The 57,671-nt window shown below is 53.8% G+C and carries 56 protein-coding genes and 2 tRNA genes (1 of these 58 running past the window's edge); 24 read left to right on the top strand and 34 right to left on the bottom strand.

The window, feature by feature from the left end:
* Window positions 1–157, bottom strand: the 5' end (the start) of a protein-coding gene (locus tag G523_RS20410; protein WP_022695333.1) for a ubiquinol-cytochrome C chaperone family protein. It extends 389 nt beyond the left edge of the window; 157 of the gene's 546 nt are visible here — the first part of the coding sequence; the start codon lies at window positions 155–157; the stop codon falls past the left edge of the window.
* Window positions 158–226: 69 nt separating this feature from the next.
* Here G523_RS20410 and G523_RS0112100 point away from each other — a divergent pair, with 69 nt between their 5' ends.
* Complete coding sequence (locus tag G523_RS0112100) at window positions 227–691, top strand: outer membrane protein assembly factor BamE (protein WP_022695332.1); 465 nt, start codon at window positions 227–229, stop codon at window positions 689–691.
* Window positions 692–759: 68 nt separating this feature from the next.
* On the opposite strand, the gene G523_RS0112095 is transcribed toward G523_RS0112100, so the two are convergent.
* From G523_RS0112095 to glyA, 10 genes are all read right to left on the bottom strand, one after another.
* A complete protein-coding gene (locus tag G523_RS0112095; RefSeq protein ID WP_022695331.1) occupies window positions 760–2,919 on the bottom strand; it encodes a sodium-translocating pyrophosphatase in 2,160 nt (719 codons plus the stop codon).
* Between the two features lie 198 nt (window positions 2,920–3,117).
* Complete coding sequence (locus G523_RS0112090) at window positions 3,118–3,555, bottom strand: hypothetical protein (RefSeq protein WP_022695330.1); 438 nt, start codon at window positions 3,553–3,555, stop codon at window positions 3,118–3,120.
* Window positions 3,556–3,590: 35 nt separating this feature from the next.
* Window positions 3,591–4,535, bottom strand: a complete 945-nt coding sequence (thiL, locus tag G523_RS0112085; RefSeq protein WP_022695329.1) for a thiamine-phosphate kinase — start codon at window positions 4,533–4,535, stop codon at window positions 3,591–3,593.
* Complete coding sequence (gene nusB, locus G523_RS19180) at window positions 4,532–5,032, bottom strand: transcription antitermination factor NusB (RefSeq protein ID WP_022695328.1); 501 nt, start codon at window positions 5,030–5,032, stop codon at window positions 4,532–4,534. Before nusB ends, thiL begins: the two co-directional genes overlap by 4 nt.
* Window positions 5,029–5,460, bottom strand: coding sequence for a 6,7-dimethyl-8-ribityllumazine synthase (ribH, locus tag G523_RS0112075; protein WP_022695327.1), 432 nt, complete (start codon window positions 5,458–5,460; stop codon window positions 5,029–5,031). The genes nusB and ribH overlap by 4 nt, the downstream gene beginning before the upstream one ends.
* 1 nt (window position 5,461) lies before the next feature.
* Window positions 5,462–6,814 carry a 3,4-dihydroxy-2-butanone-4-phosphate synthase gene (gene ribB / locus G523_RS0112070; protein WP_022695326.1) on the bottom strand — a complete coding sequence of 451 codons (1,353 nt, stop codon included), beginning with the start codon at window positions 6,812–6,814 and terminating at the stop codon, window positions 5,462–5,464.
* A 38-nt stretch (window positions 6,815–6,852) separates the two neighbouring features.
* Complete coding sequence (locus G523_RS0112065; RefSeq protein WP_022695325.1) at window positions 6,853–7,455, bottom strand: riboflavin synthase; 603 nt, start codon at window positions 7,453–7,455, stop codon at window positions 6,853–6,855.
* A gap of 3 nt (window positions 7,456–7,458) precedes the next feature.
* Entirely contained in the window at window positions 7,459–8,109 is a 651-nt protein-coding gene (locus G523_RS0112060) for a RibD family protein (protein WP_022695324.1), read from the bottom strand.
* A 5-nt stretch (window positions 8,110–8,114) separates the two neighbouring features.
* On the bottom strand, window positions 8,115–8,597 hold the full coding sequence (gene nrdR / locus G523_RS0112055; protein WP_022695323.1) for a transcriptional regulator NrdR: 483 nt from the start codon (window positions 8,595–8,597) through the stop codon (window positions 8,115–8,117).
* 3 nt (window positions 8,598–8,600) lie between these two features.
* On the bottom strand, window positions 8,601–9,911 hold the full coding sequence (gene glyA, locus G523_RS0112050; RefSeq protein ID WP_022695322.1) for a serine hydroxymethyltransferase: 1,311 nt from the start codon (window positions 9,909–9,911) through the stop codon (window positions 8,601–8,603).
* Between the two features lie 185 nt (window positions 9,912–10,096).
* On the opposite strand from glyA, the gene G523_RS0112045 reads away from it, so the two are divergent.
* Entirely contained in the window at window positions 10,097–10,528 is a 432-nt protein-coding gene (locus G523_RS0112045) for a MucR family transcriptional regulator (protein WP_022695321.1), read from the top strand.
* A gap of 107 nt (window positions 10,529–10,635) precedes the next feature.
* Complete coding sequence (locus tag G523_RS19175; protein WP_081648811.1) at window positions 10,636–11,049, top strand: TIGR02301 family protein; 414 nt, start codon at window positions 10,636–10,638, stop codon at window positions 11,047–11,049.
* Here the strand turns inward: G523_RS19175 and G523_RS0112035 are convergent.
* Together G523_RS0112035 and G523_RS0112030 are read right to left on the bottom strand one after the other, a co-directional pair.
* Window positions 11,046–12,605: an acetolactate synthase large subunit gene (locus tag G523_RS0112035; protein WP_022695319.1), complete on the bottom strand. Its 1,560-nt coding sequence runs from the start codon at window positions 12,603–12,605 to the stop codon at window positions 11,046–11,048. The two genes, G523_RS19175 and G523_RS0112035, sit on opposite strands and share 4 nt — an antisense overlap.
* Before the next feature lie 17 nt (window positions 12,606–12,622).
* Window positions 12,623–14,509, bottom strand: coding sequence for a feruloyl-CoA synthase (locus G523_RS0112030; RefSeq protein ID WP_051134854.1), 1,887 nt, complete (start codon window positions 14,507–14,509; stop codon window positions 12,623–12,625).
* Between the two features lie 78 nt (window positions 14,510–14,587).
* Here G523_RS0112030 and G523_RS20405 point away from each other — a divergent pair, with 78 nt between their 5' ends.
* Complete coding sequence (locus tag G523_RS20405; protein ID WP_162141049.1) at window positions 14,588–15,031, top strand: thermonuclease family protein; 444 nt, start codon at window positions 14,588–14,590, stop codon at window positions 15,029–15,031.
* Between the two features lies 1 nt (window position 15,032).
* Here the strand turns inward: G523_RS20405 and G523_RS0112020 are convergent, their stop codons facing one another.
* Window positions 15,033–15,812, bottom strand: a complete 780-nt coding sequence (locus tag G523_RS0112020; RefSeq protein ID WP_022695316.1) for a potassium channel family protein — start codon at window positions 15,810–15,812, stop codon at window positions 15,033–15,035.
* 21 nt (window positions 15,813–15,833) lie between these two features.
* Window positions 15,834–17,180: a dihydroorotase gene (locus G523_RS0112015; protein ID WP_027441693.1), complete on the bottom strand. Its 1,347-nt coding sequence runs from the start codon at window positions 17,178–17,180 to the stop codon at window positions 15,834–15,836.
* 134 nt (window positions 17,181–17,314) lie between these two features.
* On the opposite strand from G523_RS0112015, the gene ygfZ reads away from it, so the two are divergent.
* The gene (gene ygfZ, locus G523_RS19165) at window positions 17,315–18,130 is read left to right on the top strand and encodes a CAF17-like 4Fe-4S cluster assembly/insertion protein YgfZ (RefSeq protein WP_022695314.1); all 816 of its coding nucleotides are present in this window, start codon (window positions 17,315–17,317) and stop codon (window positions 18,128–18,130) included.
* Between the two features lie 10 nt (window positions 18,131–18,140).
* On the top strand, window positions 18,141–18,731 hold the full coding sequence (locus G523_RS0112005; protein ID WP_022695313.1) for a DNA-3-methyladenine glycosylase I: 591 nt from the start codon (window positions 18,141–18,143) through the stop codon (window positions 18,729–18,731).
* On the opposite strand, the gene G523_RS19160 is transcribed toward G523_RS0112005, so the two are convergent.
* The 6 genes from G523_RS19160 to thiS all read right to left on the bottom strand — a co-directional run bounded on the left by G523_RS19160 (window position 18,732) and on the right by thiS (window position 24,814).
* The gene (locus G523_RS19160) at window positions 18,732–20,276 is read right to left on the bottom strand and encodes a flavin-containing monooxygenase (protein ID WP_022695312.1); all 1,545 of its coding nucleotides are present in this window, start codon (window positions 20,274–20,276) and stop codon (window positions 18,732–18,734) included.
* Window positions 20,277–20,379: 103 nt separating this feature from the next.
* Window positions 20,380–21,876, bottom strand: a complete 1,497-nt coding sequence (locus tag G523_RS19155) for a sodium/proline symporter (protein ID WP_022695311.1) — start codon at window positions 21,874–21,876, stop codon at window positions 20,380–20,382.
* 3 nt (window positions 21,877–21,879) lie between these two features.
* On the bottom strand, window positions 21,880–22,404 hold the full coding sequence (locus tag G523_RS0111990) for a hypothetical protein (RefSeq protein ID WP_022695310.1): 525 nt from the start codon (window positions 22,402–22,404) through the stop codon (window positions 21,880–21,882).
* 136 nt (window positions 22,405–22,540) lie between these two features.
* Entirely contained in the window at window positions 22,541–23,767 is a 1,227-nt protein-coding gene (locus G523_RS0111985; RefSeq protein WP_022695309.1) for an MFS transporter, read from the bottom strand.
* A 53-nt stretch (window positions 23,768–23,820) separates the two neighbouring features.
* Complete coding sequence (locus G523_RS0111980) at window positions 23,821–24,612, bottom strand: thiazole synthase (protein WP_027441691.1); 792 nt, start codon at window positions 24,610–24,612, stop codon at window positions 23,821–23,823.
* A 1-nt stretch (window position 24,613) separates the two neighbouring features.
* Entirely contained in the window at window positions 24,614–24,814 is a 201-nt protein-coding gene (gene thiS, locus G523_RS0111975) for a sulfur carrier protein ThiS (RefSeq protein ID WP_027441690.1), read from the bottom strand.
* A gap of 69 nt (window positions 24,815–24,883) precedes the next feature.
* Here thiS and aroQ point away from each other — a divergent pair, with 69 nt between their 5' ends.
* From aroQ to aat, 4 genes are read left to right on the top strand one after another with little or no spacing between them, the layout of a single operon-like run.
* Window positions 24,884–25,327 carry a type II 3-dehydroquinate dehydratase gene (aroQ, locus tag G523_RS0111970; RefSeq protein WP_022695308.1) on the top strand — a complete coding sequence of 148 codons (444 nt, stop codon included), beginning with the start codon at window positions 24,884–24,886 and terminating at the stop codon, window positions 25,325–25,327.
* 11 nt (window positions 25,328–25,338) lie between these two features.
* Window positions 25,339–25,827 (top strand): acetyl-CoA carboxylase biotin carboxyl carrier protein, encoded by a 489-nt coding sequence (accB, locus tag G523_RS0111965; RefSeq protein ID WP_022695307.1) that lies wholly within the window; start codon window positions 25,339–25,341, stop codon window positions 25,825–25,827.
* Window positions 25,828–25,836: 9 nt separating this feature from the next.
* Window positions 25,837–27,183: an acetyl-CoA carboxylase biotin carboxylase subunit gene (gene accC, locus G523_RS0111960; protein WP_022695306.1), complete on the top strand. Its 1,347-nt coding sequence runs from the start codon at window positions 25,837–25,839 to the stop codon at window positions 27,181–27,183.
* Window positions 27,180–27,845 carry a leucyl/phenylalanyl-tRNA--protein transferase gene (aat, locus tag G523_RS20700; protein WP_081648810.1) on the top strand — a complete coding sequence of 222 codons (666 nt, stop codon included), beginning with the start codon at window positions 27,180–27,182 and terminating at the stop codon, window positions 27,843–27,845. The genes accC and aat overlap by 4 nt, the downstream gene beginning before the upstream one ends.
* On the opposite strand, the gene G523_RS20400 is transcribed toward aat, so the two are convergent.
* From G523_RS20400 to G523_RS0111940, 3 genes are read right to left on the bottom strand one after another with little or no spacing between them, the layout of a single operon-like run.
* The gene (locus tag G523_RS20400) at window positions 27,776–28,564 is read right to left on the bottom strand and encodes a DUF2155 domain-containing protein (RefSeq protein ID WP_155802696.1); all 789 of its coding nucleotides are present in this window, start codon (window positions 28,562–28,564) and stop codon (window positions 27,776–27,778) included. The genes aat and G523_RS20400 overlap by 70 nt on opposite strands.
* A complete protein-coding gene (locus G523_RS0111945; RefSeq protein ID WP_022695303.1) occupies window positions 28,564–29,028 on the bottom strand; it encodes an MlaD family protein in 465 nt (154 codons plus the stop codon). The genes G523_RS20400 and G523_RS0111945 overlap by 1 nt, the downstream gene beginning before the upstream one ends.
* Window positions 29,021–29,413, bottom strand: coding sequence for an NADH:ubiquinone oxidoreductase subunit NDUFA12 (locus G523_RS0111940; protein ID WP_022695302.1), 393 nt, complete (start codon window positions 29,411–29,413; stop codon window positions 29,021–29,023). The genes G523_RS0111945 and G523_RS0111940 overlap by 8 nt, the downstream gene beginning before the upstream one ends.
* Before the next feature lie 177 nt (window positions 29,414–29,590).
* Between G523_RS0111940 and G523_RS0111935 the strand changes: the two genes are divergently transcribed.
* Window positions 29,591–29,680, top strand: a tRNA-Ser gene (locus G523_RS0111935).
* A 157-nt stretch (window positions 29,681–29,837) separates the two neighbouring features.
* Here G523_RS0111935 and G523_RS0111930 read toward each other — a convergent pair.
* From G523_RS0111930 to G523_RS0111920, 3 genes are read right to left on the bottom strand one after another with little or no spacing between them, the layout of a single operon-like run.
* Complete coding sequence (locus G523_RS0111930) at window positions 29,838–30,665, bottom strand: response regulator transcription factor (RefSeq protein WP_022695301.1); 828 nt, start codon at window positions 30,663–30,665, stop codon at window positions 29,838–29,840.
* 22 nt (window positions 30,666–30,687) lie between these two features.
* Complete coding sequence (locus tag G523_RS19145; RefSeq protein WP_022695300.1) at window positions 30,688–31,104, bottom strand: response regulator; 417 nt, start codon at window positions 31,102–31,104, stop codon at window positions 30,688–30,690.
* A gap of 33 nt (window positions 31,105–31,137) precedes the next feature.
* On the bottom strand, window positions 31,138–34,590 hold the full coding sequence (locus G523_RS0111920; RefSeq protein WP_022695299.1) for a PAS domain S-box protein: 3,453 nt from the start codon (window positions 34,588–34,590) through the stop codon (window positions 31,138–31,140).
* Between the two features lie 249 nt (window positions 34,591–34,839).
* Here G523_RS0111920 and G523_RS0111915 point away from each other — a divergent pair, with 249 nt between their 5' ends.
* The 9 genes from G523_RS0111915 (at window position 34,840) to G523_RS0111870 (ending at window position 47,953) form a co-directional block, all read left to right on the top strand.
* Window positions 34,840–35,694 carry a response regulator gene (locus G523_RS0111915; RefSeq protein ID WP_022695298.1) on the top strand — a complete coding sequence of 285 codons (855 nt, stop codon included), beginning with the start codon at window positions 34,840–34,842 and terminating at the stop codon, window positions 35,692–35,694.
* Window positions 35,695–35,739: 45 nt separating this feature from the next.
* Window positions 35,740–36,540 (top strand): response regulator, encoded by an 801-nt coding sequence (locus G523_RS20955; RefSeq protein ID WP_022695297.1) that lies wholly within the window; start codon window positions 35,740–35,742, stop codon window positions 36,538–36,540.
* A 137-nt stretch (window positions 36,541–36,677) separates the two neighbouring features.
* The gene (locus G523_RS0111905) at window positions 36,678–38,573 is read left to right on the top strand and encodes a DEAD/DEAH box helicase (RefSeq protein WP_027441689.1); all 1,896 of its coding nucleotides are present in this window, start codon (window positions 36,678–36,680) and stop codon (window positions 38,571–38,573) included.
* Window positions 38,574–39,069: 496 nt separating this feature from the next.
* Window positions 39,070–40,143, top strand: coding sequence for an NAD(P)H-dependent glycerol-3-phosphate dehydrogenase (locus tag G523_RS19140; RefSeq protein ID WP_022695295.1), 1,074 nt, complete (start codon window positions 39,070–39,072; stop codon window positions 40,141–40,143).
* A 14-nt stretch (window positions 40,144–40,157) separates the two neighbouring features.
* Complete coding sequence (locus tag G523_RS0111895; RefSeq protein ID WP_022695294.1) at window positions 40,158–40,913, top strand: HAD family hydrolase; 756 nt, start codon at window positions 40,158–40,160, stop codon at window positions 40,911–40,913.
* Window positions 40,906–42,444, top strand: a complete 1,539-nt coding sequence (gene ggpS, locus G523_RS0111890; RefSeq protein WP_022695293.1) for a glucosylglycerol-phosphate synthase — start codon at window positions 40,906–40,908, stop codon at window positions 42,442–42,444. The genes G523_RS0111895 and ggpS overlap by 8 nt, the downstream gene beginning before the upstream one ends.
* A gap of 75 nt (window positions 42,445–42,519) precedes the next feature.
* Window positions 42,520–44,046, top strand: coding sequence for a sodium:solute symporter family transporter (locus G523_RS0111885; RefSeq protein ID WP_233347298.1), 1,527 nt, complete (start codon window positions 42,520–42,522; stop codon window positions 44,044–44,046).
* A gap of 458 nt (window positions 44,047–44,504) precedes the next feature.
* Window positions 44,505–46,562, top strand: a complete 2,058-nt coding sequence (locus tag G523_RS0111875) for a 3-hydroxyacyl-CoA dehydrogenase NAD-binding domain-containing protein (RefSeq protein ID WP_022695290.1) — start codon at window positions 44,505–44,507, stop codon at window positions 46,560–46,562.
* Between the two features lie 152 nt (window positions 46,563–46,714).
* A complete protein-coding gene (locus tag G523_RS0111870) occupies window positions 46,715–47,953 on the top strand; it encodes an acetyl-CoA C-acetyltransferase (RefSeq protein ID WP_022695289.1) in 1,239 nt (412 codons plus the stop codon).
* A 231-nt stretch (window positions 47,954–48,184) separates the two neighbouring features.
* Here G523_RS0111870 and G523_RS0111865 read toward each other — a convergent pair.
* The 4 genes from G523_RS0111865 to G523_RS19135 all read right to left on the bottom strand — a co-directional run bounded on the left by G523_RS0111865 (window position 48,185) and on the right by G523_RS19135 (window position 51,201).
* A tRNA-Leu gene (locus G523_RS0111865) sits at window positions 48,185–48,271 on the bottom strand.
* Between the two features lie 79 nt (window positions 48,272–48,350).
* The gene (locus G523_RS0111860; RefSeq protein WP_022695288.1) at window positions 48,351–49,562 is read right to left on the bottom strand and encodes an acetyl-CoA C-acetyltransferase; all 1,212 of its coding nucleotides are present in this window, start codon (window positions 49,560–49,562) and stop codon (window positions 48,351–48,353) included.
* A gap of 15 nt (window positions 49,563–49,577) precedes the next feature.
* A complete protein-coding gene (locus tag G523_RS0111855; RefSeq protein ID WP_022695287.1) occupies window positions 49,578–50,357 on the bottom strand; it encodes an enoyl-CoA hydratase in 780 nt (259 codons plus the stop codon).
* A gap of 85 nt (window positions 50,358–50,442) precedes the next feature.
* Window positions 50,443–51,201 carry a competence/damage-inducible protein A gene (locus G523_RS19135; protein ID WP_022695286.1) on the bottom strand — a complete coding sequence of 253 codons (759 nt, stop codon included), beginning with the start codon at window positions 51,199–51,201 and terminating at the stop codon, window positions 50,443–50,445.
* 140 nt (window positions 51,202–51,341) lie between these two features.
* Between G523_RS19135 and map the strand changes: the two genes are divergently transcribed.
* The 4 genes from map to G523_RS0111830 all read left to right on the top strand — a co-directional run bounded on the left by map (window position 51,342) and on the right by G523_RS0111830 (window position 55,907).
* Entirely contained in the window at window positions 51,342–52,157 is an 816-nt protein-coding gene (map, locus tag G523_RS0111845; RefSeq protein WP_022695285.1) for a type I methionyl aminopeptidase, read from the top strand.
* Between the two features lie 20 nt (window positions 52,158–52,177).
* Window positions 52,178–52,915: a RadC family protein gene (gene radC, locus G523_RS19130; RefSeq protein ID WP_022695284.1), complete on the top strand. Its 738-nt coding sequence runs from the start codon at window positions 52,178–52,180 to the stop codon at window positions 52,913–52,915.
* A gap of 115 nt (window positions 52,916–53,030) precedes the next feature.
* Window positions 53,031–54,440, top strand: coding sequence for a spinster family MFS transporter (locus G523_RS19125; RefSeq protein WP_022695283.1), 1,410 nt, complete (start codon window positions 53,031–53,033; stop codon window positions 54,438–54,440).
* 9 nt (window positions 54,441–54,449) lie between these two features.
* On the top strand, window positions 54,450–55,907 hold the full coding sequence (locus G523_RS0111830; protein WP_022695282.1) for a spinster family MFS transporter: 1,458 nt from the start codon (window positions 54,450–54,452) through the stop codon (window positions 55,905–55,907).
* Here the strand turns inward: G523_RS0111830 and G523_RS19120 are convergent.
* The 3 genes from G523_RS19120 to G523_RS19115 all read right to left on the bottom strand — a co-directional run.
* A complete protein-coding gene (locus G523_RS19120; RefSeq protein WP_022695281.1) occupies window positions 55,897–56,304 on the bottom strand; it encodes a YbaN family protein in 408 nt (135 codons plus the stop codon). The genes G523_RS0111830 and G523_RS19120 overlap by 11 nt on opposite strands.
* Window positions 56,301–57,170, bottom strand: coding sequence for an NnrU family protein (locus tag G523_RS0111820; RefSeq protein ID WP_022695280.1), 870 nt, complete (start codon window positions 57,168–57,170; stop codon window positions 56,301–56,303). The genes G523_RS19120 and G523_RS0111820 overlap by 4 nt, the downstream gene beginning before the upstream one ends.
* Window positions 57,171–57,415: 245 nt before the next feature.
* Window positions 57,416–57,671, bottom strand: a 256-nt coding sequence (locus tag G523_RS19115) for an EF-Tu C-terminal domain-related protein (RefSeq protein WP_033233182.1), incomplete at its 5' end; no start/stop codon positions are given.

Here is a 57,671-nt window from a genome sequence, read left to right as displayed (position 1 = left end):
GCGTGACTGCCTCAAAACGCCCTTCAAACGTATCGGGTACACGCCCTTCCGCAAAAAGCTCAATCTGACGCGACTGACGGTTCAGCTGGTCAAAAAGTCGGGCCGCGACAGACTTCGGTCCTGACTTCTGTGAAAACAATCGTGACAAAAACATCATATATACGCTCTTCGCTTGCCAAACGGCTATCAGTCCCGTTAGTTCATGCCGGAAGATAGGAGAAGCCCCATGGCGCGCAAATTATTCTTTGTACTTGCTTCTGCAGCGCTTTTGTCTGCGTGCGCAAACGCGACACGAGATTATCAGGGTTATGTGGCTGATGAAATCGCTCCGGCAGATATCACGCCCGGCACAGACAACCGTTCGACCGTGCTCGGCAGCCTTGGCTCTCCGTCCACAACCAGCCTGTTCGACGACAATACATGGATTTACCTGAGCGCGACACGTGAACGTTTCGCATTCTACCATCCTCGCGTTGTTGAACGCACGATCGTTGCCATCCGATTCGGCGAAGACGATGTCGTGGAAGAGGTTCTCCAATACGATCAGGAAGACGGCCGCGTCATCAACTACGCGTCACGCGAGACGCCGACACGTGGTCGCGAGCTTGGGCTGCTAGAGCAGATTTTCGGCAATGTCGGCCGCGTAGCTCTGCCTCAACAACAACGCGATCCGGGCCAGATTGGTCAGTAACGCTACAGGATTTCAATAAAAAAGCCCGGCGAAACGCCGGGCTTTTTCTTTAGCTCTACCTTTGGAGCTTAGTGAGCGCCCCAGTGGGCAATAACCGCGAGCATGATCAGCGCCACGATGTTTGTGATCTTGATCATCGGGTTCACGGCCGGACCGGACGTGTCCTTATAAGGATCACCCACAGTATCGCCGGTCACAGACGCTTTGTGCGCGTCAGAACCTTTTTCGTGCTTCACGCCGTCCTTATCGACGAAACCATCCTCGAAGGACTTCTTCGCGTTATCCCACGCACCGCCGCCGGAGGTCATGGAAATCGCAACAAACAGACCCGTCACAATGACACCGAGCAGCATCGCACCGAGCGCAGAGAAGGCAGCACCCTTACCAGCAATCAAAAGAATTGCTCCGAAAAGCACGAGCGGCGACAGCACCGGCAATAGAGATGGCGCAATCATCTCACGAATCGCAGCTTTGGTCAGAATGTCGACCGCGCGGCCATAATCCGGACGCTGCTCGAAATTCATAATGCCAGGCATTTCGCGGAACTGACGACGAACCTCTTCAACGACATCCTGCGCAGCCCGGCCAACGGACATCATGGACATGCCACCAAACAGGAATGGCAGAAGGCCACCGAACAGCAGACCTACAACGACATATGGGTTGGAGAGAGAGAAGTCGGCGACAACGCCATAGAAGAATGATCCCTCTACCGCGCTCGCAGTGAAGTAATTCAAATCCTCTGTGTAAGCCGCAAACAGAACCAGAGCGCCGAGACCCGCCGAGCCAATCGCGTAGCCCTTCGTGACAGCCTTCGTGGTGTTACCGACGGCATCGAGCGTGTCCGTCGTACTACGCACGCTGTCATCCAGACCCGCCATTTCGGCAATACCGCCTGCGTTATCCGTGACTGGGCCGAATGCATCCAATGCAACCACCATACCGGCAAGCGCAAGCATCGTCGTCGTGGCGATCGCAATGCCGAACAGGCCTGCGAAATTAAACGTCAGGATGATGCCCGCGATAATAACGAGCGCCGGAAGTGCGCAAGATTCCAGAGACACAGCCAGCCCCTGAATCACGTTCGTGCCGTGACCAGAAACGGATGCCTGAGCGACTGAACGTACAGGTCGTTTGTCTACGCCGGTATAATACTCGGTGATGTATACAATCAAACCAGTCACGCCGAGGCCGACAATGCCGCAATACAAAAGATCCCAGCCGCTGATCACGAGACCCGCGCCGGTTTCAACCGTGGCATCAAAGCTGCCCATCAGCATGTAAATTACAGCAGCCACACCGATACCGGAGATGACCGCAGTCGCGACGAAGCCCTTATAGAGAGCCCCCATCACGCTATTATCTTTCCCAAGGCGGACGAAATATGTGCCGAGGATCGAACCGATAATACAGATACCGCCAATTGCGAGCGGCAGAAGCATCATCAGAGACGCATCAGCTCCGGCGAAAAAGATGGACGCGAGAACCATTGTCGCGACAAGCGTCACTGAATACGTCTCGAACAAGTCGGCTGCCATACCCGCACAGTCACCGACATTATCGCCAACATTGTCGGCAATCGTAGCAGCGTTACGAGGGTCGTCTTCCGGAATACCGGCTTCGACCTTACCAACCATATCGCCGCCCACGTCGGCGCCTTTGGTGAAGATACCGCCGCCGAGACGGGCGAAGATGGAAATCAGCGATGCGCCGAAACCGAGAGCAACAAGCCCGTCAATGAGCGTGCGATCTCCGCTGTCATATCCCATTCCGGACGTGAGAATTGCGTAATAGCCAGCTGTACCGAGCAAGGCGAGGCCGACGACAAGCAAGCCTGTGACCGCACCTGACTTGAAGGCCATGTCGAGACCAGCCGCGAGGCCGCCATTCATGGAGGCTTCTGTGGTTCGGACGTTAGCCTGCACTGAGACCTTCATACCGATAAAGCCTGCTGCGCCAGACAGAATGGCGCCGAGCAAAAAGCCAATGACGATGATAAAATTGCCCTGAAAAGCAATCAGCAGAGCGACCGCAATCAGAATACCAACAATACCAATTGTTTTGTACTGACGGGACAGATAGGCGTCTGCACCTTCCTGAATTGCTTTAGCAATTTCTTGCATGCGATCATTGCCCGCCGACGCGGACATGATTGACCGGCTTAGAAAAAAGCCGAAAGCGATGGCTGCTATAGCAGCAACAATCACCAGGACAGTCGTTAAGTCCATCTTTTCCTCACTATGTATTTTTTATCGGAACTGCCCTTCACGGAGACGGAATACCTCCGCACAGCTCCCCTTTTGTTTGTGAGGTTATTGTTGGCAAATAGTAGATGAGTGCGCAAGCATGCTAATGGCGCAGCAGATTCTGCCGCGCATTACAGGGATTTGAGAGGATTTTTCTGACGTTTCAGATGGCTCTGAATATCAGCCTTCAATAAAGACGAGCTGTGAATCAGTCGCCAGAATTTCTATTGATTCCACAGAGCCTTCGCCCATCTGCTCCTCGATAACAGCGCGGACAATATCAAGGTATTTCTGCTCATCGAGTTCCATTGGGTGACCCGTAAGGCCTACAGGATTGCGATGGGCTGCCCGCAGAATTCCGTCGCGGATAATGTGAGCCGATTCACGAGCGCCCCAATGATCGTATCCGCTGGCAATCGTCACGACAGCACTTACAAACAGATAGTTGATTAACTCACCGTCGCGCTCGACAGGGACAACGATGTTAGAAAGATCCACAGTCCTGTTCGACCCGCCCTGCCCGCCTTCATCACCAGCCGCAAACGCAGCTGGTCCTGCGCCAAATGAGACGCCAGCAAAAAAGATAACAGCGAAAAAGGTACGAATGAGGTTCTTCATGCCAGCATAAATACGAAGTATTGGCTGAAAAACTGTTATGAATTGCCGCCGTGTTCCCATCCTGTTTTTAACAGTTTGATAGGCATCCCACCTGCGTCCAGAAGGTGTACACCCGTGCCCGCTTCACAGAGACCTATACAGGTAACGGCCAAATTGCTTTGTCTGGCTGTCGCCTCAATAACCCCGCGCCGACCTTGCGGCGCAGTGAAAAGGCATTGGTAGTCGTCGCCGCCTGAAAGCAGGTCAACCGAACTCAAATCCAGAGGCGACACACCTTGCACCAGCGGAATGTCACTCAACGTTATCGTCGCTCCGCACTGGGACGCTTCACAAATGTTGCCGAGATCAGCAATGAGGCCGTCAGAGATATCAGCCGACGCATTCGCATGCTGTGCAATCAGATGCGCGATCTCTACAGATGGCACTTGAGGCACGCGGTAATGCAAAACGCTTTGCTGGAACTCTCTTTCCAGATTTCGCTTTATCGCGCGCAGCCCCGCAACACCGTGCCCAATCGTGCCGGTTACCCATATGTCGTCGCCCTCGCGCGCGCTGCCTCGTCGCGGAACGCTGGCACCGAGCGCACGCCCAAGAAGCGTCAGAGACAATACAAGACGGTCCGGGCTGGATGTTGTATCGCCGCCAATCAGATCGATGTCGAAGGCGCGCAGATCAGATGAAAGCCCATTTACAAGCGCATGAAGGTCATCATCTGAACGATTGGATGGCCAGACCAGATTAAACAAAGCCTGATAGGGTAGCGCGCCTTTAGCAAGGCAATCTGATACATTCACCCGAACCAGCTTTTTGCCGACTGTTTCGAATGGATCCGTTGATAGAAAGTGGACACCCTCTACAAGCGTGTCTGTCGTAACGATAAGTCCGGAATCAAGCAACGCGACATCATCCTTCAATGACGCCGCGCCTCTGCTTTTTGCCAAAGGAGAGAGAAGAGTTCTTATGAACTCAAACTCTTTCACGCTTCCAGATAACCAATCGGAACGCCGTCAGGACGGACATCGCGGGCCACCTTATCCAGCAGGCCGTTCACGAATTTTGGCTCGTCCCCATCGAAGAATGCGTGCGCAATTCCAACATACTCTTCGATAATCACAGCGTTCGACAAGTCTGCACGCGTAGCCAATTCTTGGGTGGCGCATCGAAGAATCGCACGTGAAGTTGAGTCGATGCGATCAAGACGCCATTTCTCGGAAAGACGCGCCTTGATCGCCTCGTCGATCAGGCTTTGCTTGTCGACAACGCCCTGAACGATCTGTTTAAACAGATCAGGGTCGGCGTCTTCAACAGGTCGGCCGTCATCGTCCAGACCAAGACGGTCTTCCATGAATTCACGGATAACCGCTTTAGCGCCGCGCTCGGTAATTTCGAGCTGATACACCGCCTGAACTGCCGCAAGTCGTGCGCCGGAGCGACGAATTCTGACAATATCAGGCGGCAATTTTTGTTCTTTACTCATCCGCGAAGTATTTCCTTACGGAACTTCAGCATCTCAAGAGCCGCTGTTGCAGCGTCTGCACCCTTGTTTTTCTGCTGTCTGTCGGCCCGTGCCCAGGCCTGTTCCTGATTTTCGACTGTAATTATACCATATCCGATAGGCAGACGGCGTTGAACAGTCAAATCCATAAGCCCACGCGCGGACTCACCACAGACATAATCATAGTGCGTAGTTTCACCACGAACGACGCAACCGATCGTTACAAACGCATCGTACATGTCGCTATCAGCAGCCATGGCCACAGCGCCCGGAATTTCAAATGCGCCAGGAACTTCTACAGTTTCGACCCGCGCTTCTGCAGCTTCCAGAACTTCCATCGCGCCTGCTTCCAGCTCCAGAGAAATCTTCTCATAATAGCGCGACGTTATCAGCAATACTCTCGGGCCCATACTAGCAGTCCTCTTTAATCATACGCCAGCCTTCAAGGCTCAGCCCGTATCCATCGATACCAGCGACCTTTGACGGCTTGGACGTTGTAAGAATGATAATTTTACGGATACCGAGATCCTTCATAATCTGTGCGCCCACACCGTATTCACGCAGCGGACGGCTATGATCCACTGGCCCCGCCGATGCAGCGCCAAGTCCCTCAGCAATGCTATCCTTACGCATGGTGTTCAAAAGAATGATCACGCCCGGCTCGTCTGCCTCTGCAATCATCTTCATGGAATTGCGGACGAGATTGGACCGCCCAGTCTTCTCACCCAGAACATCATTCATAAAGTTGATGCGGTGGACACGTGTGAGAACAGGTTCATCAGGGCTGATTTTGCCATGAACCAGAGCCATATGCTCAGCGCCATCAATCGTATTTTTGAAAACAATTGCCCGGAAACCCGAACCATATTCGCTTTCGAATGGGACATCGATACGGCGCTCAAGGAATCGGTCGTTACGGCGACGATAGGCGATAAGGTCAGCAATCGTACCAATCTTCAGATTATGAAGCTGTGCGAATGACACCAGATCTGGAAGTCGCGCCATCGTGCCGTCTTCATTCATGATCTCGCAGATCACGCCAGCCGGATAGAGGCCGGCCATACGGGAAATATCGACAGCAGCTTCGGTGTGGCCCGCGCGAACCAGAACGCCGCCCTCACGTGCAACCAGCGGGAAGACATGACCCGGCGAGACGATGTCGTCACTATTCTTTGTCGGGTCGATCGCCACGGAGACTGTACGAGCACGGTCCTGCGCAGAGATACCAGTGGTAACGCCTTCTTTCGCCTCGATGGACACTGTGAACGCGGTGCTCATGCTTTCGCGATTATTCCGTGTCATCGGCTCAAGGTTCAGAATACCCGCACGCTCGTGCGTCATCGCCAGACAGATCAGGCCTCGGCCGTGCGTCGCCATAAAATTGACGGCGTCCGGTGTAGCGAACTGAGCCGGGATGATCAGATCACCCTCATTCTCACGATCTTCAGCGTCGACAAGAATGTACATTTTGCCGTTACGGGCATCTTCGATGATCTCCTCAATAGAGGAAATAGCGCTGTGAAAATCTTCACTCATCGCGGCGTCTGTTCCTTTCGTTTCCGGCTGCGAAACAGCGTTGGCTATCTGATCTTTGGAAAAACCAAGGCCCCGATCTTCCGAAAGTTGGAAAACGAACGCCTGCGCAGAAGCTGGAATGCTTCCACGCTCAATCCAGTACTGCACCGTTGAAGGTGATTTATTCACCGCCCTCGCAAACGGACGCAGACCGCCAAATGCTTCAATTATGTTTAGGATCGAACTCATGTCCGAACATGTACGATTTTTTCGTACGAAGGCAACCCTCAGCGAAATTCCATCTGTCTGGAAACATAGCGCGCGAGCATGTCAGCCTCGAGATTTACTGCGTCTCCAGCCTTGGCCAACCCTAAAGATGTTACCTCGAAGGTGTGCGGAATAATTGCCAGCTCGAAACCTGTCTCAGTCACACCCGCAATGGTCAGAGAAATACCGTCTACAGCAACCGAGCCCTTCAACGCGATAAGCGGACGAAGCGCCTCAGGCGCCTCTACGGACACGCGATATCCATCACCTTCTTCGACAATACTTTTTATTTTTCCAAGACCATCGACGTGACCAAACACCAGGTGGCCACCCAGTTCGTCACCTAAACGCAGACTTGGTTCAAGGTTCACACAGTCACCCGCAACCTTGCTACCGAGCGACGTCAGGCGAAGCGTTTCAGGAACGGCCTCGACAACCCAGAGAGGCGCGTCGCCAGAGAAATCGGCATCAATGACCGTCAGGCACACGCCTGAATGGCAGACCGAAGCCCCCATTGTCAGGTCCTTGGGATCGATTTGGCCGCGCACGGAAAACTTCCGGTTCCCGTTGACTTCTTCAATAGATTCGATGACGCCGAGATCGCGCACAAGACCGGTGAACATGGGTCACTCTCCTTTTTCGTACGTTTCCCATAGATCAACACCCGCTTCTCGTACACCCGTACGAACCAAGCGGAATGCCGCACCCAAATCTTCCACACCAAGTGCCCCGAATGCCGGTCGTCCATCACCACCAATGATCATGGGCGCTCGAAACCACTCCAGTCTATCGATCAAACCGGCCTTCAGGAAGCTGGCAGCGACCACACCTCCGCCTTCAATAAAGACAGAAGATACGCCCTTGGATGACAAGCGGCTCAAAACATCGTGAACATCCAGACCGGAGCCACTCATAGCGACCCGCTCGATCACTGCTCCTGACGCTTTAAGCTCCGATTCCCGGCCTACCTCTGCAGCAGGCCCCGCGAAAATGATGCTTTGCCCGGATGGCGCATCAAAAATCGCGGCGTTGTCAGGTGTCTTCAGATAGGTATCAAGAACAACACGATCCGGCTGACGCGCGACGTCAAATCCACGCACCGTCAGTTTTGGATCGTCGGCCAGCATGGTGCCCGACCCGACAAGCACCGCATCATGTTCCGCGCGCAAACGATGGACCGTGGCGCGCGCTTCGCTTCCGGTGATCCACTGGCTATGGCCGGTGCAGGTTGCGATCCGTGCATCGAGAGACGTTGCGATCTTCAGGGTGACTCTCATTGAGGTCACTCCTTTTCGCCGGACTCGTCGATATGCTTTTCCAGCGCATGCGTTTCGATGAAGTGCGCAAAAGCGCTCGCGTCTTTGAAGTCCCGATAGACGGACGCGTAGCGAACATACGCGACTGGATCGAGCTCACCGAGCGCTTCCATTACGTACTCGCCAATATCTTCAGAATTTACTTCAGACTCACCAGAGCTCTCAAGCCGGCGAATAATACCCGACACGAGTTGATCGATTTGCTCAGGCTCGAACGGACGCTTTCGCAGCGCAATCATGACCGAGCGCAACAGCTTTTCACGAACAAAAGGCGTGCGCTTACCATCGCGTTTCACGACAGTAATTTCTCTCAGTTGAACGCGCTCGAATGTTGTGAAACGGGCGCCACAATCTTCGCAGGACCTACGACGGCGAACCACCGTATTGTCTTCAGCGGGCCGGGAGTCCCGTACCGCTGTATTTTCAGATCCGCAAAACGGGCAGCGCACCTATTAGAGACCTTCTTCGCCCGGATAGATCGGGAATTCGCTTGTCAGCGCCAGAACCTCTTCACGAACCTTGGCTTCGGCTGCAGCAGTATCACCACCCGCGGACAGTGCGTCGACAATCTCACAGATCCAGCCACCGATCTTCGTGAATTCAGCTTCACCGAAACCGCGTGTTGTACCCGCTGGCGCACCAACACGGATACCAGATGTAATCGCTGGCTTCTCAGGATCGTCAGGAATACCGTTCTTGTTACATGTGATGAAGGCACGACCCAGCGCATCCTCAGTTGCGTTACCTTTCACGCCCTTAGGGCGCAGGTCGATCAGCATGAGGTGTGAGTCCGTACCGCCGGAAACAACGTCCAGTCCGCCATCCATAACGGCTTTGGCGAGTGTGCGCGCGTTATCAACGACGCGCTGGGCGTACTGCTTGTACTCAGGACGAAGCGCTTCGCCGAAAGCCACAGCTTTTGCCGCAATGACGTGCATGAGCGGACCACCTTGCAGACCCGGGAAGACAGCAGAGTTAATTTTCTTAGCCAGCTTCTCGTCATTCGTCAGAACGATGCCGCCACGAGGGCCGCGAAGCGTCTTGTGCGTCGTAGATGTTACGACGTCAGCATACTCAAGCGGGTTCGGATAAACGCCACCAGCTACAAGGCCGGAGAAGTGCGCCATATCGACCATCAGGTATGCGCCGATCTCGTCAGCGATTTCACGGAACTTCTTGAAGTCGATAATACGAGAGTACGCAGAACCACCCGCAATGATGACTTTCGGGTTGTGCGTCTTTGCAACGTCGCGAACCTGATCGTAATCAATAAGGTGGGTTTCAGGATCCACGCCGTAATGGACGGCTTCAAACCATTTGCCAGACTGGTTCACTTTAGCGCCGTGCGTCAGGTGACCGCCCTCGGACAGGCTCATCCCCATGAAGGTGTCACCCGGCTTCATCATAGACATGAATGCGGCCTGGTTCGCCTGGCTACCGGAGTGAGGCTGAACGTTAGCGAACTGAGCATTGTAAAGCTGCTTCAGACGCTCAATCGCCAGCGCTTCGACCTCGTCGGCAAACTCACAGCCACCGTAATAGCGGCGGCCCGGATAACCTTCAGCGTATTTGTTCGTGAACACAGAGCCCTGAGCTGCTTTCACAGCCTGAGACACGATATTCTCAGAAGCAATCAGCTCGATCTTGTCTGATTGACGCTTTGCTTCACGCTTAATCATCGCTGCAACATCAGCATCAGATTCAGCGAGACCAGTTGAAAAAAATCCGGCTGTTTGCGAAACACCGTCGAAGGCACCTGCCATTGGCACTATCTCCATATATTTTGGCGACTGTCTAAACCTCGACTGGTTTTCGTGCAAGCCAATTGAGCAAAAATCACCAAGCATTAAACACAAATATAGATTGCATTAGATTTTCTTTTTAATACTTGAAATCTATTTCGTCGCCTGTAATACGGACGAGCTTAGTAAACATGTCTGAGGACGCAATGACTCCCGAAAACTCAAACAGCTCTTTGGAAGCTGACGAAATCATGCGGATGACAACTGATATTGTTGCTTCATTCGTCGCGAACAACCCCGTCCCGACAGATTCTCTCTCTGATCTCATTGCGTCAGTTCACAAGACTGTTTCCGGCCTCGCTTCACAAGAAGCGGCTCCAGCTCAGGAGCGCCCAAAACCAGCAGTGCCTGTCAGCAAATCCATCACGGAAGACCATATCATCTGCCTCGAAGACGGCAAAAAGCTCAAAATGCTGAAGCGTTACCTTCGCTCGCATTACGGCATGACGCCTGAGGAATATCGCAAACGTTGGGGTCTGCCTGCGGACTATCCAATGGTTGCACCTAGCTACACCAAGAAGCGCTCCGACTTCGCTAAGCAGATTGGTCTGGGAAAAGTCAGCGGTCGTCGCGGCTAACATCCGACAACATAATTCAGACAAAAAGCCCCGGCAGAAACTGTCCGGGGCTTTTTTATACCTATAATTCACGTGCCAAAAACATACAGCTTGTTAACGTCAGCGCCATGATCTGCACCACTGCAAGTACTCTCCGATACGCCTCAGTTGCCATTGCGCTTTCCATCAGTGCGGTTGGCGCGGCTAATGGACAGGAATTCCGGACAACTCGCCAGTATCAGAGCACGTTGACTGACCTGTCCCGCGTACTCGGCCAGATTCATGCGATGCGTGTTGTTTGCAACGGAACGGATGACCAGACCTGGCGAGAGTACATGCTCAACATGCTCGACGTAGAAGCGCCCTCAAGCGGCTATCTTCGGTCACGCCTGATTGATTCCTTCAACCGCGCCTATCTCGACACGCAGCGAGACGTGTCTGGCTGTGACGCATCAACGACAGAGAGAGAGACAGAGCTCTTTGCGCGCGGCAGAACCCTGTCCGAAAACCTCTCCCTCATGGCCGCGGGCGAATCGCCCTAGCCCGCCACATGCGCCGCGATCAGAACCGGTCCGTCCGCCGTCATTGCGCGCTCAAACGCCTCATCAAACTCTTCAGCTGTAGTGACGTTCTCGGCGTGCAAACCCTGCGCCTCTGCGAGTGATTTCCAGTCGATCTCTGGCGTTCCAAGATTCAGCATATTCTGCGCGGCTGGGCCCGGATTGCCCGCGCCTGTCCGCTTCAGCTCAATATTCAGAATGCGATAAGTGTGGTTCACGAACACAATGTTCAACACCTTCAGATTCTCACGCGCCATCGTCCAGAGCGCCTGAACGGTATACATGCCGGCACCGTCACCTGAGAGACAAATTGTTCGTGCCTCAGGCTTTGCAATCGACGCCCCAACAGCCAGAGGGAAACCCTGCCCGATCGCGCCGCCTGTCAGCATCATCCATTCATGCGGCGCGGCCGTCTGCGTGCTGAGAAAGATAGGCAGGCTTGCCGTAACGCCGTCATCGGACACGAGAGCGCCTTCCGGCATATGGCGGCAAATCGATTGCCCGACTGTCACTGGCGTTAGCTTACCGGCTGGCTTGTCCGGGCTCTGCCGCGGCGCGACTGGCGCCTTCTCTGAAGCACCGAGCTCATCTGCAAGCGCGCTCAATGCAGCTTTCACATCGATACCGCGTTCGCCAACTGAGATGAGCTCACAGCCCTCAGGCACCAGCACGCTCGGCTTTTCCGGGTATGCAAAGAATGCGACCGGCATTTGAGTGCCAGCGAGGACCATAAGATCGGTGCCCTCAAGGTCTTCCATTGCGCCTTCAGCAAAATACTGCATCCGGTCAGGATTAAAACGACCTGCGCCTCTCGCCTGCTTCCAGACAAATGTGTCCGTCATAACACGAACGCCTGCCGCCTTCAGACGTGACGCCTCGCTCAAACCGTCCTCAGAGAGCGCGTTCCCACTGATCAGAATGAGCGGTTTTCTCGCGGCTTTGATCGCCGCAGCAACCGAAGAAATAGCATCTGCAGCGACCTTTTTCGGTTCGCCCGGCGCAAACGGCGCAGACAGCTCCCCACCTTCATCCCACGCGGCGTCCGCCGGAAGAATCAGGGACACCGGCCCCTGCCCGCCACTCGTGCTCGCATGAAAGCTTTCTGCCGCAAGACGACCGGCACTCGCAGAATCAGGCACGGATTTGATCCAGATAGAATTCGGCGCAGCCAACCCGATAATGTTCGAAGTCAGCGGTGCATCATAACGAACGTGATATGTCGCATGATCACCGATCACGTTGATCATTGGCGTGTAAGCGCGCTTCGCGTTGTGGATGTTTGCACCGCCATTGAGATATCCGGCGCCAAGGTGCAACAGCGTCATGGCGGGTTTTTCTGAAACGCGCCCGAAACCGTCCGCTGCACCGGTCGCCACGCCTTCAAAGAGACAAAGCACAGAGCGGATGCGGGGTTCTTTATCGAGAGCGGTCACAAGGTTCATCTCTGAAGTACCCGGGTTCGCGAAGCACGCTGTCACACCACAGTCCGCGAGCGTACTCACCAGCGCCTCAGCACCTGTTTTAGTTTCTGTCGTCATGTCTTTCTTCCCGGAACTCAAAGAACGATTACGTCTTCATCGTGTGGCGCCTTGAACAGGCGCTCGACTTCAGCCGCGCGCAAGGACTGAACCTTGCTTTGATTGATGTAGCCCTTTTCGGTGATTTCACCCTTATCCTGCGACGGCTGATCGGGCTGAAGGATACAGGCCGCGATGCGTGAAGACGCATTAGGATTTTTCTGATTGTAGAAACGCAGACCATTCTCTACCGCCTGGCGGATATCAGGATGACGCGCCATCTCCTCAAGCGGGATCGAACCGGCAATTCGCTTACAGAAACTCTCGTTCAGGAAGCCTAGAATACCGATCTTATCCTTATTGAGACCACAAACTACAGCGTCAGCGAGTGCCCCATCGACTTCGGAAATCGTGCCAATGCGTACAGCACCAGCTGACACCCATGTGCCATTTGCGAGTTTGAACTCCTCGGCGATCCGCCCGTCGAAAGCGAGGCCCTGATTTGGATCGTCCGGTTCAGCAAACTTGACGGCATCACCGAGTTTGTAAAAGCCTTCTTTGTCGAACGCTTCTGCTGTTTTCTCTGGGTTGCGGTAATAGCCTTTGGTGATGTGAGGACCACGCACACGGCACTCATACTTCTCACCGACAGGTGCCATCTTCATTTCACAACCCGGCAGAGGCAGACCGATCAAGCCCATGACCGAGCTCGGCCAATGTACATTTGCGGTCGTCGGCGATGTTTCAGTCGCGCCATAACCCGCAGAAAGGGATATCCGTTCACCCGTTGTTTTGATCGCCACCTTCTGGATGCGTTCATAAATGTCCTGCCCCATAGCTGCGCCGCCATAGGCCATGACAAACAGCTTTTTGAAGAAGGTTTCAGCGAGTTCAGGATCGTTTTCAATCTCAGTTGCAATGGCCGTCCATGCGGCGGGTACGGTCGTGTGCTGGGTTGGTGAAACCTCTTTGAGGTTGCGAATCATTTCCGGCAACCGGGCCGGTGTAGGCGCACCCCAATCGATGTAGAGCGCACCGCCCCAGTCAGCCATGGAGTGCAAAATGGAATTGGCTCCGTAAGTGTGGCTCCACGGCAGGAAATTCACCATGACCTGCTGGCCATTCGTAAGCTGCTCAAGTTTCTCTGTATTCCAGATCGACCTGATCATCTTCACCATAGACGCAATGTTCTCGTGGGAATTGATCACTGCTTTCGGCTCACCGGTCGAGCCGGACGTGAGCATAAACTTGGCGATTGTTTGTGGACCAAGCCGGTCATAGGCCAGATCCACCTGATAGGTCGGAGGGACTTCCAGTTCATCCAGACTGATCTGGTTTTCTACAGTCGGCGCATTTCTGGCATAAATAACCAGACGTCCGTCCAGTCTCATGCCATCGAGTCCACGCTGATACTCCTGCCCGTCATCAACATAGATAAACTTCGGAGAGGTCAGGCCGTCGACATAATTGAGCCGGGCAAAGTCCTGACTGAGAAGCGCATAAGCCGGCGTTACTGGTACAACCGGGCTTCCTGCCCACATCGCAGCATACATGATCAGAGCATGTTCGATCGAATTGCGAGACAGAATCATCAGTGGCGCGTCCGGCCCCGCGCCATTGTCCAGCAATCCCTGAGCAAGGCGACGAATACGCTCCAGCGCTTCGCCATAGGTAAGCCGTTGCCAGCCGTCCTTTTCAGGCTCAACCGGATCACGTTGCGCAAGCCATAGACGATCAGGGTCATTCGCAGCCCAATAGACCAGAGGCGCCAACATGTGCGGCGGGTAAGGCCTCAATGGCTGACCATTCTCGAGAATAATGGAGCCATCATCACGATGCGTGACGTTCAGCTTTTGTGGAAGGTACGGAATTTCACGAAAAGGCAGTGCATCCGTGCGCACCGATTCCTGGACTGGACCGGACATGTGTCTCCCTTTGAGTTTGGGCTGGCTTGTTACCAGTTCTTTTGCTTGATTGATGAACAGCATAGGGGGAGAAACGTTGTGCGACAATCGTATCGCTTAGGCATTTTTGCGGTGTTTTTAGCAGCCGCATCCTGCAGCGCACCACCGCCAGAAAATCTCTGCGATGGAAACCCTGAATGCCTTGCAGGAAGAGCTGACGCAGTCCGCCCTGTCGATGGCGACACATATGAATTACAGGGACGTCGCTTCCGCCTGATTGGATACGACAGCCCTGAAACCTCACCCCATGCCGAATGCCTCGCCGAAGCTGATCTTGGCGAAGAAACCGTCTCTGCCGTCCAAGAGATTTTCCGCGACGCTGATCAGGTTCAGATTTTATTCCGCGGGGTTGATGAATACGGCCGCGGTCGCGCCCACGTCTATCTGGACGGCGTGCATGTCGGGCATTTGCTGGAGCAGCGTGGACTGGCTCAACGCTGGAATGAAGATCGCAGCGAAGCCAAACCCAGCTGGTGCGAATAGTCTATTCGTTGTGCGTCGGCAGCCTGATGAACTCACCGCAATGCTTGCAGTGAATCGCGTCCGGCTCATGGCGCAATAAACCGCATCGCGTGCACTCCGACGTCACTTTTGACGGCCTCACAATGGCCTGCACGAGTCTCAAAAAGAGTGAGATACCAAGAACCATGATGAAGATGGATAACAGCTTGCCGAATACGCCCTGCAGAACGATGTCACCATAACCTGTCGTGGTGAGACTCGCGATCGTGAAATAGAGCGCATCCAGATATGAATTGATGTGCTCGTTCGCCTCAAGCTGGGTGCCGTATACGAACGCGGTCATGATCAGGATGAACACAAGAAGGTTCACCACCCGATCAATGATTTCCGCATTCTCCCGCAAGTAGGACGAAATATTCTTCATCCGACGCAGGAAGGTGAAGGCGCGCACGAGGCGCAGCGCCCGCAATATCCGCAGGAATGCGAAGTTCGAGAAGAACATCGGCAGTAACAGCGAAATCAACACCACAATATCCGCCAGATTGAACGGATTGATCAGGAACATATGGCGTGGACGGGATATCCAGAACCGCGCACTGAAATCGAGCGCGATAAAGAGCGCGATCAGTATGTCCAGAATATAATAGGCTTGCGTACGGTCCTGAAACGGCGCCCAGAGAAAGAAGGCAACCGCTGCGGCATCAATAGCCAACAGCACCCAACGGAACAGATAAGGACCTGTTCCGAAGCCTTCATACAGCCAGAAAAGAATGCGCTCGAGACCGCGCCGTTCTACAGGCATACCCTCCCCCTTCAGCGCGCTCTACGCAGCATCTTCCGGAGCCAGCGTCTCCTGGAACTTCACAGGCTTGCCGAGGCCCTTCTGGACGATCTCACCATCCTGCATGATAAATTGTCCGCGTACGATAGTCGCAACCGGCCAGCCTTGCGCTTCCATGCCATCGAACGGTGTCCAGCCGGATTTGGTTTTCGACCAGCTATCCGTCATGATTTCACGGCGCTCCATGTCGACAACCGTGAAGTCAGCGTCATACCCTTCAGCGATACGGCCCTTGCCGACAATACCGAACACACGCTGCGGACCTGCACTCGTCAATTCCACAAAGCGCTGCAAGCTAAGGTGACCATTGTTCACGTGTGTTAGCATCACGGGCACCAGTGTCTGCACGCCTGGCATGCCAGACGGGCTCGCAGGATAAGGGCGCGCCTTCTCTTCCAATGTGTGCGGCGCGTGGTCAGACCCCATAACATCGACAATACCTGCATTCACCGCCCGCCAGAGCGCATCTACATGGTGCTGCTCGCGAATTGGCGGGTTCATCTGTGCCCGGCCTTTGAGAATTTCGTAGGCATAAGGCGCAACGAGCGTGAGGTGTTGCGGTGTCACCTCGACACTTGCAACATCCTTATTGCGCGCCAGAATTTCCATTTCCTGCGCCGTTGTAATGTGCAGCACGTGAATGCGCTTTCCGGTTTTACGCGCAAGACGGAGGAGACGTTCAGTGGACTGAATCGCGGCCTGAGGGTCACGAACAACCGGATGGCTTGTCCAGTCGCCTGTCACAGCGAGATCACGACGATCCGCCAGACGGTATTCGTCCTCAGAGTGGAACGCAGCGCGGCGCTTGATGGCACGAAGCACCGCCTCAACGCCTTCGTCATCCTGCACGAGCAAGTCACCGGTAGATGCGCCCATGAACACCTTGATGCCGCAGCAGCCCTGCATGGCTTCCATTTCAGCCAGCAAATGCGTGTTCTCGTGCGTCGCGCCCGCATAAAACGCGTGATCAATATCCATACGCCCGGCCGCACGGTTCAACTTGTCTTGCAGAAGGTCCGGCGTAATAGTCGACGGATTCGTGTTCGGCATTTCGAACACACACGTCACACCCCCGAGCGCGCCAGAACGGGCACCGGTTTCAAGATCTTCTTTGTATTCGAGACCCGGCTCGCGGAAGTGAACCTGTGAATCGATCACGCCCGGCAGAATGGTCAAACCTTTTGCATCGAAGGTCGTCGCCGCTTCTGAGTGAAATATCTCGCCGATACGGGCAATCTTGCCTTTCGAGACGCCAATATCTGTGGACACTAGTCCACCCGGAGTCATCACCCGACCATTGCGAAGTACGAGTTCATACATCAGCGAAATCTCCTCAGGACTTAATGTTTGTCATGATCATAACGCCGTTTTGACGCTATTCGAAACCACTGACAACGTGACGAATTACAATTCATGCTCAGATTATACATAGAATTTAGCGCAGGCTTCGCTATCTCTGGCTCATGACCAATTCTGTTTACCCGCTTTCGCATCGCGCCGTCCTCTCCGCAACAGGCACGGAAACCGGAAGTTTTCTGAACCGCGTTCTGACCTGCAACGTCGATACACTTGCCGTTGGCGATGGTGTTTACGGTGCGTTACTGACGCCGCAGGGCAAGATTTTGACAGACATGTTTGTGTTCAGCACGGATGATGGATTGCTCATCGACCTTCCTGCAACCGAAGCGGATAGCATACAAAAACGTCTGACCATGCTAAAGCTTCGCGCAGACGTTCAGTTCACACGTCGTGACGATCTGCATGTTCTGGTTTGTGAAGGTGTTCCGGAATTTCCAGTTTTGGCGTTTATGACCCCTCCAAATTTTGGTGATGACATAAAGCGCGTCGTTAGCGAGACCGCGGTAGAAAGCTCCGACCAGTCTTCAGTCGCGTACTCAAAGCTAAGAACAGATGCGGCATTTCCAGAATTCGGATCAGATTACGGCCCTGGCGAAGTGTTCCCCGCCGATATCAATATGGACCTCACCAACGGCATCGACTTCAAAAAGGGCTGCTTTGTTGGTCAGGAAGTCGCAAGCCGCATGAAACGGAAAACAGAAGTACGAAAACGCCTTCTTCGCGTTTCTGCTCCTGAAGCGACCGCAGAGAGCGGAGACGAAATCAAAGCTGGCACTTCTACCGTGGGCACCGTGACGTCATGGGCCGAGGGCGAAGGACTGGCATTAGTCAGGCTGGACCGTCTGGCAAACGCCAAAGAGTCTGCGACACCGGTTACGATCAATGATAAACCCGCAGAGTGCCACCTTCCATCCGCATGAGAGATTTTCTGTGACCGAAGCCAGCAAAATTCATTGCCCCTGGGCCCCTGCTGATGACGCGGTTTATCGCGCATATCACGATGAAGAATGGGGTGTGCCCGAGTATGACTGCCGTGCACTCTGGGAGAAGCTTCAGCTGGACGGCTTTCAGGCCGGCCTCTCATGGCGTACCATTCTTTATAAGCGCGACAGCATGCGCGAAGAATTTGATGGCTTTGACCCGGCCTCAATTGCGCGATGGGACGATGAACGCATTGAACAAGCACTACAAAATCCCGGTATTATAAGATCGCCTCAGAAAATCAGAGCTCTGATCGGCAATGCGAAAGCCTATCTGGCGTTCAACGACGAACCACAATCTTTTTCTGAATGGATGTGGGACTTTGTTGGCGGTTCCCCAATTGTGAATTCATGGGAGAACTTCCGCGATGCGCCGACGAACAGCGAGGAATCTGCGGCGCTATCAAAGGCCCTGAAAAAGCGCGGTTTCAAATATTGTGGGCCGGTAATCGTCTACGCCTTCATGCAGGCAGTCGGTATGATCAATGATCATGAAACCGTCTGCCCGCGTCACAAAGCTGTTCAGACCTACACCCGATAATTACTCTGCCGCCAATTCCTGCGCGCTAGCCTCCGTGCCAGCATCTACAGGTGCCACCGAAATAGGAACCTTTTCACCGGCCTTGGTGAAACGCATAACGCCATCGTCCAGTTTGCTGAAACGCAGCGTCATGAGATCAACGGCATAATTCTGGTTCAACTTCCACGGCTTGTTTGATGCCTGCTTCGGGAAACGGTGAAGTGTTCGCTGCACATATCCGGATGAGAAACTCAACCAGTCCTCCGTCTCGACATTCGGATCATCATTGTGAGGCGTCGCGGCAACGTCGCCTGTTCGGTCCATCTGATTGATCAGACGACACATGAATTCGCTGGTCAGGTCGGCTTTCAGCGTCCAGGACGCGTTCGTATATCCGAACACGCCTGCGAGATTCGGCAGGCCGGAGAACATCAGCCCCTTATAATTCAGAAGTTCGTTCGGCGCGATTTTGCGCCCATCGACTTCCAATTCAACACCGCCTAAGAATTTCAGGTCTAGGCCGGTCGCAGTCACAACAATATCCGCGTCGATGCGCTCACCGGATTTAAGCTGAATGCCGTTTTCATCAAAGCGCTCGATATGGTCTGTCACGACCGATGCTGACCCGTCTTTAATCGCTTCAAAAAGGTCATTGTCCGGAACGAGGCAAAGGCGCTGCTCCCACGGATTATAAGCCGGCGTGAAGTGTTTTTCGACGTCATAATCCGGGCCGAGTTGCTCTCTGACAATCCCGATCAATTGCTCCTTGGTCTTTTTAGGATGCTTTTGCGTGAGATTGTAAAAATACATGGTGAACAGCACATTCTTCCAACGTGTCAGGCTATAGGCCAGGCGCTCAGGAAGGAATTTGCGCATCTTGTTTGCAAGCGCGTCCGTCGCGGGACGTGTTGCCATATAGGTAGGCGAGCGTTGAAGCATGGTGACATGGGCTGCGGTCTTGGCCATTTCAGGCACAAGCGTGACAGCCGTCGCGCCACTGCCAATGACGACAACTTTTTTGTTTGCGTAATCGATACTCTCGTCCCACTTTTGTGGGTGAATGATCAGACCATTGAAATCTTCCATCCCATCAAAGTCGGGCGTATATCCTGCGTCATAGCTGTAATAACCGCTACACATCAGAAGATACTGTCCGGTGACGGTTTTCTCTTCTCCGCTCGCCTTATCGAGACTGGTTACATGCCAGCTCGACGTCTCAGATGACCATTTGGCCGATTTTACATCCTGCCCAAAGCGGATGTGTTCGGAGATACCATTTTCTTCAGCCGTTTCACGAACGTAAGACCGGATAGAAGGCCCGTCTGCGATGGCTTTAGCCTGCCGCCATGGTTTGAATGCATAGCCCAGAGTGTGCATGTCTGAGTCGGAACGAATACCAGGGTAACGGAACAAGTCCCATGTGCCTCCAATCGCGTCTCTTCCTTCGAGAATGGCGTAGGTTTTTCCCGGACATTTCTGCTGAAGGTGATACGCCGCGCCAATGCCGGAAAGGCCTGCGCCCACGATAAGCACGTCGAAATGATCGGTGGATGTTTCGCTTGGCATGTTTCTTCCCCGTCTCAGAACGCAAATAGCCTGAGCATGTTTTTATTTATGCTCAGGCTATCAGCTACAGATCGATTTTACGAGGTCTGACGTTACGTCAGGCCTAGAGGTCCATGATCGCTTCGATATCCTTCTGAAGCGGTTTCGGCTTCTCAATGTAAGAAATACCGATGAACGCAATCATCGAAACCAGCATGGAAATGAACCCGCCATCCATGCCGAACGGCATCGCAATCCCGAACAGTTTAACACTGAAGTTGAAGACAAGTGACAGAACGATTGCGAAGATCGCAGCGTTTGCCGTCGCCCGTTTCCAGTTCAGACCAAGTGCCACGACCGGGAAGATCGCCGCAGCGAACGTGCCCCAACCGAATGCACCAAGCAGTGCAACAAGCTCGCCGCTATTATAGCGGGCATACAGCGCAAAGCCGGTAGCGAACAGGCACAACAAGACCGTCGCCACACGCGCCCACCAGAGTTCATTCTTGAGTGGTTTACCGCGAATAGCTTTCGGCAGATCGTGAATGATCGCAGCCGCGCCAATGTTCAGGAAGCCGTCTGCCGTCGACATGATCGCCGCAAACAGACCGGCGAACACGACACCAGCAAGAAGCGGATTAGCATACGCGGTCAGGAATTCCGGTGCTGCATCATCCGGAAGTCCAAGCGGATCATGGTTGCCCTGAAGTACAAGCGCACGCATGACCAGCCCGACCGAAATCCAGAGCATTGCCGCAACTGCATAGCCCGCGATTGAGAGCGGTAGAATAATCTTCGTGTCTTTGACCGTACGATTCATCATCAGTTTGGTGATAAGGTGCGGCTGGCCCGCAATACCGACACCGAACATGAACGCCCACGCGACGGCTGCAAACATGCCACCTGAACCAAACGGCATGATCGCCTCAGGGTCATCCGCGAGCAATGAGCTGGATGCCGCGGTGAAACCGCCATCCACTGCCATAGCCGCAGCGACAACCACGAGAAGACCACAGACCATCATGATAAGGCCCTGAACGAGGTCGGTGTAAACCGACGCCAGAATGCCGCCTGTTACCGCGTAGAAAATCAGAACGCTCACCGAGATCACAGCGCAGGTAATCAGGCTGATGCCCTCAAACATTTCTGTGTTCCCGAGGATCGACTGAAGAACCGTCGACATGGCGAGAATCTGTGTCGCCAGATATCCAAGCACACCCAGAATAACGACGACAGCCATCCAGCCGCCAGCAGCTTTGCTGGAATAACGCGCAGCAACGATATCAGGCAGAGAGATCGAATCTCTGATTTCAGCCATCACCCTCATACGCTTGGCAAGCATGTAGAATACGATCGCATAACCTAGAGTAGAGACGATCACCATCCAGACGGAAGTCATGCCCATATTGTAGACAAGGCCAGGACCACCGACGAAGCCAAAGCCTGATAAAGTCGACGAAAAGACCGCCAGGCCGACAACGACCGGGCCAAGTCCCTTGCCCGCGATAAAGAAATCGGACGCAGAGTGCGTCTTACGCATCGCCCAGATGCCGACCAGAATACAAATTACAAAATACACGCCGATACAGGCGAGAATGATTGGTTCACGGAACGCTTCCATGTCTTAAGCCTCCGTCTTTTCGGCATTTTTGGCCGCAATCAGCGCCTCAAAGGTCTTTTCGTCTTCAGGAGTGAAGATGAACTTGTTGAACCCGGCGATGTAGATCACCGTGTACAATGCTGCAGTTCCCCAGCAGCCATACAGCATCATCGCTGTCGGAGCAGGAAAGCCGAGCAACATGAACGTCTCGCCCGTGTTCAGGAAATCCACGTAAAAAACGATGAGCAAAGTCGCAAAAACGAGGTTCAGCGCAGTGACGCCGCCCATCATCGTCCAGAACGTTTTGTTTCGATTATGCTCAGCAACACCAAACGCCATGAAGGCAGGTGCCATTAGAAATGTCGCGAAATAGAGGATCAGCCCCTCGATCCACAACCCGTCCAGGCGCGCAGCGCTGTCGCCTCCGATACTCATGCCCGCATATTCTGGGTGCGGACCGCCCGAGACCATGTCTGGTGCTCCCCCAATCATCGCAACAACAATAGTTGCTGCCATGATGACTAATACGCCAAAAATCCATTTCATCATGGATTATAGCCCTCCCGATGTTTATTATAGTCAGCTCTATTTTTCTCAGAAACTGTCAAAACTTGGGAGATTAGGCAAGCTAGAGATTCAAAATCTCAGCAAAAGACTCGGTTTAGCGGCCCTCGGGCTGCCGAAATCAGTCTTCCGGCCTCTCAAGATAACGTGTTTTTCGGATCTGCGGAAAAAGAAATGCCCATCCAGCCGCAATGCCAATAGCTGCCACGCCGCCCAGAACAACGGTCGCAACCGGACCCAGGACAGCTCCCATAAACCCGGCCCTCGCCTCACCCAACTCGTTGGAAGCACCGAGAAAGATTGAGTTAACGGCATTTACACGTCCGCGCACCTCATCCGGCGTCCAGAGCTGCAGCAGAACTTCGCGAATATAGACCGACACCATGTCGAATGCGCCGACACACATGAGCGCCAGAATCGAAAACCATGCGATGGTCGATGCGCCGAACACAGCCGTAGCGAGCCCGAATAGCGCAACGCTCACGAACAGAATGATTCCTGCATGGTCGCGAATCGGAAAAATGTTCATGAACGCAACCATGATCAACGCCCCGATGCCTGGCGCAGCTCGGAGCAATCCAAGCCCCTGCGAATCGACTTGAAGAATGTCACTCGCATAGACCGGCAACATTGCCACCGCACCACCGAGCAATACCGCAAACAGGTCCAGAGAAATCGCACCAAGCACAACCTTCTCTTTGAATACGTACTGGAAACCGTCCAACACACTGGAGAGCGTTTTAGCCGCCTGCCCTGTCACCTGATCGGGCTTGGGTATCACGAACACCAAAACCGCCGCCGTTAAGAACAGACCTACAGCAACTGAATACGCAACCGACGCAGATATTCCATACAGCAAACCACCCGCGACCGGGCCAACAATAGATGCGGCCTGCCAGGATACCGCCGCAAAACCGGCAGCGTTCACAAAGTCTTCTTTGGGCACCAGATTTACCGCAAGACTCGAAGACGCAGGCGCCAGGAAAGCGCGCGCACAACCAAACACAAACAGGACGAACAGAACGGCGTATGGATCGAAGCTCCGATTGACCGCCATAAGCAAAATCGTCAGCGCGCAAGCCAGCTCAACAACGATCGAAAGTCCCATCACGAGACGTCGTCCAAACTGATCGGCAGCCATACCCGTGAGAAACACGAGACCGAGTGCAGGAAGAAATTGCACCAGACCAATCGCGCCTAGCAGCATCATACTGCTGGTTTCGGCATACATCTGCCAGGCAATGGAGATTGAAAGCACTTGCGCGGCAAATGCAGTGCAAAAGCGCGCCCCGAAATAGAGTCGATAGCTATTGTGCTTGAAAGCTGAGAAGCGGCCGGTACCAGACATGATCGCCTGTTACACCGCTTCTCCGCAGAATTCAGTCTTTATTTTCTGAAGCGTCATATAAGGCCCGCGAGAGGTGAACTTGGGTCAGCATAACGCTTCTTCGGCATGCGGCCTGCGAGATAGGATTCGCGACCCGCAATAACGGCGTGCTTCATTGCGCTTGCCATCAACACCGGGTCTTTAGCTTCTGCGATAGCGGTATTCATGAGAACGCCGTCACAGCCAAGTTCCATAGCAACCGCCGCATCTGATGCCGTGCCTACGCCTGCATCCACGATAACCGGAACACGAGTTTGCTCAACGATGAGGCGAATATTTACCGGATTCATAATGCCAAGACCGGAGCCGATCAGTGAGCCGAGCGGCATAATGGCAACGCAGCCTGCATCTTCAAGACGCTTTGCGTAGACCGGATCGTCTGAACAATAGACCATGACCTTGAAGCCTTCTTTGATCAGAAGCTCAGCAGCCCGCAGGGTCTCGGACATATCCGGATAGAGCGTTTTCTGGTCCGATAACACTTCAAGCTTCACAAGATCCCAGCCACCAGCTTCGCGGGCCAGACGAAGCGTGCGGATTGCATCCTCTGCCGTAAAACAGCCTGCAGTGTTTGGCAGAAACGTGTATTTCTCAGGGGAGACAAAATCCGTGAGACGCGGCTTGCTCTTATCGGTCAGATTTACGCGCCGCACCGCAACCGTAACCATGTCTACATCCGCAGCCTGCGCTGCATGCAGGTTTTGCTCATAGTCTTTATATTTGCCGGTGCCGATGATGAGGCGCGACGAGAACTCGCGACCCGCAATCGTTAGCGTGTCTTTCTTCGGGTTGGTTGCGTCGGTCATATCAACCGCCTCCTACAAACTCTACGATTTCGATATTGTCGCCGTCCGACAGCTCTACGTCGCCATGAAGTGATTTCGGCACGATCTCAAGGTTTCGTTCTACAGCAACCGCTTTCGGATCAAGCTCGAGCTTGAGCACAAGGCCCAGAATTGTCGTTCCCGGATTGACCTCGAAAGAGTCACCATTCAATCTGATATTCAAATCAATCACCCGTGCGGTCGATTAAGTGTCTGGTTTATCACGATAGGTGTGCTAAGCGTCCTGACCAATATGACAAGAGTTATTTCCTGCATAAACGGCCCGAATCTCAATCTGCTCGGCCAACGAGAGCCTGAGATATACGGACGCCAGACGCTTCAGGACATCGAAATGATGGCCCGGGACGAGGCTACGCTACACGGCTTTGATCTGCAAATGCATCAGAGCAATAGCGAAGGAGCTATCGTAGATTTGTTGCAAGCCGCTCGAACCAACGCAGTGGGCGTCATTCTGAACGCAGCAGCATACACGCACACGTCCGTCGCGATCCACGACGCATTGAAATCTCTCGATTTGCCGGTGATTGAGGTTCATCTTTCGAATCCTGCCGCACGCGAGGAATTTCGTTCTACCAATTTTATAGGCCCTGTCGTCACAGGGTCGATTGCAGGACTTGGCGCAGCTGGCTATGTGCTAGCGGTTAAGGCACTTGCCACCCTGATTCCATCAAGCTGAAAGGCGAAAACATGGCAAACGATAAGACAACCGTAGATCCAGCGCTGGTGCGCGAACTCGCAGCTATCCTGCGTGAAGCCGATCTCGGTGAAATTGAAGTTGAACAGGGCGAACTCAAGATTCGCGTTAGCAAGCCGGCAGCACCTGTTGTTGCTCCAGCACCTGTTTCTTATGCCGCTCCTGCAGCACCTGCACCGGCAGCAGCGCCTGCCGCGCCGGCTGCCGAAGCACCAGGCGCGGCACCTGTTGCAGCCGCTGACGAAGAAATCATTACGTCGCCAATGATCGGAACTTTCTACCGTTCACCATCTCCGGATGCATCTTCTTTCGTTGAAAAAGGCAGCTCTGTGAACAAGGCATCCGTCGTCTGCATCATTGAAGCGATGAAAGTGATGAACGAGATCAAAGCCGAAGTTTCCGGCGAGATTATCGAAATCCTAGTGAACGATGCAGAAGCCGTTGAATACGGCCAACCACTGTTCAAAGTGAAAAAAGGCTAGGCCTTTTCCATGTTTGATAAAGTCCTCATCGCCAATCGCGGCGAAATCGCACTCCGGATCCACCGTGCCTGCAAAGAAATGGGGCTTTCCACTGTTGCTGTGCACTCCACGGCAGACAGCAACGCCATGCACGTGCGCCTTGCGGACGAAAGCGTCTGCATTGGCCCGCCTGGCGCATCTGAAAGCTATCTGAAGTCTGCAGCTATCATGACAGCTGCAGAAATCACCCACGCTGGCGCGATCCACCCCGGCTACGGCTTCCTCTCCGAGAACGCCCGCTTCGTTGAGATCGTGGAAGCGCACGGCCTGAACTTCATTGGCCCACGTGCAGAACATATCCGTCTCATGGGTGACAAAATCGCGGCTAAGAAAGCCATGATTGAAGTCGGCGTACCGGTGGTTCCAGGTTCTGACGGCGGCGTACCAGATGAAGCAACGGCGAAAAAAGTCGCTGCCGAAATGGGCTATCCGGTTCTCGTGAAAGCCGCATCAGGCGGCGGCGGTCGCGGCATGAAGGTCGCGCGCAGCGAAGAAGAAATGGGTAAGGCTTTCAATACTGCCCGCTCTGAAGCGAAAGCCGCGTTCGGTGACGACGAAGTTTATATCGAGAAATATCTCGAAAAGCCCCGTCACATTGAGATTCAGGTTATCGCTGACAGCCACGGCAACGTGGTGCACCTTGGCGAACGTGACTGTTCTTTGCAGCGTCGTCACCAGAAGGTCTTCGAGGAAGCACCTTCGCCGGCTATCACGCAGGCTGAACGTGACACGATCGGTAAAACAGTCGTCGATGCTGTCAAAAAGCTTGGCTATCTCGGCGTTGGCACGATCGAATTTCTCTACGAGAACGGCGAGTTCTACTTCATCGAGATGAACACCCGCCTTCAGGTAGAGCACCCGGTCACCGAGATGATCACGCGCATCGACCTCGTGAAAGAGCAAATCCGTATTGCTCAAGGTGAGAAGCTCAGCTTCACTCAGGGCGACGTTCCGTTCATCGGCCACGCTATCGAGTGCCGCATTAACGCGGAGCATCCTGAAACCTTTGCGCCGTCTCCGGGCCTCATCAAAGAGTTCCATGCGCCGGGCGGTCTTGGCGTACGCCTCGATTCGGCCGCCTATGCCGGCTACATGATCCCGCCTTACTATGACAGCCTCATCGGCAAGCTCATCGTACACGGCGTAACACGTGAAGAATGCATGCTTCGCCTGAAGCGCGCACTTGGCGAAATGGTTGTATCCGGGGTCGAGACGACCTTGCCTTTGCACCAGCGTCTGGTTGACGCTGAAGGTGTAAACTCAGGCAATTATGACATTCACTGGCTGGAACGTTTCCTAGCCGACCAGGAGTCATGACACGACCTATAACCGCCGATGACTTGTTGTCATTCTACCAAATCGGCGTGTTTCCAATGGCTGAACACCGCGATGATCCGGAGATATTTCTCGTAGATCCGGAAATGCGCGGTGTCTTGCCACTTGATGATTTCCATATACCTCGAAAACTCAGGAAAGTCGTCCGGTCGGACCAGTTTGAAATCCGTGTTGACACCAATTTCGGACGCGTCATGGATGCCTGCGCCGCTCCCGGCCCCGGCAGGACGTCTACCTGGATCAACACCACCATTTTCAATCTCTATAACGAGCTTCACCGGCGCGGTTTCGCCCATTCCGTTGAGTGCTGGCAGGAAGATGAATTAGTTGGTGGCCTCTATGGAGTGGCCCTGCAGGGCGTATTCTTTGGCGAGAGCATGTTCTCACGCGTAAGCGAGGCCTCAAAGGTAGCGCTCGTGCACCTTGTAGACCGCCTCCGCGTTGGCGGTTACGTCATGCTAGATGCGCAGTTCACCAACCCCCATCTGGAACAGTTTGGTATTCAGGAAATTCCAAAGCGCCTCTTCAAGCGAAGGCTAGCCGAAGCCATGAGACGCCACGCCGACTTTTACGCTTATAGTTCGCTACCCGCGTCAGAAAAAACAGGTGCCTCGTCGATACAACGGATTACCCAGACGTCATAAATCGCGTGCTCAAGCCCATTCAGGCCCGGCGATGACGCAAACATCCAGCCATTGAAAACACGTTTTTCCATATCAACGTCTTCTGGAAGCTCTTCGGGATCATCAATGACGAAGCCGTAGTCTTCAACTTCCACATAGGCGATGGATTCTGGTGGCTCTGTAGGCGGCGTCTGGTGACACGCACGGACGGTCACACGCAGACCACCGAGCATCGCGTTTGAGCCCACGGCCACATCCATATCGACAGAGCGGCCAGTAATCTTATCAAGCCCACGAAGTGTCACAGCCGGCTGGATCATGTATTCAAAGTCTAGCTCTTGCTCTGCCTCGGCGTCTTCCTCGACAAGGTCTTCTTCAGCCTCGTCTACAGGCTCGATTTCGGTCAGTTCGTCGTCGTCCGAACCCTCCGGACGGATAATATAATCTTCCGGGTCGTAATCCGGTGCGAAAATAGGCGCGAGACGCGGGAACGTACCCTCTTCAATCTCTTCCTGAAAGCTGTCCTGCTCTTCCTGCGATACGGTGCGGCCAGCTGTTGGAAAATCAGAGGAACTTGGGCCATTGTCCGGAACGACAAGCCCGTCGTCCTCAGGTGGAGTAGCTTGCGGAGAATTCAGAAGATCAGCTAACGGATCCTGCTGCGCCATTGCGCCACCGAAAACTGACAGTCCAGCGCCCAGCGCGGTCACTATAAGAAGCTTCTGAAGTCTCGATGACACTAGTTGCCGTCCCCGTTATTGCTCTGCCCGCTGGCAAAGCTCGCAAACAGCGTGATGATATCAACACTGCCACGTGTGTAGAGAATTTCACCGCTGCCATCCGTTGGAATCGTATCGAAACCACCGCCCGCCTGCAGTGCGATGTGTGATCCCCCCAGAAGGCCTGAAATCACGCGCGCATCCGAATCATCCGGAAGTTCGACACCATTCTGCATAGACAGAACGACACTCGCTTCGAACGTTTCAGGATCGACTTCGACATCAAGTACGCGACCGACTTTCACGCCAGCCAGCAGAACATCACTACCCGACTCAATGCCCGTCACATCGTTGAAACGAGCACTGAGTTGATACTCACCGCGACCGCCGGAAGAATCAGTGGTGCTCAGCGCGAAGAAAAGGAACGCGCCAGCAACAACAATAACAATGGCACCAATCGCGGTTTCGAAAACCGAATTACGCATCTGGGCTCCATGCCTGATAATCGCTATCCGCTTCGCGGCGCTCAGCCTCGCGTGACAGGCTGCCTTTCGGACGATACGCGAAAATCGTACCCGTCAAATTTGGCGTGTGATCTGTCTCGAAGGATTTACGTTCAAGCGGACGCTCTGTTGGAGGTTCGTCATATGTGTAGTGCAGCCAGCCATGCCAGTCCGCAGGAACCTTGGACGGCTCGGCAATGCCTTTATAGATCACATAGCGACGGTGCCGGCCTTCATAGCTCGGCTTACGGTCCTGAAAATAGCGGTTGCCGTAATCGTCTTCTCCGATGAAGTCCGAGCGGCGCTTCACGTCAAAGAGCGCGCCGACAGTCCAGCCGCTCCACCAGGTGAAAATCTTATCTAACACGCGAGTCGGTATCCCTCTGCTTTGTGCCGCGAATATGGTGCAGACGAGGCAATTGGTCCACCCTCTGAATTGCGCGATAATATCGCGTTTTACCAGTTTTTTCGCACGATTTTGTGAATCTTAGGCCGGTTAGCACTTGGCAGACGGAAAGAAACTCTGATAACGAGGCTCTTCCGCGGAGAGGTGGCCGAGTGGCTGAAGGCGCGCCCCTGCTAAGGGCGTATACGTTTACGCGTATCGAGGGTTCGAATCCCTTCCTCTCCGCCAGCCTGCTCAGTCCCGATAGGCATTAATTTCAAGCACTGAAAAAAGCGCCTGTTTATCCGTTCAGATAGAATCAATCAGATTCAGTGCCGCTGGCATGATATCCTCTGTCTAGCCCCACTTTGAACCGTAAAGTCAGGCTGAGTTCAGCGTAGATTGATCATGCCGGTTTGTGGATTTTGGCGTTTGCTTCATCTGGCGCTGATGCAATCTGGTATATCGCGCGCGCAATCGAGGCCTTGTTGAACGGTTTCACGAGGAAGCGCGCCACGCCTTCGCCAACGACCTGTTCGATCTTATTCACCGTCTTGACCGTGGACAGAAAGATGATCGGGCAATTTGTATCAATCGCCGATTTTCCCTGACGGATATAGCGAAGCAGCTGGAGGCCATCCATTGGCGACATCTGCCAATCCGTAATCACAAGATTTGGTTTGAATTTCAGAGCTTTGTGAAGCAGAACTCGTCCATCAGATGCAGTTCCGACTGCCTTCACACCCAAGTCATCGAGAATGACTGACATCAATTGCTGTAGCGCCGGATCATCATCACAGTACAGCACTCTTTGCGAAGAAAAGACCTGCTGGTAGCGCGCCTTGATGAAGCGGGTTTCCGCGACGCCTTCCAGGGGCTCCAGATCACGAAGAAGCAGAGAGTTCCGGATTGTCACATACTCGAGAAGTTTGCTGAGCCGGTCAAAGCGCTTTGCGACCGAACCCAGAAAAACCTTGTCCGCCTTGAGATCGCCAGAAATGCATTTTTCAAAATCATAAACGATTTTAGCCAGCTCATCGCCGAAGAACGGAAACCCCATGCATTGTGCGGTGCCTGCCATGCGGTGTAACTCACCGTACAGGTCACGCACTTCTCGGTCATCAACAGGCCCTTTCACCAGTGAAAGCAGCATTTGGGCAGCCGTTTCAAACTGCGCAGGAAGTGAATTGCAATATCTTTTCACAACATCAGACGGGACACTTACACTTGTCATGGCGGCCTCCTGCGTGCTCAGCCTACGGGACGAGGTGCGCCTCTCCGGCAGACTGACTACCGCGCGACGACCACAGTGATTGAAGCGTTTCACCTAGCGTGAGCGCATCAAATGGTTTCACAATAACGGAGATTGCCCCCTGCTGCATGTACGCATCCTGCTCATGCTTCTGGGCTTTTGCCGTCATAAAGATAGCGGGCACAGATTCACCGCCATCAAGTTTTCGAATTGCTTCAAGAACCTGCGGCCCATCGAGGTCAGGCAGCATCACGTCGAGTAAAAGCATATCCGGTTGAAATTCGGTAAAGCTATTGATTGCATCCTGACCTTGTCCACAATGATGCACGTCAAAGCCCGCAATATCGCGAAGTGCGATCAATGCGATCTCCGAGATGTGTGGATCGTCTTCCAGATACAGAATTTTGCTCAGGGGTTTCATCTTCGGAAATCTCCATGGTTATTCGATCCGACTTTAAGAGGCCTGCGTCAGATAAGTCAGGTTGGATTGGGCTTTCACCGGAAGGTCCATGTAGAATGTCGTTCCTTCGCCTTCGGCAGTCTCGAAATCGATTTCGCCGCCAAAGGCTTCAATAATGGACTTAGTGATATTCAGGCCGAGCCCGCTACCGCTCGCATTCTTCTGCGTTGCCTTGCGGTCTGCCTGGGCAAAGCGCTCAAAAATCCGGTCGCGGAAGCCAGCAGGAATGCCCGGGCCATGGTCTTGAACGGATATCCTGATCTTACCAGTCTCAATCAACTCGCTTCGGATGACGACTTCGCCTTCCATTGGGGAGAACTTCGCGGCGTTCGACATAAGATTGACCAGCGCCTGATTGAAGCGGCTCGCATCCAAATTCACCAGTGTGTCGGTCTCGGCGTGCTCGATTTTGAAGGTCACACCAAAGCGGTCAGCAAGCGCCTCATGGCGTTCGATAATATCATCAATCAGCGGCTCCAGTCGAACATCTTCCATGAGATATTCCATTTTGCCGGCAGCGATCTTCTCAAGATCGAGAATATCGTTCACGAGAGAGCTTAAACGTCCGCATCCCTGATGGGCGAGCGTAACAAGGCGCTGGCAGCGTTCATCAAGCTGATCTTTCGCGAGCTTCTGAAGCAGGTCCAATGAGCCGTAAACAGACGTCAGCGGCGTACGGAGTTCGTGGTTCACCGTGGAGACAAAATCGTTCTTCAACGTCTCCATCTTCTTACGCGCGGAGATATCCCGGGCAATGCCGAAAAAGAGGAAGCGACCCGCTGCACGAGAGCGGCTAACTGCCACTTCAAGCGGAATTGTTTCTCCTGACTTATGAAGACCAAGGCGCTCCAGAGTCTTATCGAACAACTCGGAATCGCCCGTTTCCACGGCATCTTCCAGACTGGAAAGATGAGGTTCCCGATATTGCGGAGGTATGACGGTTGTCAGGCTCACTCCTATCAACTCGTCCCGTTCGTATCCGAATATTTTCGCAAAAGCGGGGTTGCAGTCCTCAATGATACCTTCGCTGTTCACGGTTACAACACCGTCAACAATGCTGTTCATCATTGTGCGGATTTTTCGCTCACTTTCCTTGATCTGAAGCTCTGCTTCGACCTTATCGGTCACATCCTGAAAAATACCGAAGAGCACGCGCTCATCTTCATCCGGCCCCTCTTTCAATTCGCCACGAGAAATCACATGACGAATTTCTCCGTCGCCACGGACAATACGCAACTGAAACTCAAAAGGTTTATTTTCTTCAATGGCTGAATTAACGGCATCTTCAACGGTTTGCCGATCATCAGCATGGTAAAATTGGATACCATCCTCCAGCGCAGGCTCGCCCCATTCAGGGTCTATCCCGTGAATCCGGAACACACCTTCCGACCAATGAAGTTTATTTGTCCTGAGATCGACACTCCAGTGCCCCATACCTGCGACGGCTTCCGCCAACTCCAGCTTGTCGGTACGCTCTTCCAGCGCCAACTCGTGACGCTTACGACCCGTAATATCCTGCTGAATTCCTACGACTTCGATTGGAACACCGTCCGCATCTTTTCGGGATATTCTGAACGTATGCTGGACCCAAACAAAGTGACCGTCAGAATGCAGAATACGAAATTCTAACTGAGTGTCGTGAGCAATACCGCGCACATAGTTCAGCAACGCTTCAGCAACGCTGTCGCGTTGTGCCGGATCAACCAGATTGTACCAGTCAAAATCCGTCCGATTCATTTTCGTCGGCGTCAGACCGATCATTCCAGATGCCCTGTCACAAAACTCGAAGCGACCAGTCTGGATATCCCATTGCCAGATTCCCAGCCCACCCCCGTCGAGCGCGAATTCTAGTTTTTCCTTCTGGCTGAGGAGCTCCACCTTCGCGCGGCGTTGTTCACTAATGTCACGCACAGTTGCGCCAAAATAGCGTGTTTCACCCTGGTGGAACTCACTTACAGAAATTTCGATGAAAAACTCGTTTCCACCTTTTTTCACCGCGGAAATTTCACGTCCTTGCCCGATGACAGAAGCTTCACCGCGATACCGATAAAGCTCCAGATATTGATCATGACGTTCCGCATCCTGCTTCGGCATGAGAACTTTAATATTCCGACCGATGATCTCAGACCGCGGGTAAAGGAAAATTCTTTCTGCCGCTGGGTTGAAGGACACGATGGTGCCGGTCTCATCGATAACGATCATGCCATCTACAGAGTGCGCAACAATATTTTCAGTGCGCGCCTGATTGTCCTGTAAATCTGTTACAAGCCTTGAGAACGCGCGCGCCAGCTTTCCGATTTCACCGGGCGCTTCAACCGGAAGCACGAGCTCCTGATTGAGTTGCCCAATACCGAAATCCTTCACTTGCGTTGTAATCTTTTGAAGTGGCTCCGTTAGATATCCCGCAAAAAGCGCAACCAGACCAACACCGACCAAAAGCGCCAGTAGCGCGACCAGTGAACTCTCTGACAACGTATTGCTCCAGCCTGCGCCCAGTGCCTCCCATCGGCCAAGGACCGCAACGTCAAGCTTCAAACCCGTTGCTCCACCAAAGTCAGGCACGGCGAGACGTATTCCCACAAGTCCGTCAGTCTCGATCGTCTGATCCATAAGCGGGCCGGTTTCAAAAGCTGAAATCGCGTCATACAGCTCCGATCTTACGCCGATCATATACATCTGAGTCCGCTGGCGCGCCGGATCATATTCGAATACCTCACCGCCGTCAGTAATCACCATTGCGGGAAAGGCAGAGCGCGCCTCATCAAAGGCCCCTGACACCAGAGCCTCGATATCAATGTTGGCGATTACAATACCAAACAGTTGATCATGTTCATCAAGCACTGGAATCATTGCGCGAATGGTCGGTATGCGCCGTGGATCAATTGCGCCGTTTTCCCGATTGTAATTGATGTCGCTGAAATGGACTTCTTCCGGCCCTATCTCGACTGCGTCACGCATATAAGGCTCATCGCCCTTTTCCTGTAGATCAGTTTCTGCAACGGCCCAGCGCAGATTTCCCGACTGGTCGACACGAACGAGTTCACGCCCGTTATTCTGAACGCCAATGTATCGCAACTGACTATAATATGACTGGTTGACCATCATCGCGGTGAAAATTTGCTCCAGGCGCGCACGCCAGAGCGCCGTCGTCGACCCGTCCAGCGGATCGACATCGCCATTGCGTTGACTACGGATAATGCCTTCAATCGGTGGCGTTCGTACGACGAAATTGAGCTCTTCAACGATGAACTCAAGCTCACTCTCAACCTGAACAGCGAGTTTCTGCGCCTCAGACCTCAACAATGTTTGCGCATTCGCCACGGATAAATCATGAGCGCGCAGAGCGCCTTGCCAGATAATCAAAGAACACGACAGAAGCGCAAATACCGCGGATAAAACAACGATCTTGGATCGCAATGAGAGCTGTTTCAGGTGTTTAAAAGCCATAACTTCCTCAATCAATGTAGGAAAGCATGGCACAAACTGGTTAACACCGACCTCTGGAAACCTAATGCCAAGTTAAGCAGGTCAAAAAGATCGGAGCTATTTGCGTCGGCTTTAAGGAAAGTCTCACCAGAAACGCGATGTTAATTAATAAAGGTCAGACATGTCGAAGTAAAAACCTCAACGAGATCGTCAGTTCAATTAACGATTTTGAGCTAACTTAAGGTCGCACTCAATAAGGGAGGCTACCGTATGGACCAGATAACATCAAAACTGGAAACGTTGATCTCGCACTATTGCTCCGACTTTTCAAGGCAATTGCGAGAGCTTTCTGAAACACTCGATCATGCACTGGAATCCCGCAGTATTTCCAGCGAGAGCGCCAGCGATGTATTTGGTCTTGTTCACCGCATGGCAGGCGCGGCGCATTGTATGGGCTATAAAGACATCGGCCGCGCGTTTGACGATTTCGCAGGCCGCCTTAAAAGGGCTGACACCATGCCCCAGGATGAGCTGGTGACGTCTTTGACATCCATTCGCTCAGAAGTTCGCAACATGGAAGACTTTTCTTCCAATTTGAACCCTGCCCGTTCAAAGCTTCTCCAGCGCCTGAACCTGAGCAGCTTCGATGAAGCCTGCGATGTTGGCGTCAGCAACTCGGCCGAAGTTTCAGAATCCCTCCAGCGCATTCTGGCAAAAGAGCGTATTCTGATCGCCGAAGACGATCCGCACGTTCGTGAGATGGTAGAAACCTGCATTAAGGGCATGGGCTGCGAGAACGTTATTGTTGCAAACTCAGGGTCTGAAGTTCTGTCTTTACTCCATGCATTCCAGCCATCGCTGATTATCACGGACTGGCATATGGAACCGCTGGACGGCCACGAACTTCTCCAGCTTATCCGTAGCGGCAAAGTCTCGATTGATGAAAACACACCTGTGATTTTCTTCACCTCCGAGAAGGAAAAAGCCCAACAGCGTTTCCTGTCCCGCAGCGGCGCTAACAAAGTGCTTACCAAACCTGTTCTACCTAACGCCATCTGGACGGCCGTCGCACAAACAGTCGAGAAGAAGTACCATATCCGCCAGAAACTCAACGCTGTAGCCTAGGCAGACCAGACGCGCTCAGGCATTTCAATCAAAAGCTGACTCAACATGACCAAAGATATTGATCGCTTCATTCCAATCGTCTCGCGCTATTGCGAGTCGATCAGGGATCAGTTTGAAAGCCTGAACACACTTGCGGCCTATGGTAATTTCAGCACGGCATCTCCGGATGTTGTTGCGTCCAATCTCAGCGCAGAACTTCACCGAATGGCCGGTGCTGCGCACTGTATAGGGTTTCGCAAATTTGGCACGTCGATTGCCAAAATCGACAAGAAACTTCGCAAAGCGCTGACTAAGAATAATTTCGCCATCTCTCAGGCGCTCACTGAAGCGTCCGACATGCTGAAAGAGCTTGCGCCTGCGCTTGACGAGATCACACCTGACAATTCGCGCGTCCTTCAGATCATGTCGGAGACCTCAGACGCGACTGCCGAAGATACCAAGAGTGACGCGCGCTTCAGAGACCTGAAAGTCATTCTTGCCGATGATGACAAGCATGTGCAGGCGGTAATGCGTGCCTCGCTTGAAAACCTGGGCGTTACACAGATCGAGACAACGAACTCCGGTCTGGCGCTCCTCAATCGCGCTAGCACTGTTCAGCCCGACATCATCATCACAGACTGGGAAATGCAGCCGGTCTCCGGTCTTGAACTGCTTCAATGTGTTCGCAACGGTGCAAGCCCGCTGCGCAAGGATACACCGATGATCTTCTTCACAAACGAACAAGACCATCAGGCCATGCAATCTGCTCTTCTGAACGGCGCCGACCGTTTTCTGAAGAAACCCGTTTCACCGGAGATTCTTCGAAAGAGTATTCTCCACATACTGGACGCGGTTGAGCCCGTCTGACTTCGCCTGAACCCGCTTTAAACGCTGAAAATCACATCCATGGTTGGAAATTTCGGCTAAACAGCGTATGAGGGCCGCTCGGAGCCTGTGTTTCGCACTGATTGCGTCAGGTTTTTCCGCTCTTCGAAAGATTATATATGTCCGCAGAAATGCAGATTGCAGCGCCTCTTGCCGCGGCTTTGCAGAAAAAAGGCTTTGATACCCTCACACCGGTTCAGGAAGCAGTTCTCTCTCCAGAGATTGGAGAACGCGACCTGCTGGTATCGGCTCAAACAGGTTCAGGCAAAACAGTAGCATTCGGCCTCGCACTCGCCAGCTCTCTTCTTGATGACGCTGATGTTCTGGGCGTGTCTGATGCACCACTAGCACTCATCATCGCACCGACCCGCGAACTCGCGCTTCAGGTCCGCAAAGAACTTGAATGGCTTTATGAGCCAGCAGGCGGCCAGATTGCTTCATGTATTGGCGGCATGGATATGCGTGACGAGCGCCGCGCGCTGTCTCGTAACCCGCATATTGTAGTTGGAACGCCGGGTCGCCTCGTTGATCACATCTCCCGCGGCTCCCTCGTCATGGACAGCCTGCGCGCTGTCGTCCTGGATGAAGCTGACGAAATGCTCAATATGGGCTTTCGCGAAGAGCTGGAAGAAATTCTGGAATCAGCGCCGGAAGAACGCCGCACGCTTCTGTTCTCCGCGACAGTATCCAAGCCAATCGCGCGCCTCGCTGAGAACTATCAGAACGACGCGATGCGTCTGAACACGATCTCCGCGCGTGAACAGCATATCGACATTGACTATAGCGCTGTTGTTGTCGCCCCAGAAGACGTCGAGAAGGCTGTCATCAACCTCCTTCTCTATCATGACGCGCCAAATGCACTCGTATTCTGTTCGCGACGTGATGGTGTGAACAAGCTGACAGCCCGCCTGAATAACCGCGGCTTCCCGGTTGTGGCGCTTTCCGGTGAATTTAGCCAGAAAGAACGCAGCAATGCGCTTCTGGCGATGCGGGATGGACGCGCAAAGGTCTGCGTAGCAACAGACGTCGCCGCACGCGGCATCGACCTGCCGGGTCTCGATCTCGTCATTCACGCCGACCTTCCGAGCAACAAGGAGACACTGCTTCACCGCTCGGGCCGGACGGGACGCGCCGGACGGAAAGGCGCGTCTGTTCTCATCGTTCCGACACGTGCACGCCGCCGCGCCGAGCGTGTCATGCGAGACGCTGATATCAAAGGCAACTGGACGCTACCGCCGACAACAGACGATATTCGTAAGAATCTGGACGCTCGCGTGCTCTCGCACCCGGCTCTGGAAGAAGGCATCTCCGAAGCTGAGGGCGATCTGGTGGACGCTCTGACGGCTCGTTTTGAGCCTCATCAGCTTGCGGCTGCACTCGTTCGTCTCGCTCGCGCGGGTCAGGCGCTGCCTGAGGATATCGACACACCTGACGATCCTTCCAAATGGCTTCAGGAAAGCCGTGACCGCAACGGTCGCACAGCCGACCGCCGAGAAGAACGCCGTCCACGCGAACGGTCTGACTTTGAGAATGGCGAATGGGTCTCTCTGGGTGTCGGAAGACGTCAGAGCGCAGATCCGAAATGGCTTGTCCCGATGCTCTGCAAAAATGGCGGCTTCTCACGCGATCAGATCGGTTCGATCCGGATCAGCCCGAACGAGACCCATGTCGAACTTCGCCCAAACGCTGCAGCTCAACTGATGGATCGCGCCGGCGCAGAGCAAATCATCGACAAAAGCCTGTACGTCCAGCGTGTTTCAGGCCCGGAAGACATGACTGCACGCCAAGATGATGGTCCGGGTCAGCGCCGTGGAAAACGCCGCGATGATGGCCCACGCGACCGTCCAGCACGTCGTGAACGTGGCGATCGAGGCGGCCGTAGCGACCGCGGCGAGCGTCGTGAACGCCCTGCTCAAAACAATTTTGACGAAAAGCCAGCTCGCAAAGGCCCCAAAAAGCCCCGCGGACCAAATGGCGAGAAAAAACGCAGCCCAAAGAAGCAGTCTCGCGACTAATTCTGCACTCTATAAATCTGGCGAAATGCCCCGATCACACCTCAAGTGACCGTGAAGTATTTCGCCGGATTTTCTCAGTTCTCTGAAGAATTGCGATTCGATCATTCGAATTATTCGGAAAACACACCCCCAGTTTTAAGTGGTCGAATATTGAGCCTTGTTGCACACGAATTGGGTAAACGCAGCTAGGCCGAAACTATTTTCTGAGAATTTTGGAACCCTTACTCGCCTGAGACTATGTTGACTTGAGTTCAACGGAAACTGTGAGGCGAGACCAATCCTAGCCGTCAGCAATATAACGCACGACGCTCTCAAGCGCGGGCACACCAAGGCCGGTTACAAGGCCAGGTTTGCTGCCCCACCGATTGGTTTTTTTCTTCTTCCAACTGCGCCGCCTGTCAGTCCGCTTAACGCGGACTCGATCACGCGCGCCCCAAATTCTGAACAGGAGCTTATCGCCAGCTGAGAACGCGTATTTCCCGACTTCCCCTATTCCATGAAAGGACTGACTACATTGCTGAACTTCGACCTGAGAGACTTCCTCCGCACTGACACGACCAAATCCCGCGCCCAAAAGCTGGAATCGGTTGCCGTCTTCGGAGCCGGGGCATGGGGAACAGCGTTGGCCATCGCATTCGCACGCGCTGGTCTGAAAGTGACGTTATGGGGAAGAAGCGAGCCACAAATGTTGGCGATGGCGAAAACTCGAAAGAACCGGAAATACATCGGCGATATCAGTCTGCCGCAGAATATTTTTCCGACCCACTTGATAGATACAGCCCTCGCAGACGCAGACGCGGTATTCCTCGTAGTGCCTTCAAAAGCTCTGCCGCTGGTTTCGTTATCTATCTGCGACCGCATTGCTGAAGGTACGCCTGTCGTGTCCTGCACGAAGGGCCTCGATCCGGAGCGTAACCAGCTTCTGACCAAGACCATTACAGACAACATTCCTCACGCAGAGCCAATGTTCCTGTCTGGTCCAAGCTTTGCCGCTGAAGTTGCCGCCGGTCAGCCGACACAGGTTGTGCTTGCTGGTGATCTGGCGACTGCGGAGTTTATGTCATCGCGCCTCAGCACGCCGGCCTTCCAGGTCGAGCCTGTTGAGGACCTTATCGGTGCCCAGATTGGAGGCCTGATGAAAAACATCATTGCAATCGCCTGCGGTCTGGCAGATGGACTTGGACACGGCTCTAACACACGCGCCGCGATCATGGCACGAGGCCTTCAGGAAGCCGCATCTCTTGCCGAAGCAATGGGAGGCTCAGCAACTACACTCCTAGGCGTTGCGGGCGCTGGCGACCTTGCCCTCACTTGCACAGACCCGCAATCGCGCAATTACAGCTTCGGTCGTTCACTCGCCGATCCGGCATTCAATACGCAGAGTAAAACTTTTGAAGGTGTCAGTAGCGTTCTCAATGCATGCAAGCTGATATCAGATTTCGAACTCGACGCTCCGATCAGCGCAACAGTCTGTCAGATCGTGAACGGCGAGATAGCACCTGACCAGCTCATCCCTTCCCTATTCAAGTCCAACGCTCCGCAGCGAGTGGACGAACTCATGGCATCATAAGGAGGCCTGAATTTATGCCTGATCTCACTCAAAAACACGTCGTACTGGCAACAGATCTCGACGGAACGTTTTTGGGAGGAACGCCCCAGCAAAAAGACGACCTGTATAATTATATCGAAAAGAACAGGGAGTGGCTGGGTCTTGTCTTCGTCACAGGACGCGATCTCGACTTTATCGACGAGATTACACAAAAGGACGTCCCGCGACCGGACGCCGTCATAGGTGACGTAGGCACCACAGTCGTCAGCGGCATAGACTTTTCACCAATCGATGCAGTCGAGACATGGATCGATAAGCGCTGGAAAGGCGCTGAACATGCGTCCCGCATTCTTGGTGATGCGCCCCACCTCAAATTGCAGGAAGGGTTTGGCGGCCGACGCGTATCGTACTTCTACGAGGATGAAGCTGCAGCCAAAGTCTCTGCCGAAGCGCTCGAGGCCGAAGGCTATGACGTACTCATGTCAGACGGCATCTATTTCGACATTCTGCCGCGCGGCGTTCAGAAGGGCCCAACGCTCAAGCAATTCATTGCAGCGCACGACCTGCCGGCACATAAAATCCTCGTTGCAGGTGACACGCTGAATGACCGCTCTCTGTTCGAGACCGGCATGGACGGCGTGGTCGTCGCCAACGCAGAAGAAGCGCTACTCGCGTCGATTAGCGGTCTTCCAAATGTGCATTTTTCCGAATTTGACGGCGCCGGCGGCGTATTCGACGGCCTCAAACGCAAACTAGAACTTGTGGCTGAAATGGAGCTGCCAAATGTCTGATAAGATCAAGAAATCTGATCTGGTAATCCTCTATCACCGCCAGCCGTATGAAGAGGAAATCAAAAACGGTAAGACTGTTTTTAAGGAAAACAAGAGTCCCAACGGCATCGTTCCGACGCTCAAAAGCTTCTGCGGAAATGCTGAAAAAGGTTCCTGGGTTGCGTGGAAGCAGGTCAACGCCCGTGAGCAGGCGAAATTCAACCGCTCGGTACAGATCAATGACGAACATGGCGACTATGAAGTCATCCGCATCGCTCTGACGGCGGAACAGGTCAAGTCCTTCTACCATGTGACCTCAAAAGTCGCTTTCTGGCCTATCCTTCACACTTTCCCATGGCTCTTCTCTACTGAGGAAGCCGATTGGGACATCTTCAAAGAGGTGAACCGCTTATTTGCGGAAGCGGCATGTGAGCAGGTCAGCGATGACGGACTGATCTGGATCCATGACTATAATCTCTGGATGGCACCGCACTTCATTCGCCAGATCAAGCCGAATGTGCGTATCGCGTTCTTCCACCATACGCCGTTTCCTTCCGCTGATGTGTTCAACATCCTGCCCTGGCGCGAGGAGATTGTGGATAGCCTCCTACAGACAGATCTGCTCGGTTTCCACATTCCGCGCTATTCGGAAAACTTCTGCGGTGTCGCGCGCGCGCTGCGGGGCGTAGAACTGGGTGAGAAAGAACCGGTAGAGCCGCCACTCGTCTCTTCTGGCATGGCGTTGTCCGAGCCTAGTGTCACGAAGAGTATCAAGCATAACGGCCGGACGATCATGGTAGATGCATGGCCGATCGGAACCAACCCGACGCTCATCAAGGAATACCTGTCGCGCTATGATGCAGGCGAACGGGTGGCACAGATCAAAAATGAAATTGGCGATCAGCATTTCATCATCTCTGTCGGGCGCGTCGACTATACCAAGGGCGCCAAACAGCTGCTCGAAGCGTTTCAGCGCCTGCTCGCCCGCCGCCCTGAACTACGCGGCAAGGTGAAGCTGATGCTGGTGTGCGCAGCGGCCGCCAAAAACATGACGATTTACCAGAAAGCCCAGAAGGAAATTGAACGCCTAGTCGGTGCGATCAACGGGGAGTATGGCACACTCGGATGGACGCCAATCATGTTGTCCATGCGGCCAATCCCGTTTGCCGAACTGGTTCCGTATTTCCGGGTCGCTGACACTTGCTGGATCACGCCAATCCGCGATGGTCTGAACCTCGTCGCGAAGGAATACATCGCAGCGAAACAGGGTGGCCCTGGCGCGCTCGTTCTGTCCGAGTTTGCTGGCGTTGCAGTGGAGATGCCGGACGCAATTCTAACAAATCCATACTCTGCTCAGAGCATGGACGAAGCGATTGATCGCGCAGTGGATATGTCCAGGGAAGAGCGTCTCGAACGCAGCCAATCAATGCTAAACACTGTCGAGAAATGGGACATCAATTTCTGGTCCGACCACGTCCTGAAACTCTTTAACCAGCTCAAGAAGGCTAAACTTCGCGCGCTCAAAGGAGGTAAGGCGGACGAGGCAGCCTGATCTGCCTCTTCGCAAAGCATTATGGCTACGCTCACACTGTTAGACTGGAGTGTGATCGCGGGGTATTTCGCGATCGTGATCATAATTGGCTGGGTCGTCAGCCGTAATATGAAAAGCGGAGAGGATCTGTTTCTTGCAGGTCGCTCCCTGGGTTTCGCGACGATCGGGTTTTCGCTCTTCGCGTCCAATATCTCCAGTACGACATTAATCGGTGTTACAGGCCAAGCCTACTCTTCTGGAATATCCGTCGCGAATTACGAATTAATGGCGGGCATTCTGCTTGCCATTATGGCGTTCACAACAATTCCAGTTTTTCTGAAAATCCGTATTACTACCGTACCCGAATTCTTTGGCCAAAGGTTCGGTCCAACAGCCCAAAAATACATTTCAGGACTCACGCTTTTTCTTACCGTTTTCGTTGACATGGCCGCCAGCATTTATGCAGGCGTTATCGTCTTGCAAGTATTCTTTCCTGGCGCGTCATTCATTCCGCTCTGTCTGGGTCTTGCCGTATTCGCTGGTATTTACACAGCAACCGGAGGCCTGAGGGCAGTCGTATACACAGACGTGCTTCAGGCGATTATTCTGCTTTCAGGCGCAGCGGCGCTGTCCTACCTCATTTACAGTGAATTCGGGTTCGACTGGGAGACGGCAAAGGCAGCCGTTCCTCAAGGCCATATGTCACTTGTGCGCCCTGCTTCTGATGCTGCGCTACCATGGCCCGGCCTCATTATAGGTGTACCTGTACTGGGATGGTTCTACTGGTCAGCCAATCAGTATGTGATCCAGCGGGTTCTAGCTGCAAAAAACAGCGATGCTGCACGTCAGGGGGCAAGCTTTGCAGGCCTCCTAAAGATTCTTCCGCTGCTTCTTTTGGCCATCCCTGGCGCCCTTGCCGTGCCTCTGCTTGAGCCGCTTGATAATAGCGACCTAGTCTTTCCTACTCTGATTTCGGAATACCTACCGGCAGGCCTGACCGGGCTTGTACTGGCAGGCCTGATCGCGGCCATTATGTCCACAATTGATTCAACACTTAACTCTGCATCCACACTGGTCCTATATGATTTTGTAAACGTGAAGGAGCGTGGCTGGTCCGACAAGACCATTTTACGTATTGGTCGCTTCACCACCTGCGGACTTATTGTCATCGCAGCTTTCTGGCCACTTGTAATCAGAGAGTTTCCCGGCGTATTCAACTATATCCAGCAAGTGTTTGGTTATGCTGTTCCGCCTGTAGTCGCAGTATTCCTGGTGGCACTATTCTGGAAAGGAACTACGCGTAGCGGCGTCCTGATTACACTTCTGACAGGCCATATAGCTGGCGGAGGTATTTTCGTATGGCGCGCAGCTCATTCTACTGCGGATGCATCAGATGGTCTGCCTCATTTCACTATCGTTGCTGGCCTGACCATGATTGCCAGCCTGTTTCTTTGTATTGCAATCAGTGCCCTAGATAAAAATAAGCCAGTCAATGCAGACAGTGTCTGGCATCCAACCAATATGGCGCCGGAAACCAAAGTCACGTCAATTTTCGCCGATTATCGTTATCAGGCTGTAGGTGTGCTTATCCTCACACTGCTGGTGATCTGGCTGTTTCGCTAGGGCTTAGAGTCAGACACATGCTGTATTACTCTTGAAATATAATTTCGCGCACCTCCAAGACTGACAAAATGCAGCACCATCCTCCAGCCTGACGCTCGCATGACGACCGGGCTCGAAAACCATTCCCCGGTCCGCATATTTAAGGTCCGTATCGCTCATTATGTTCTTGTTATGTTCTTTTCCTGCATAACGAGTCAAGCTAGGGTTTCTGCCCTTTTCGCTTTTCCACACAAACATGTGAGACGCCCCGCAAAGCCCCGAAAACACGGGCCGCGCAAAAGAATTGCGCCTATGCCTTTAAAGCATGCAGCTCTGAGGCAAATAAATTCGGCATCAAGCCCAAGTTTTTGGTTTATTTGTCGCTTACATGGGGATAGCACCCTATCTAACCTTTCTTGGGGAGAGGTCCGGATGACCGCCATACGGCCACCGGATTTAAGAAACAAAGGAGAACCCGAATGAGTGTCATTACCACTCACAAGGACGGAGAAGTCCTGGTAATCGTTTCCAACAACCCACCAGTGAACGCACTCGGACAAGCTGTCCGTGCTGGCCTGCAGGCTGGTATCGAAGAAGCGCTGGCTGATGACTCCGTGAAGGCAGTCGTGATCCGCTGCGACGGCCGCACATTCTTTGCTGGCGCAGACATCACAGAATTCGGCAAGCCACCGGTTCCTCCTTCCCTGCCAGACGTAATCAACGTCATCGAAGCCAGCACGAAGCCTGTTGTCGCGGCGATCCACGGCACAGCTCTTGGCGGCGGCCTCGAAGTCGCGCTTGGCTGTCACTACCGTGTTGCAGCGAAAACTGCGAAGCTCGGTCTACCGGAAGTGAACCTCGGTATTCTACCCGGCGCCGGTGGCACACAGCGCCTTCCACGTGTTATCGGCGTTGCCGAAGCGCTGAACATGATCGTCACAGGCAAACCTATCAAAGCGTCCCGCGGCGCTGAGAACGGCCTCGTCGACAAGCTGGTCGATGATGCGGACCTCGAAGCCGAAGCAATTGCATTTGCTAAGTCTGTTGCAGGCTCTACTGACCTGCCACGCACAAGTGAGCGTACAGAGAAGCTGAAAGAAGCAGCGGCTGATCCTTCCGTCTTCTCGAACTTCCTTGAAAAGAACGGGCGCAAGATACGCGGTTACGAAGCTCCGATAGCATGTATCGAAGCTGTCAAAGCGGCTGTGAACCTGCCAATCGAAGAAGGCCTCAAGAAAGAGCGCGAACTCTTCATGAAGCTCGTTTCCGGCACACAATCTGCTGCTCTGCGTCACGCATTCTTCGCTGAGCGCGCAGCATCCAAAATCGACGATATCCCTAAGGATACACCGCTGATCGACATCAAGAAGGTCGGTATTCTCGGCGCTGGCACCATGGGTGGCGGCATCGCGATGAACTTCCTGTCTGCTGGTATTCCGGTCACCATCCTTGAGCGCGAAGAAGCAGCTCTGGAACGCGGCGTCGGCATCATCCGCAAGAACTACGAGAACTCTGCAAAGCGCGGTCGTATGACTGAAGAGCAGGTCGAGAAAGCAATGTCGCTTCTCACACCTACGCTCAAAATGGACGACCTGGCTGATTGTGACCTCGTGATCGAAGCTGTCTTCGAGCTGATGTCCATCAAGAAAGACGTCTTCGGCAACCTCGATAAGGTTGTGAAGAAAGGCGCGATCCTCGCATCTAATACGTCTTACCTGAACGTCGACGAGATCGCAGCGTGCACATCACGTCCGGAAGATGTTGTGGGTCTCCACTTCTTCTCTCCAGCGAACATCATGAAACTTCTCGAGATCGTTCGTGGCGAGAAAACATCCGACACTGTTCTGGCGACCTCTATGGCTCTGGCCAAGAAGATCGGCAAAGTCGCTGTTGTCGCAGGCGTATGCCACGGCTTCATCGGCAACCGTATGCTGGCCAAGCGTCAACAACAGGGCCAGCAAATGCTTCTTGAAGGCGCGAAGCCTTGGGATTGTGACCGCGTTCTCACTGAATTCGGCATGCCTATGGGCCCATTCCAGATGGCTGACCTTGCCGGTCTCGACATTGGCTGGGATCCGGAAAAGACCTCTTCTTCCACAGTTCGCGAAGTGCTTTGCGAGCGTGGCCGTCGCGGTCAGAAAACCGGTAAAGGCTTTTACGACTATGACGAAGCTCGCCGCGGCACACCGTCTGCAGAAACCGAAGAGATCATCAATTCCTTCATCGAGAAATCTGGCAACACACCACGCCAGATCGACGATCAGGAAATCCTCGAGCGTCTGCTCTACCCGATGGTCAATGAAGGTGCGAAAATCCTCGAAGAAGGCATGGCTCAACGTGCGTCAGACATCGATGTCGTCTGGATGAACGGTTACGGCTGGCCTCCTTACACCGGCGGCCCGATGTTCTGGGCGGACACTGTCGGCCTCGACGTTATTCTGGCTGGCCTTGAGAAGCACGCTGACAAGTTCGGCGAAGAAGTCACCATCTCCCAGCTTCTCCGCGACAAGGTCGCTAAAGGCGAGAAATTCAACTGATCTGACGGTCAGTTTCAAACATTCAGAGAAGGCCCGCTAACCCGCGGGCCTTTTTCTTTGCCCCCTGCCTTTACGTCACGGATTGATCGGGCGTGAAATTTCCCCAACACTTTCCGCGCACGTAAAGACAAACACCATACGGGGAAGAAACGATGCCTGAAGCTTATATTATTGATGCCTGCCGGACACCGCGCGGCGTGGGTAAGGTCGGAAAAGGCGCTCTTGCCGAATTCCACCCTCAACATCTGGGCGCGACGGTCCTCAAAGCTCTTGCCGAGCGCAATAATCTGAAGACTGAAGACGTCGATGACATCATCTGGGGCACATCCTCACAACGCGGCAAACAGGGCGCTGACCTTGGCCGTATGTCTGCTCTACTGGCGGGATATGATCTCAAAGCCTCTGGCGTTACGCTGGACCGCTTCTGCGGCTCTGGCATCTCTACCGTGAACATGGCTGCAGCTTCTATCATGTCCGGCATGGAAGACCTCGTTATCGCAGGCGGTACAGAAATGATGAGCTACACCGCCTCCAGTGCAGAACCAGGCAAACTTCCGCTTCTCGATGCGGACAACCCTGCCCTTCGCGCCCTGCGCCCACAATCTAATCAGGGCGTCTGTGCAGACGCGATTGCGACGATGGAAGGCATCACCCGCGAGGACACTGAAGCCCTCGCTGTAGAGAGCCAGAAACGCGCTGCACGCGCCATCGAAGAAGGCCGTTTCGATAAATCGCTGGTGCCCGTCTATCACGAGGATGGCAGCGTCGCGCTCGACAAGGAAGAATTCCCACGCCCTAGCACGACCATGGAAAGCCTTGCAGGCCTCAAGCCTGCCTTCACAATGCTCGCGGACATTCCCGTCGACGAAGACGGCAACACATATCGTTCGCTGATCAACAAGGTGTATCCGGATCTCGACATTCAGCACATCCACCATGCGGGCAACTCATCCGGCGTTGTCGATGGCTCGGGCGCGGTTCTTCTCGCCTCTCCGTCCTACGCCGCAAAGCAAGGCTGGAAGCCACGCGCAAAAATCGTCGCGATGGCGAATATGGGCGACTGCCCGACCCTCATGCTAAATGCACCGGTCGCCGCGGCGAAGAAAGTGCTCGGCAAGGCAGGCCTCACCAAAGACGATATCGATGTCTGGGAAATAAACGAGGCGTTTGCCGTCGTCGCTGAGAAGTTCATCCGTGATCTCGAACTCGACCGTGAGAAAGTGAACATCAATGGCGGCGCAATGGCACTGGGCCACCCGATCGGTGCCACAGGCTCCATGCTCATCGGTACAGCTCTGGACGAGCTGGAACGCTCTGGTGGTCGCTATGGCCTTGTCACGATGTGCGCTGCAGGTGGCATGGCGCCAGCCATAGTGATCGAGCGTATATAATCAGACATATCAGCGAAGCCTCTGGCTTTGCCTATATTCAGCGCGGCGTTTGGGTGAAGCTCAGACGCCGTGCTTTTATCTGAATGATCAAATCCATACAGCGGCAGACCTGCCGTCGAGCTTTGCCCGTCCGGCCGGAGCCGCTGTGCGGCGTAGGGCAAATCAGGCACAATTCATCGCGACTTTTGATCCGCTGGATTAAAAGTTTTTGCATAGCAAAACTGCGATGAATGGTGCGGGCAGCCGGACTTGAACCGGCACGACCAAACGGTCAACGGATTTTAAGTCCGGCGCGTCTACCAATTCCGCCATGCCCGCAACAGGCGACCTTATTATCGGACTCGGATAAAAAGTGCAGCCCCTTTTTCTCAAAAAGGGCTGCGCTTTGATGTTTTGACTATTCGACGCGTTCAAAAATCGCAGCGAGGCCCTGACCACCCCCAATACACATGGTTTCGAGGCCGTATTTAGCTTCGCGGCGATCCATCTCACGCAGGAGCGTTGTGAGGATACGAACGCCTGTCGCGCCAACCGGGTGACCGAGCGAGATACCAGAACCGTTCACGTTGATACGGTCGAAGTCGTCGCCTTCAAGGCCAAGCGCTGTCGTGCAGCCAAGAACTTGCGCCGCGAACGCTTCGTTGAGCTCGATCAGGTCCATGTCAGCAAGCGTCAGACCAGCACGCTCAAGCGCGCCGAGGCTGGACTTAACCGGGCCAATACCCATGACAGCCGGACCAACACCCGCAAGGCCCCATGACTTCATGCGAGCCATTGGTTTGATGCCGTGCTTTTCAGCCATCTCGCGTGTCATGATGAGGCATGCCGCTGCGCCATCATTCTGACCTGAGGCGTTACCAGCAGTAACTGTAGACTCCGGATCAATCTTAGAGCGGATCGCACGGAGCTTCGCCAGAGACTCAAGGTTTGAATCGTGGCGGATGTGCTCATCCTTATCGACAACGATGTCGCCTTTACGGTTTGGCACGGTGATCGGAACAATCTCTTGCGCGAACTTGCCTTCGGCTGCCGCAGCCGCTGCACGCTTGTGCGAACGAACTGCAAGCTCGTCCTGTGCCTCACGGGACACATTGTATTCTTTGCGAAGGTTCTCGGCGGTTTCGATCATACCGCCTTCAACAGGATAGTTGTCACCACCCGCAGTAACACGGCCACGCGTGAGACCGTCATGCATCATCACGCCCGGCGCGCCTGCACCCCAGCGCATATCCACGCTGTAGAAAGGCGCGCGAGACATGGACTCAGCACCGCCTGCGATCACACAATCCATACCGCCGGATGCTACCTGCATCACACCGTTGATCACAGCCTGCAGGCCAGAACCACAACGACGGTCGATCTGATAGCCACACGCAGTAACTGGAAGGCCAGCGTTCAGGGAGACAACACGACCGAAAGCTGGTGCGTCCATTGTCGGATAGCAGTTTGCGAAGAGCACATCTTCAACCAGCTCACCCGGAAGCTTTGTTGTTTCCATGATTTGCTTCACGACAGCAGTCGCAAGCTTTTCTGGAGCTACATTCTTGAACCCGCCCGCAAACGCGCCAACCGGCGTGCGAAGCGGCTCACATATTACAACGTCTCTCATTTCATCGTCCTCGATTTATTTGTTCAGGGTCCGGCCGCGTTCTGTGACGGCCTTACGCGCTTCCTCGACGCTTTCTGCTGAAACGCTTTTCGCATGCTCAGCGGACCGGCGAATTTCCTCCTTCAGCGCGTCTCCGAACGGCATTGCGAAGCCGTCATCAATGAGCGCCTTGTATTTTTTTAGCAGCACAGGCTGCGTCTTGGTCATGTCTTCGGCCATTTGCAGAGCTGCAGGCACCAGTTCTTCCGGCTGATAAACGCGGTTCACAAGGCCCCAACGCTCGGCTGTCTCAGCATCAAGGAAGTTACCTGTGAAAGAGAGTTCTTTCGCGCGAGACGTACCGATCAGACGGCACAGCTTCTGAGAAAGCCCCCAGCCTGGAACGATGCCGACGTGTGCGTGCGTGTCAGCAAAACGTGCGTTGGTAGACGCAAGCAGCACGTCACACATCAGAGCCAGCTCAAAGCCACCCGTGATGGCATAGCCGTTGATCGCACCGATGATCGGCCACGGATAGTTGCCGAGTGATTTCGCCATATCAATGTTGCCGCCATCAGCGCCCAGCGCAAAACCTGTCTGACCAGCTTCTTTGAGGTCAACGCCCGCGGTGAACGCCTTATCGCCAGAGCCGGTGAGCACAACAGCGCGCACGCTATCATCTTCAGCCAGTTTATCGAATGTTTCGCAGATCGCTTCACGCAGCGCGCGGCTGAGTGCGTTGCGGGCTTCAGGACGGTTCAGCGTAACAAGCGCAACCGCGCCTTTCTTCTCAACAAGAATGACGTTTTCAGACATGCAGTCTCCCCTCGACAGAATTTATATTGTGCTTTGCAGCGTCAATGAGCGTAGCACCGCTTCAGGTCAAGTGTAGCGACCTATTCTAATCGCCTGCAACCGGCTCGAAACCGGCATCTTTGATCATTTTCGCTACGGCTTGCATTGCAGCATCCAGCGCGGTTTCGTCAGCAGAACGGACGACAATATTCACGCCGCTATCCTTCGGGCCGCCATACCATGGATAAGATCCAATAGATGTGTCCGGATGTTCTTCAGCGACTTTGCTCAGATAGGCTGCAACGTCGCCTTCGCGCATGCCTTTAGCCCGCAGATTGGCTGACTTGATGACCTCACCACCCTCAAGGCGCGGCCCGACATCTTCGAGCATGGCGCGCGCAATCGAAGGTACGCCAGCCATGACGAACACGTTGCCGAGCTGGAAGCCGGGCGCACCGGACACCGGATTTTTAATGAGAGACGCACTTTCAGGAATACGCGCCATACGCATACGCGCTTCGGTCAGCTCTACCCCTGTCTGCTCATACCGTTCGCGAATGATAGCCAGCGCGTCGTCACGCACATCAATATCATCGCCAAAGGCCTTGGCGACGCAGTCAGCTGTTATGTCATCATGGGTTGGGCCAATGCCGCCCGTCGTGAACACGTAGTCGTATGCCTCGCGCAACGCATTCACAGCGGCAACAATCGCGCTCTCATCATCTGACACAATCCGCGCTTCGGCGACCTGAATGCCAATTGGCGCTAGGAAACCGGCAATGTTCTGGAGGTTGATGTCGCGCGTCCGACCGGACAGCAATTCATCACCAATGAGCAGAACAGCCGCAGTCTTTCGTTGAGTCATGATGGTTTCGTCCCATATGTGTAGTGACACGCTATCCGACTTTTACTTTCAGTGCATAGACACGTATTAAGTTTGGCGGATAACGACGCACAATCAGAGATACTGTGATATAAAGCGCCCGCATACTTAACAAGGAGCCCATGTTGGAAATCGAAGCTGACCTCGTAAAACGCGTAGACGGAATCCGGATACATACGCCGGAAGACTTTGAAGGCATGCGTAAAGCAGGTCGCGTCGCCGCTTCATGTCTCGATATGCTGGTTCCTGAAGTGAAGCCGGGTGTCACGACGGGTCACCTCGATGATCTGATCCGCGAGTTTGTTCTCGATAATGGCGCAGCTTCAGCGACCATCGGCTATCGCGGGTATCGTCACGCATCCTGTATTTCCCACAACCACGTGGTTTGCCACGGCATTCCGGGCGACCGCGTGCTGAAGGAAGGCGATATTGCCAATATCGACGTGACGGTTGTCGTCGACGGCTGGCATGGCGACACGTCCCGCATGTATGGCGTTGGCGAGGTCAAACGCCGCGCAAGCCGCCTGATGGACCTTACCTATCAAGCCATGATGGCTGGTATTGAGGCTGTGAAACCGGGCGCCCGCGTTGGTGATATCGGCGCGGCAATCACGGAACTCGCGCACAAGAACCGCCTTTCCGTGGTTGAAGACTTCTGCGGTCATGGCCTCGGTCAGGTCTTCCATGATGAACCGAATGTGGTTCACTCTGCGCGCGCTGGCACGGGTGCAGAACTTCGCCCTGGCATGTTCTTTACCATCGAACCGATGCTAAACCTCGGCAAGAAAGACACCTACATCCTGAATGATGGCTGGACGGCTGTCACACGCGACAAATCACTCTCCGCCCAGTTTGAACACTCCATTGCGGTGACAGAAGACGGATATGAAATCTTCACCACATCCCCAGCTGGTCTCCACACGCCTCATACGGCGTAAGTCCTGATCAGAGTTCTGCGATGAAGGATGCGCCCGGCCCTCCCCTGTTTCCTGAACAGAATTCGTCGCAGAAGCCGGAAAAAGACGTTCCGCATTATCACGGTCATCGAGACCGCCTGCGCCAGAAGTTTGTTGAAACAGACGGCGCAGGGCTGGCTGACTATGAAATGCTGGAGCTGCTTCTATGCGGTTTCATTCCTCGAAAAGACGTAAAGCCCATCGCCAAGAGCCTGCTGACGCGCTTTGGCTCGCTCTCTGCCGTGTTTGCCGCCTCTCCGAAAACACTCCAATCAGTAGATGGAATAGGTGAAACGCTCTCTATCTACCTGAAGACCGTCCATCACCTTCATCTTCGTGCGACGGCGCAAGAGCTGAACGGGCGTGAAGTCCTCTCCTCATGGCAGAAGGTGCAGGACTATGTTCGCGTTCGCCTTCAGCACGATGAGATCGAATCGTTCCGTGTTCTGTTCCTTGATCGGAAAAACTGTCTGATCAGCGATGAAGAACTCGGCCGTGGCACGGTCGATCACGCACCGGTTTACCCACGGGAAATTGCCAAACGGGTTCTCGAGCTCTCCTCAAGTTCAATTATTCTGGTCCATAATCATCCAAGCGGAGATCCGACACCATCTCGCGCGGATATTAGTATGACGAGAGAAATCATAGATGTTCTGGACTCTCTGGAAGTACAGGTGCACGATCATCTTGTTGTTGGACGACAAGGCGTTACCAGCATGCGTGCTGCAGGTCTGATTTGACACAATAGCTGCCGCCTTTCAGGCAAAATGGCTTGCGTGAGTAAGATTTGAGAGTAACGTCCACACTGCACATGAATATACTAAACAACACCCAAGTTGTCGGGGAGGACAATTAATGAGTGATTCAACGGCTGCGCCGAGCGCGGGGCACCTGACCGGTTTCGGTTCCAAGGGGTACAGGACCTTCGTCCTTCTCACACTCACTTTCGTTTACACACTGAACTTTGTTGACCGAATTCTGATCTCAGTTGTCGGTCGCCCTATCATCGATGAATTCCAGCTTTCGAATTTTGAGTTTGGTATTCTGACCGGTTTCGGGTTCGCTGTTCTCTACACGTTTTTAGGTATTCCAATCGCCAGTCTTTCCGAACGTGTAAACCGCGTCCGCATCATTGGCGTCTGCGTCATCCTTTGGTCGGTCGCGACCATGCTCTGTGGCTTCACTGTCGGGTTCATCACTTTACTCGGTGCACGTATTCTCGTCGGGATCGGTGAGGCTGGCTGTACGCCTCCTGCAAACTCTCTGATTTCAGATTACTACAAGCCCTCTTCTCGTGCCACGGCACTCGGTATTTATGCTGTGGGTGTAACAGCAGGTGGTCTTCTCGCTCAGCTATTTGGTGGCTCTCTTCTCAACTTCTTCACCTGGCGCGAGGCTTTCATCTTTGTGGGTGCACCCGGCGTCGTCATCGGTATCATTGTACTCTTTGCGATCAAAGAACCTCCACGCGGGTATTCTGATCCCCCAAACGCCTCTCATAAAGAGACGTTGCCATTCGGCAAAGCGTTGAAAGAAATCTTCAGCAAACCGACCTTCTGGATCATGTCGGCGGGCGCAACCATCGCCGCGTTTGCTGGCTACGCCCTGATTGGCTTCCAGCCACTCTACATCCAGTACGTTAAAGGCATCAGCACTGGCGATACAGCGCTCCTGTATATGGCCCCAATCGCCGTAGCAGGCTCCGTAGGCGCATTCCTTGGCGGATGGCTCACAGAGATGGCCAGCAAAAAGTCTGCAACAGCGATTTGCTGGGTTCCGGGCGTTGCGCATCTTATCTGCGCGCCAATCTATGCCTTCTCATTTCTGATTGGCGGGCTGATGCCAATGCTAATCATGATGATGGTCGGCGCTGCGCTTCAGTACTTCTATCTCGGCTCTCAGTACAACATTGCACAATCAGTTGTAAGCGTTCGCGCACGTGCCACATCTGTTGCCGTATTGCTCTTTATCGTGAACCTGATCGGTTACGGGGCCGGCCCCCCATTCTTCGGTTTGCTGGCAGACATGTTTACAAACAACTTCTTCGCGGCAGCCGATCTCGCTGGTCTCGATTCAACCTGCTCCCTCGCGCAGGGTACAGAAGAAGAGATTGCTCAGTGTCTGGAAGGTAAATCCTACGGTATCCGCTGGGCGAACTTCTCGGCAGCCTGTCTTTTTGCGGTGGCAGGGGTCTTCTTCCTGCTTTCCGGTCTGACGATCAAGAAAGACTCAACCACGCTTGCTGCGGCGCCGGCACAGGCTTAAAGCCCAGTCATGGCTTCGGAAGAAAAAACAGCGGTAGGGTTTGGAAGCAAACCCTACCGTTCGTATGTTCTCGGCTCGCTTCTGGTCGTGTACATATTCAACTTCATTGACCGTTCCATCATCAACATTCTGACTGAGCCCATTAAGCTCGCTTTTGAAGTTGAAGACTGGCAGATGGGCCTGCTCGGCGGTCCGGCCTTTGCCTTCATGTATACCTTTCTCGGCATTCCGATTGCGCGGCTTGCAGAGCGGTTTAACCGGGTCTGGATCATTGCGCTCTCTGTAGCTTTCTGGAGCCTGATGACCGCACTTTGCGGTGTGGCAGGGTCTTTCCTGATGCTCTTCCTGTTCCGCGTCGGGGTCAGCATCGGCGAGGCTGGATGTACACCGCCGTCTCAGAGCCTCATGTCAGACTATTATAGCCCGAAGACGCGAAGCACTGCTGCCTCCGTTTACGCACTCGGTGTACCCATCGGCACGATGCTGGCAGCGATTTTCGGCGGCACGATTGCTGAACAACTGACAGGCCCTGCCTTTGGAAGCTTTCTGAATTCGATAGGGCTTGGGTTTATCTCATCAGGGTTTGACTGGGAGAGTGTAGAAGGCTGGCGACTGGCGTTTATCGTTGTAGGCCTGCCAGGGATCCTTATAGCCCTGCTCGTGAAACTCACGGTAAAAGAGCCACCGCGCGGTTTCACAGACCCTGCACTCGCGCAAACGACTGAGCATGTGAGCTTCATTTCCACGCTGAAGCTTCTGCTCGGCAAACCAACTTACGTGCACATTGTTCTGGGCGCGACCGTGACGGTTTTCGCGAACTATGCGCTAAACCAGTTCACAGTATCGTTCTTCCGACGCACGCATAGCCTGAGCCAACAGGATGCATCTCTTCTCTTCGGGATCATCCTTGGCGGCATGGCCGCGATCGGTGTATTTGCCTCCGGGTATCTTGCCGACAAGCTGAGAGAACGTCATCCAACCGCACTGACATGGATACCGGGGATCGCGCTGATTGCCTCAACCCCGCTATATGTCATCGGTTTCCTGACGAATAATATCTGGATTGCCGTGCCACCGCTAATGGCCGCGGCGTGCCTGCATTACTTCTATCTGGGACCGATGTACGCCATTGCTGGCGGTGTCGTGGACAGTCGCTCACGGGCGACCTCAGTGGCGCTATCACTCTTTTCCATGAACCTGTTGGGCTATGGCCTCGGACCGCCTCTCATCGGTGGTCTGTCGACCTTCCTGAACGCACAATTCCTGAAAGGCTCTGCAGACGAACTCACGCTGGACGCTTGCCGTGATATGAGCAGCCTTGCAGACGCGCAGGCGGTTTTGTGTGGATCGGCGAACGCTGACGGCCTTCAATGGTCCATGATTGTGTTCTCATGTGCTTATGCGTGGGCGGGCATCCATTATGTGCTTGCACGTCGCCACTTCAAGAAGGACATGATCAGTCTTTAGTGTCTGGCGGAGACGGTACAGGTGGCGGGCCGTCAGGCCTCGTAAAAATAAAAGTTCCCGATCCGATAAGGATCGGGATCTGGACCGCGAGCGTCCATAGCGGCGCCCCCAGAAAATAGGAGAGAAACGGCGCTGCAACCAGGCATACGCCAGCGGTATATTTGGCTCTCTTACCGATAGCCCCGTGCTGGCTCCAATTGGTCAGGAGTGGGCCGAACCATTTATGCTCGTGAAGCCAGCGATTAAGTCGTTCAGATGAGCGAGCAAAGCAAAAGGCCGCCAGCAACAAGAACGGCGTGGTTGGTACCAGCGGCAGAAACACTCCGACGAAAGCAAGTCCCGTAAAGAAAAGGCCCGCAGAGAGCCAGAAAAGCCGGATGATCGGGTTACGCGTCATCCGGACGTCGCCAGTGCAAGCGGATATACGCCGAACAGAACTGGATGGAGCGCGATCAAACCTGCAATCAGCGCCAGACTAAGAAGCCATCGGATTGTTACACGTAACGGGTTATTCACGCGGCGCATTATAGTGAGCGGATTGGGCCAGAAGGATGTCTTTTCTGTCATCAGGCTCCAGGTCTGTTCGCCCATGGCCTTCTTATGGCGCCGGTCCATGGACACAGCACCAAGCAGCGCAAAAGCAGTCTGAACCAGAAAAAAGAGCATGAGCGCAAAACTGCCATTCGCCAGCGTGTGACCTGCCCCCCAGAACGCGAGCCCGAAAAGCGCCGGATGCCGCGTGAGACGCAGAATACCCGGCTCCTCGGCCTGATATGCGCCCCCTGATCCGAACACAGAAAACGGATTGGCAACACCGACACCAAACACAAACAGAATAACCCCGATAAGGATCAGCATGAGCGCCAACCCGTGTTGCCACGGCTCGCTCGACCATAAAGGCACGACAGGTGCTCTCACAGCTTCCCACACAAGCCAACCGAGCATGACAAGAGACACACCGGAGAACGCGATCCTGAATCCGCTATCGCCCAGCACCGCCTTCAACCGGGAACTGACCGGTTTGATAGCCATGAGAACGTGACTGACAGGAAACAGGATCATCGCAGCGATATAGGGCGCCCAATCCTTCAGAGAGACATCTGCTCCTGCCCCGCGCTTCCACAACAGGAAGAGAGGAATCCATATCAAGGTCAGCGTGATCGTCCCTTTGATGGCCTGATAGGCAATCCAGAGCCAGAACATACGGGCTTTATTGTCCTTGATGAACTGAATGGCTCTCGCAACTGGCGTAAATGCTGACATCTGGCTCTCGCCGGCTCCCTGAATCTATGTCCAATCGTCATAATCGGTTCGGACGTTGAGGCATATAGCCAGACACAAAAAAGCCCGCTCGGATGAGCGGGCTTGTTCTTGATCAGGTTTGTCCTCGCTAAGCTACGCTTCGCATAGAACGTGCTCAGGGCTGCTCACACTAAATTTAGATCTGAGCGGCAGCCTTGAGCCTGTTTCATGTGATTGCTTCAGCAATCACGGAAACGAATAGAAACCTATTCGATAACTTTAGACACAACGCCTGAACCAACAGTACGGCCACCTTCACGGATAGCGAAGCGGAGCTTCTCTTCCATAGCAACCGGCTGGATCAGCTCAACGTTCAGCTTAACGTTGTCGCCTGGCATAACCATTTCCGTGCCGTCCTGAAGCGTAACAACACCTGTCACGTCAGTTGTACGGAAGTAGAATTGTGGACGGTAGTTAGAGAAGAATGGTGTGTGACGACCACCCTCTTCTTTCGTCAGAATG

The organism is Ponticaulis koreensis DSM 19734, assembly GCF_000420665.1.
GTDB lineage: Bacteria > Pseudomonadota > Alphaproteobacteria > Caulobacterales > Hyphomonadaceae > Ponticaulis > Ponticaulis koreensis.
This window is presented reverse-complemented; position numbering and strand designations above follow the sequence as displayed.

What these genes read in the sequence shown, in the direction of transcription:
- G523_RS0112100 (WP_022695332.1), top strand. Translation starts at nt 227, where the DNA reads ATGGCGCGCAAATTATTCTTTGTACTTGCTTCTGCAGCGCTTTTGTCT.
- G523_RS0112095 (WP_022695331.1), bottom strand. Translation starts at nt 2,919, where the DNA reads ATGGACTTAACGACTGTCCTGGTGATTGTTGCTGCTATAGCAGCCATC.
- G523_RS0112090 (WP_022695330.1), bottom strand. Translation starts at nt 3,555, where the DNA reads ATGAAGAACCTCATTCGTACCTTTTTCGCTGTTATCTTTTTTGCTGGC.
- nusB (WP_022695328.1), bottom strand. Translation starts at nt 5,032, where the DNA reads ATGAGTAAAGAACAAAAATTGCCGCCTGATATTGTCAGAATTCGTCGC.
- ribH (WP_022695327.1), bottom strand. Translation starts at nt 5,460, where the DNA reads ATGGGCCCGAGAGTATTGCTGATAACGTCGCGCTATTATGAGAAGATT.
- ribB (WP_022695326.1), bottom strand. Translation starts at nt 6,814, where the DNA reads ATGAGTTCGATCCTAAACATAATTGAAGCATTTGGCGGTCTGCGTCCG.
- G523_RS0112065 (WP_022695325.1), bottom strand. Translation starts at nt 7,455, where the DNA reads ATGTTCACCGGTCTTGTGCGCGATCTCGGCGTCATCGAATCTATTGAA.
- G523_RS0112060 (WP_022695324.1), bottom strand. Translation starts at nt 8,109, where the DNA reads ATGAGAGTCACCCTGAAGATCGCAACGTCTCTCGATGCACGGATCGCA.
- glyA (WP_022695322.1), bottom strand. Translation starts at nt 9,911, where the DNA reads ATGGCAGGTGCCTTCGACGGTGTTTCGCAAACAGCCGGATTTTTTTCA.
- G523_RS0112045 (WP_022695321.1), top strand. Translation starts at nt 10,097, where the DNA reads ATGACTCCCGAAAACTCAAACAGCTCTTTGGAAGCTGACGAAATCATG.
- G523_RS19175 (WP_081648811.1), top strand. Translation starts at nt 10,636, where the DNA reads ATGATCTGCACCACTGCAAGTACTCTCCGATACGCCTCAGTTGCCATT.
- G523_RS0112035 (WP_022695319.1), bottom strand. Translation starts at nt 12,605, where the DNA reads ATGACGACAGAAACTAAAACAGGTGCTGAGGCGCTGGTGAGTACGCTC.
- G523_RS0112030 (WP_051134854.1), bottom strand. Translation starts at nt 14,509, where the DNA reads ATGTCCGGTCCAGTCCAGGAATCGGTGCGCACGGATGCACTGCCTTTT.
- G523_RS0112020 (WP_022695316.1), bottom strand. Translation starts at nt 15,812, where the DNA reads ATGCCTGTAGAACGGCGCGGTCTCGAGCGCATTCTTTTCTGGCTGTAT.
- ygfZ (WP_022695314.1), top strand. Translation starts at nt 17,315, where the DNA reads ATGACCAATTCTGTTTACCCGCTTTCGCATCGCGCCGTCCTCTCCGCA.
- G523_RS19160 (WP_022695312.1), bottom strand. Translation starts at nt 20,276, where the DNA reads ATGCCAAGCGAAACATCCACCGATCATTTCGACGTGCTTATCGTGGGC.
- G523_RS19155 (WP_022695311.1), bottom strand. Translation starts at nt 21,876, where the DNA reads ATGGAAGCGTTCCGTGAACCAATCATTCTCGCCTGTATCGGCGTGTAT.
- G523_RS0111990 (WP_022695310.1), bottom strand. Translation starts at nt 22,404, where the DNA reads ATGATGAAATGGATTTTTGGCGTATTAGTCATCATGGCAGCAACTATT.
- G523_RS0111985 (WP_022695309.1), bottom strand. Translation starts at nt 23,767, where the DNA reads ATGTCTGGTACCGGCCGCTTCTCAGCTTTCAAGCACAATAGCTATCGA.
- G523_RS0111980 (WP_027441691.1), bottom strand. Translation starts at nt 24,612, where the DNA reads ATGACCGACGCAACCAACCCGAAGAAAGACACGCTAACGATTGCGGGT.
- aroQ (WP_022695308.1), top strand. Translation starts at nt 24,884, where the DNA reads ATGACAAGAGTTATTTCCTGCATAAACGGCCCGAATCTCAATCTGCTC.
- accB (WP_022695307.1), top strand. Translation starts at nt 25,339, where the DNA reads ATGGCAAACGATAAGACAACCGTAGATCCAGCGCTGGTGCGCGAACTC.
- accC (WP_022695306.1), top strand. Translation starts at nt 25,837, where the DNA reads ATGTTTGATAAAGTCCTCATCGCCAATCGCGGCGAAATCGCACTCCGG.
- aat (WP_081648810.1), top strand. Translation starts at nt 27,180, where the DNA reads ATGACACGACCTATAACCGCCGATGACTTGTTGTCATTCTACCAAATC.
- G523_RS0111945 (WP_022695303.1), bottom strand. Translation starts at nt 29,028, where the DNA reads ATGCGTAATTCGGTTTTCGAAACCGCGATTGGTGCCATTGTTATTGTT.
- G523_RS0111930 (WP_022695301.1), bottom strand. Translation starts at nt 30,665, where the DNA reads ATGACAAGTGTAAGTGTCCCGTCTGATGTTGTGAAAAGATATTGCAAT.
- G523_RS19145 (WP_022695300.1), bottom strand. Translation starts at nt 31,104, where the DNA reads ATGAAACCCCTGAGCAAAATTCTGTATCTGGAAGACGATCCACACATC.
- G523_RS0111920 (WP_022695299.1), bottom strand. Translation starts at nt 34,590, where the DNA reads ATGGCTTTTAAACACCTGAAACAGCTCTCATTGCGATCCAAGATCGTT.
- G523_RS0111915 (WP_022695298.1), top strand. Translation starts at nt 34,840, where the DNA reads ATGGACCAGATAACATCAAAACTGGAAACGTTGATCTCGCACTATTGC.
- G523_RS20955 (WP_022695297.1), top strand. Translation starts at nt 35,740, where the DNA reads ATGACCAAAGATATTGATCGCTTCATTCCAATCGTCTCGCGCTATTGC.
- G523_RS0111905 (WP_027441689.1), top strand. Translation starts at nt 36,678, where the DNA reads ATGTCCGCAGAAATGCAGATTGCAGCGCCTCTTGCCGCGGCTTTGCAG.
- G523_RS19140 (WP_022695295.1), top strand. Translation starts at nt 39,070, where the DNA reads ATGAAAGGACTGACTACATTGCTGAACTTCGACCTGAGAGACTTCCTC.
- G523_RS0111895 (WP_022695294.1), top strand. Translation starts at nt 40,158, where the DNA reads ATGCCTGATCTCACTCAAAAACACGTCGTACTGGCAACAGATCTCGAC.
- ggpS (WP_022695293.1), top strand. Translation starts at nt 40,906, where the DNA reads ATGTCTGATAAGATCAAGAAATCTGATCTGGTAATCCTCTATCACCGC.
- G523_RS0111875 (WP_022695290.1), top strand. Translation starts at nt 44,505, where the DNA reads ATGAGTGTCATTACCACTCACAAGGACGGAGAAGTCCTGGTAATCGTT.
- G523_RS0111870 (WP_022695289.1), top strand. Translation starts at nt 46,715, where the DNA reads ATGCCTGAAGCTTATATTATTGATGCCTGCCGGACACCGCGCGGCGTG.
- G523_RS0111860 (WP_022695288.1), bottom strand. Translation starts at nt 49,562, where the DNA reads ATGAGAGACGTTGTAATATGTGAGCCGCTTCGCACGCCGGTTGGCGCG.
- G523_RS0111855 (WP_022695287.1), bottom strand. Translation starts at nt 50,357, where the DNA reads ATGTCTGAAAACGTCATTCTTGTTGAGAAGAAAGGCGCGGTTGCGCTT.
- G523_RS19135 (WP_022695286.1), bottom strand. Translation starts at nt 51,201, where the DNA reads ATGACTCAACGAAAGACTGCGGCTGTTCTGCTCATTGGTGATGAATTG.
- map (WP_022695285.1), top strand. Translation starts at nt 51,342, where the DNA reads ATGTTGGAAATCGAAGCTGACCTCGTAAAACGCGTAGACGGAATCCGG.
- radC (WP_022695284.1), top strand. Translation starts at nt 52,178, where the DNA reads ATGAAGGATGCGCCCGGCCCTCCCCTGTTTCCTGAACAGAATTCGTCG.
- G523_RS19125 (WP_022695283.1), top strand. Translation starts at nt 53,031, where the DNA reads ATGAGTGATTCAACGGCTGCGCCGAGCGCGGGGCACCTGACCGGTTTC.
- G523_RS0111830 (WP_022695282.1), top strand. Translation starts at nt 54,450, where the DNA reads ATGGCTTCGGAAGAAAAAACAGCGGTAGGGTTTGGAAGCAAACCCTAC.
- G523_RS19120 (WP_022695281.1), bottom strand. Translation starts at nt 56,304, where the DNA reads ATGACGCGTAACCCGATCATCCGGCTTTTCTGGCTCTCTGCGGGCCTT.
- G523_RS0111820 (WP_022695280.1), bottom strand. Translation starts at nt 57,170, where the DNA reads ATGTCAGCATTTACGCCAGTTGCGAGAGCCATTCAGTTCATCAAGGAC.